This is a genomic window from Clostridium weizhouense (assembly GCF_019431045.1).
In the GTDB taxonomy this organism is placed as follows: Bacteria; Bacillota; Clostridia; order Clostridiales; family Clostridiaceae; genus Clostridium; species Clostridium weizhouense.
Genome location: NZ_JAHXPT010000008.1, coordinates 115343 through 173013, shown reverse-complemented (window position 1 = coordinate 173013; position 57671 = coordinate 115343). Strand labels below are relative to the sequence as shown.

Genomic DNA, 57671 nt, shown 5'->3' with positions numbered 1-57671 from the left:
AAATATTATACCATAAAACTCTTTAATATTTTATTAAATATTATTTTTTTATTAAATATTAAATCAAATAATAGATAGTTTTTGTTTTTACACAGCCATGCTTCTTATATTATCCGGTATAATTAAATTTGCTTCTGTTAAAGATTTGATTTCATCAATTGTTGTATAATCATTAATTTCCTTTAAAAGTAACCCCTTATCTGTTACTTCAATTACGCAGAGTTCTGTAATAATTAAGTCTACTTGTGATTTTGCAGTTAATGGTAATCTACATTTTTTAAGAATCTTAGGTTTTCCTTTTCCAGTATGCTGCATTGCTACAATTACCTTCTTAGCACCTGTTACTAAGTCCATAGCACCACCCATACCTGGCACCATTTTACCTGGAATAATCCAATTAGCCAAACTACCTTCTTCATCCACCTCTAAAGCTCCAAGCACAGTAACATCAACATGTCCACCTCTAATTAATGCAAAAGACATAGAGCTATCAAAAAATGATGCCTCTGGTAATACCGTTACACATTGTCCACCTGCATTTATTATATGTGCATCTTCATGTCCTGATGTTGGCAATGCACCCATACCAACCATTCCATTTTCAGATTGAAAAACTATATGCTTTTCTTTTGATACATAATTTGCTACTAACGTAGGAAGTCCTATACCAAGATTCACAAGTTGTCCTTCCTTTAATTCTTTTGCAACTCTTTTTGCAATTATTTGCCTTGCTAATTTACTATCTGTAATCACTTAAATTTCCTCCTTTACTATATAATTTACTAATACACCTGAAGTCATTATATCTTCCTTATTTAATTCTTCACATTTAACTAACTTTTCTGCTTCCATTATTACTGTATCTGCTGCCATTGCAATATAAGGATTAAAATTTTTTGTAGTACCTTTATAACAAGTGTTTCCGAATTCATCTACTATACTACCCTTTACTAATGAAACATCTGCTTTTAATGGAAGTTCTAATAAATATTCTTTATCATCAATTAAAATCTTACGTTTTCCATTTTCTACAATTGTACCTATTCCTGTTGGTGTTAATACTCCACCTAAACCAGAACCTGCCGCACGTATTCTTTCAATTAATGTTCCTTGTGGAGAAAGTTCTACTTCCATTTCCCCAGTATTCATTCTTCTTCCAGTCTCAGGATTTGTTCCAATATGAGAAGCTATTACTTTTTTTACCTGACCATTTACAACTAATTTACCTATGCCTTTATCTGGATATCCGGTATCGTTCCCGATAATAGTTAGATCTTTTATATTTAAATTTACTAACATATCAATTATAGTTTCTGGGGTTCCACAATCTAAAAAACCACCAATCATAATTGTCATCCCATCTTTAAAAATAGACTTTAGATCTTCCATCTTAACTAGTTTATTCATGTTAATATCTCCTTCTTTTTTTAGAATATATAATACTTCATATAAAAACTGCTAAATAAATTGAAATAATTGTATTGATCTATCATCTAACCTGCAAGTACACATCTTCTTTGTCTTGTAAAATTTCTTGCAGAAGTTATGCCTTCACCTGTAGGTCCCGCAATAGTAAAAGTTGTAAATCCTTCTGCACCAAAGCCTACTCCAGCAAAAGACTTAGCATTCTTTACAAAAATAGTTGTATCTATTTCTTTTTCAAACCTATTTAAATTATCTATATTTTTTGAATACATATAAGCACTATGTCTTTTGCTTTGTTCTGCCATTTTAGCACACTCTATTGCTTTATCTATATCTTTAACTCTTACAATAGGAAGTATTGGCATCATAAGTTCTGTCATTACAAAAGGATGATTTGAATCTACTTCACATATAATACATCTAACTTCATCAGATACTTGTCTACCTATTTTCTCCAAAAATAACTTAGCATCTTTTCCTACCCATTTTTTGTTTATAACAAATCCTGAATTTTCATCTTTTTTTTCTAACAATACTAAATCTAATAATTTTGATACATCATTCTCATTTATTAGTACAGCATTATTATTAATCATATTTTTTATTAAATCATCTGCTACATTATCTAAAACAAATACTTCTTTTTCTGCAATACAAGGTAAATTATTATCAAAAGAACAACCTTCTATAATATTTTTAGCAGCATTCTCTATATCTGCACTATCATCTACAATTACAGGTGGATTTCCAGCTCCTGCGCCTATAGCCTTTTTACCAGAATTTAAGAGTGTTTTTATTAATCCAGGTCCTCCTGTTCCACATAAAAGCTTTATATATGGATGTTTCATAATTACATTTAATGAATCCATAGTTGGATTTTCTACTGTAGTTACTAGATTTTCTGGTCCTCCTGCTTTTACAATTGCTCTATTTATCATATCTACAGCAAAAGCAACACATTTTTTTGCTCCTGGATGTCCATTAAATACTACTGAATTCCCAGCGGCTATCATACCTATACTGTTACATATAACAGTTTCAGTTGGATTAGTTGAAGGGGTTATTGCACCTATAAGACCATATGGAGACATCTCTACTAATGTAAGTCCTTGATCTCCAGACCATGCTGTAGTAATTAAATCTTCTGTGCCTGGAGTATATTTAGCTACTAATTCGTGCTTTAATATTTTGTCTTCATATCTTCCCATGTGTGTTTCATCTACAATCATTTTAGCTAATGTCTCTTTATTTTCCAATGTAGCCTTTCTTATTCCCTTGATAATTCTTTCCCTATCCTCTTTAGTATAATAAAGACTTAATTTCTTTTGTGCATAAATTGCCTTTGTAATAGCATTTTCAACTTTTTCAAATACGCCTAAATAGCATTCATTATTAGTTTTTTTACCTCCAATCTTTTTTGTAATTTTTAAACTGTCTTCTTGTGATAATATTGATAAGTTCCTTTCCATATTGCTCCTCCTTATAGTTATAAAATTTTCATACAAAAACCCATAAGAGCTTTTGTCTTATATCTTTTATTAGTTAAAATATTTTTAAGCTGTGTGATATTGTATTATAATAACGACTTGAGATTTAAATTTATTAAAACATATCATTAATTAAAGATTTTACTTGGCTTTACTATATTATTAAGTCACTTTAATAATGTTTATTTAAGGTTAATAAAATTTAAGTTATTTAGATATAATGCTAGTTACAAATGATGAGATATTTAGAAAAAGTTTTTAAACTTTAAAAATAAGACAATAATTTTAGTTAATTATTAATTTGTAAATTTATTCAATTACTTGTATAAATAGTATATTATCACTAAATTATCCAAAATCAATATTTAAACTCCATAAATTTATTTATAGCTAGATAAAACGTTAACAAAATAAGACTTGGTTATATATTTTCTTCTAATAACCTCTAAAGGATAGTTATTAGAAATTTAAAAATAATATCGAATTTTTCTGTTTTTTCTGAAAACCTTTTAATAAAAATTAATATTTTTTTGAAATCACGACATAAATTGTAGTTTGATAATTTCTATTATAATTTTTTACCATATATATATTATTTTTAAATTTTTATAGTTAATCTTTTCATAGATAATTCTGTATTAATAAAAATATAATATTTAATTTGAGTTGCAAAATCATTAAAAGGATATTATCACCATTTTAAAATAGTGATAATATCCTTTTTTCATTAATTCGTAACAATTTATAGTATATGATTATATTAGACTACTTTTTAATATAATCATATATAACTTCAGGAGACGGAAGAGTTAAATCTGTAAGAATATGAGAACTAGAAACTATTTCTTTTACAGGCAAATCATTAAATGGTGCCATTGCATGATCAAATAATTGTAATCTTGCTGGACCAGTCCATGCCTCATGTACAGTAATATCTTTAATTTGTGCAGATATTAACTCACATATTCTTGGGGTTCCATCATAATTAGGTATAATTTTCAACATAAAATTAGGACGACAAATTTGTTCCTTTGCCTCATTGAGATCTAAAGGTTTATGCTTATATCCCATAGTAGCTATTGCTATTCTTAATTTTCCATAATCTAATGTGCCAACTAGTGTATCTGAATCAACAAATAGTTTTGGATAACCTAGTTTTTTAGGGTATGCACTAAATTCTCTTCCAACAGCAATAGCCGGATGATTATCTAAGTACATCATATGCAAATAGTCACCCTCTTTACCATTAAATTTTACTGGTATAGCCTGTCCGCATTCTGCATAATCTCCTAATCCACTTGTATCTGGCATGGCCATCATTTCAAATCTAACTAAAGGATCATCCCCTAATTCTAAAGGTTCTGGTACAACTTTACGTAAAGCATCAGCATCAGTACGATATATAATATTAAAATATTCACGATTATGAAACCTATAAGGTCCCCTTGGAAATGCTGGAGCTGTTAGTGGTGTTGTAATTTGTTTAGATACTTCACTTTTTAACATAACTATTCATCTTCTTATCTTAAATATTTGACATTCTCATTCTAACTTAGCTATGCTTTAAAACTATATTATTATAATATAAATGTTATAAACAGAGACCGAAGCTTAATATTACAATTTTATATTAATCTAAAACACAGCTTATCTATTGAGATTTAAGATTTATTAAATGTAAATTAATCTTTGGGTATGTCATTATCCCCAATAAAATATACCATATTATCCACTTAAAGTAAAATTATATATAAATTTACAATCACTAAAAAGAACTTACTGTAATAAAGTAAGTCCTTTTTTGTTTAAAAAAATATCTAAAATTAATATTAAATAAGTTAAATCTAGATATTTTTTATAATTTAAATTTGTTTATATACTAACTACTTTTGAGGATTAAACTTTTTAGGATCTATATTAACTAATAATTTCGCTAATTCATCATTATTTGTTATCTTCCATTCACCATCTACTTTTTCTAAATGTATATCTTGAGTTCTTTCTGTTAATTTAACATTATCTAAACATTCGCTTAACATCTTGTCATACATTTTTTCATTTTCTTCATCTGATGGTTTAGTTCCTGCAAATGCACTTGAAAATGCAACTGAAATTGCTTTTTGGAAGAACTCACCTATAACTGCTGCTAAATCTGGAGCTGTTGCAGTTACATTTACTACAGCTGAATCCCCTTCTATATTTTCAGAATTTATTTTATAAGTTAGTTTTTTCATAGAATCAAGCATTTTCTTTTCTGATTCATCAAATTTAGCTTTATTTTCTTCTGTTTTTTTATCTTCTTTTTCTATATTTTCATTTAATAATTTAGAAAACTCCGCATTCTCTCCTTTTTTTACTTGTTCTAAATAATTTTTCACAGTGTTAGTTGGTGTCTTCTTTCCTGCACACCCGCAAACTCCAGCTAATAACATAAATACTAGAGCAAAAGAAAGTACCTTTTTAAAATTTTTCACTATTATTTCCCCCTTAAATAATTTTTATAAATATTCTAGTAAAATAATTACATAATATGATATTATTTTACTTTATTCCCTAATGATTATATCATATAAAATAAAAATAAATAGTTTTAATTATATTTTTTGTATAATATTACTATAAAATAGTTTTAATAGTTTCTTTAATTGCTCTTTATATATACAATATCCAATATTTTTTCAGAATTAGGTAAATATTTAACTATTACCTTACCATCTATATAATATTTATCTATTTTATTTTTCTTATCATTAACTTCTATGTAATACCTATCTTCAAATCCATCTAATTCAATTTTATAAAAACCATCTTCTTTTTCTATATTATTAATAAAAGTAACATCTTCATCATAGTTATTTGATATTACATATGAAAAATCATATATATTGTTAATCAAATTATATCCTTCGAATCCTCCCATTCCAATTAACATCAAAATTATAAATAATATAAACTTAATATTTTTAAATTTATTCCTTAAGATATATCTTAAACATATTATTGCAATACATAAAACCACATATAATATAAATATTCCATAACACAAGTCTGTCCAATATGAATTATATAAACTTTTTTTTGATAATATTCCTACAACTCTACAGCAAAAAAAACATATTCCAAATGGTACTGCAAAATATATAAACCATCTTTCCTTTATACTACTTTTAAAATTAGTTATAGTATTAAGCATTAAAGAAAAAATTAAATGAATAACAGGAATACAACTTAATTTTTTTAATATCTTTATAATTGGTTTATCATTTTTTTCTTCATTTGATTTATTATAATAATCTTCAATAAAAACTCCATTCTCAATACATTTTTCTGATAAGCATTTTATAGTTTCAATTATAATTGGTGAAGTTATTTCATCATACTTTATTATTTGATTTATAATATTTGCTGCTTCATAATAATTTTTAACATAAACATAATATTCTGCTTGTAATAAATTATAATATCCCCTTTCCCCTTCTGATAATTTTTCTCTATCTATTTCTAGTAATAACTTTTTACTTTCTTCATATAATCCTTTATAATTGTAATAATTTATATAAAATCCATTGTATGTATTCTTACTTTTTTCTTTTATACTATCAATCTCTTTTTTTCCTTCTGTAATAACATAATTTATAGTTTCTTCATCTTTAACCTTAGTACTATAAAGTAATAAATTATAATAATAACTTATTCTTTCTCCTTTATTCAGATCATCTATATTTAAACTTTTTAAAGTATCTAAAGCTTTATGTATTTCATTATTAAAATAGTAAGCAATTGATAAATTAATTGTAGCTAATTTTCTAATGCTCTTATTCTTAGTAGTATTTTTTACTTTAGTTTCAACTTCTATATATTTATCATAATCATTGCACAAATAATTAATGTTCGATCTTGCTTGATCAATAAACATACTATATAAATTTTCTCTAATGCTCATTTTATTCTTAACTCCTTACCTCATTTATTTATCTTTAAACTCATTATTAAATTTTAAATATAAGTTCCTTAATATTAAAATTTATATTAATAAACAAACTTTATTGGAACTTATATATACTAAAATTAATAGTGTTTTTTTAATTTCCTTATAATTTAAAACAATCTCCAATCCTAATTTTAAAATAAGTTTCACTTTAGACTAATAATTTTATTTATATTATTATATTAACCTTAACTTAAAACATTTTAATTATATGCGTTAAAGATCTAAATATAAAAAATATAATAGCAATAAATATTGACCAAACAAATATAAAATCAGCACTCCTTGGTTTTTTTTCTTTCCATATTCCCCACATTATAATACCAAAAAAAGGTATTATAGTTGCCATAAGAAAAGTACCGAATCCTGGAACATCTTTGGTACTTGATCTCTTTTTTATATATTCTAATTTAATAGCTGTATACTCTTGAGTACACCTAAATTTATCATTCTCTAGTTGTTGTCCACCTTTTTTACAAATCATAATATATCCCCTTACTAGATTTAGTTTTCTATAATTTTATTCTTTGAAATAGTTTATAAATTTAATTATTTCTTACTAAATTCAATCATACTCTTGCCACTTACTTTTGTGAAATATCAAAAATAACATTTAAATACATTTATTAAACTCACCTTTCTACTAATTTTTTATAAAATATAATTATTTTTCCACTATTATAACACATTTCACAATTACAATATTATCTGATTTAAAAAAACACTTTAGTTAATAATTTTAGTATTGAAAACTAAAAATACCGTATATTTCTTTTAAATAATACGGTATTTCCATTTATTTAATATTAAGTTTTATTTATTAATTTACTTATATAATTTTTTATAATTAGCTGTATTCATAATATACTCATGCAAACTTATTAGTTTAATATCTACTATATCAATAATATCCAAAATAATTTCTGATATTTCGTTTAAGTATATCATATTTAAATTTGCTATAAAGATCCTAAACATTATTTTCTATCCAATAGTTATCTTGTTTATTGGGATAATATATTATTTGTGATTTTGCTTTCTTCATACTTTATTCTATATAAAAACCTTTAAAATTCTTAATAAAATATTAAAAATATGAAAATATAGTTGAATTAAGAATTTTAAATGATATTATACTTTTATGTATTATATTACTATATATAATAATATGTACTAAATAACTAGTAATTAAAAGGGGATAAAATAATGTTAAGAAATAATAAATTTATTTTAGGAATGCTTGCACTTGCAATAAGTACAAGTATTATAAGCTATAAAACAACAATAACGGCAAACGCTGAGCCAATTCAGTTACAATTAGGTGCTTACAATACAGAAAAAGATAAAGATTTACCGTTAAGGGAAGCTACTGATGAAAACGGAATTACATGGAGTTATAAACTTCTTAATGATGGCACTATTTATCTTCAATATGCAAAAAATGTTCAAGCTAACATGAAAGTTCCTGAAAAATTAGGTGGGAGAATTGTTTCCGTTATTGGAGATATAGTAGAATATAAAAGTCCACATCACAACGCTGCACCTCTTCCTGATTCTATAATACAAAGTGTTAAAATACCATCAAGCGTAAGATTTATAGGTCCTGATTCTTTCCGTTGTAAAAATTTAACTGATGTACAACTTCCAAATACTACATGGGTGTCAGAGCGTGCCTTTATAGATACACCATGGCTTAACTCTCAAAAAAATTCTAAAGGATTAATAATTATAAATAATAGATTATTAAGTGCAAAAAATCAGTCTGGAGATATTAGAATCCCTTCAAATGTAAAAGAAATAGCAAATGATGCATTTGCTGATGAACACAATATAACTAGTGTTGCTATTCCAAATAGTGTTCTAAAAATAGGATCTAAAGCCTTTAGTCATTGTGATAATATGAAAAAAATCACACTTCCTAATGGTATTACAGAAATAAAATATAGTACTTTTGAGTATTGCAGTAATCTGGAAAGTATTGAATTACCTAATGATATTACAGAAATAGGTAACCGTGCTTTTGAGGGTTGTAGTAAACTTAAAAATGTTATCATTCCTGATAGCGTTACCCAAATAGGTAGTTGCGCTTTTGCAGCATGTAGCAATCTAAAAAATATTAAAATTTCTAATAATAAAATACACTTAGAAAATGGGGCTTTTAGTAGTTGTGAGCAATTAACTGATGTTGATTTACCATCTAGTGCATCAATAGAAGAAGAGGCTTTTAGTAATACACCATGGCTTGGAGATCAAAGAGATTCTAATGGCTTATTGATTGTAAATAATGTTTTAATAAATGCTGGTGATCAAAAAGAGGATTTTAAAATTCCTGATAATGTTACAGCTATAGGAAGCTGTGCTTTTAAAAACTGGACTGATTTAAGTAAAGTTCAAATTCCTGATAGTGTTACAGAAATAAGAGATAAAGCTTTTAGTGGATGTATTAATCTTAATAATATTATAATTCCTGATAGTGTTACAAAAATAGGAGAATCTGCTTTTGAAGAATGTACTAAGCTGCAAAAGATTGAAATTCCAGGTAGTGTAAAGGAAATAGGATCATATGCTTTTATAAGTTGTTCAAACTTAAAAAATGTCATATTAAATGAAGGTACAAAAACAATAGGAACTGGAGCATTTAATCTATGTAAAAACATAAAGGTTTTAGAAATACCTTCTAGTGTAATAAATACTTATCAGGACACTGCTTTTGATGAAGGAGTAACTATTATAAAAAATGGTACTTCATATGTTAATAAAGATCCGTATAATAACTCTTCAAATAAAAAAGATACCACATCTCAAACACTTACAGTAGAATCAGGATGGCATAAGGAAGGTGATTATTGGTACTGGCTTTGGAGCGATGGAACTAAGCGTAATGGATGGTATGAAGAAAATGATAACTGGTTTTATTTTTATGGAAATGGTCAAATGGCAACAGGTTTTATAAATCTTAATGGAGCTATTTATTATTTAAATCCTAATAGTGATGGATACCAAGGTGCAATGAAAACAGGCTGGAATAAAATTAATGGATATTGGTATTATTTTAATCCTCTATCTGATGGTTACAAAGGATTAATGGCAAGGGGCTGGCTTCAAGAAGGAGAAAATTGGTATTATTTCTATTATGATGGAACAATGGCCGCAAATACAACAATAAATGGATACTATGTAAATTCAAGTGGAGCTTGGGTAAGATAAGAATGCTCTAAATAGTAGCTTGAAAAGATATGTTTTAAAAATGAATACTATAATATAGTGTATAATAAAAAACCATAAATTTATAATATTATTTTAATATAATATATTATAAATTTATGGTTTTACATTAATATTTAATAATTAATTTGTTAACTCATTAATTATACTACTTAAATAAATAACTATTAAATAACATATTCTGATTTTAGAATACTATAGTAAAAAGTAATAACTTTTTTATTATCTAAAAATTTTAATTTTTCATTTTTTCTAAATCTATATTTGAATCCACATTTTTCAATTACTCTTTTTGAATTTTTATTAAAATCAAAATGTCCACACCAAATTAAATCTAGCTTTAATTTATTGAAACCATACTTAATTAAATACTCTACAGCCTCTGGAATAATTCCTTTTCCCCAATACTTAGGATTTAAAACATAGCCTATTTCCTTTTGTTTTAATTGAGTAATATTAATATCTGGTTTTCTATCATGAAGTCCTATTCCACCAATAACTTTATTTTCTGATTTCAAAACAATAGCATATGTATCGTTATTTTTAATAAACATTTTTATTATTTCTTTACTTTCATCTTCACTTTTATGTGGTGACCACCCAGCATTAGGACCTACTAATCCACTTTTAGCATATTCATATAAATCCTTGCTATCAGTTTCCTTCCATCTTCTTAATATTAATCTTTCAGTTAATAATCTCTCCATATATCTTCCCCTTTTTCATTTGTAATAAATTAATATTATTAATTTATTATAACATAATTTGTAAACATAACATTATTCAATCTTCAAAAAACATTATTTTAATATTGTGCAATAACAATTTAGTTTTTTATATAATCAGACGCTTTTTTATGTTCAGATGAATTCATATGCTTTGAGTTATATATTTCTACAGCTTTCTCAATACCATCAGCACTCATATGTGGGAGATATGTCTCAATATATCCCCAATTTCCTGTCTTTTGTATAATTTCTATAGCTTCTGCATCAGCTTGATTTTTTGAAATATCAGATGTAACCTCTATATTTTTAGGATAATTCTGACCATTCATAGTTAAATTCACAAAATTATCTTTACTATTCCATTCAACTTTAAAATTCATATATTCTAGCAATTCACTCATGGGCATATATAATTCTGCTTCAGAATCTTTTTCTTTTACAATTGAAATTAATGGGTCTTTTAAATTTATCTCATTTCCATTAAAGTAAATCTTATCCTTAGTAATAGATACTGACTTTATACCTTCTCCTGAAGAAATAGTAGCACCTTCAGCGTTAGTAATAGTTTCTGATTTTTTTTCTTCTACTACAGGAACAGCGGCAACCTTAGTGTTTAATTTTGTTTTTTCTATTGTAAAAACAACTGAAGCTCCTATTACACCAATCATTAAGCCTACAACTATACTTTTTACATCAAATTTTTTCATTATTCTCTCCTCTTTGTTTTATAGCAATTTATTATATAAATATTACTTAAAATTAAATTTTCTATTATAATCTAATAAATTACTTTTATTACTTAATTTATAAAGTTATTTTTTATTATACCATATTTCCCCAACATATCATTATTCAATTTTCAAAGAACATCATTACCATTTATTATTCTAGATTCTACATAATATAAAAGCCTGCATTCCTATAATTATGAGTATATAGGAATACAGGCTTTTATAATAAATTTCTATTCATTAATATATATTAACTTTAATATCGAATACATTTAAATTAAACTTGCTTTTATGCATATAATGTTTTTCCCATACCTATCAAAAGATCTAAATAAGTGATGGTGTAAGTACAAATAAGATATTATTTGTTTGGCTACTTTTATTTAAAAATTTATGCTTAACATTAGGCGGAATGCGTACAACATCTCCTTCTTCTAAAAAATACTCTATACCTTCCAATTCTACGTATACCTTGCCTTTCATAACAACAGCAATTTCTTCTTTATCAATGTGTAAATAATGGCTTTCAATTGTGCTTGAATGAGGATTTAAATCCATCATTAATAGCTCAATATGTGCTTTCATAAAATCTGGGGTTAATACATCATAAACAATATGATCATTATTTTCACGATAAATTTTTTTACGATCTTTTTTCTTTGAAATTAATGAATCAGTATCAATATCATTAATAAAAAGTGTAAAAAGTGGTACATTTAATGATTTTGCAATTAGTTCCAATACATTTAGTGATGGATTTCCCTGTCCTCGTTCAATTTGGCTAATAAGTGATGTGCTAATACCTGAATAGTCTGCAAATTCTCTAATAGTCATACCATTCTTCTTACGATAATTAAGTACAGTTTGACCTAAACGCTGATGATCCATAGTATAATCTCCTTTTCATAATAATGTGTTTTTTATCTGTTTTGTGCTAACATATTAAACATCTAAAATAAAGCTATTTTTCATAACACAAATATAATATAATCATCTTGTACATTATATTATACATTTTTTTTTATAATAAACAAAAGGAGATAAATTAATGAAATCACAAATTAGTAGATATTTAGCTTTATTTTTGGGAGTATTTGCACTATCGACTTCAGCCATTTTTGTAAAATTAGCAGATGCTCCTTCATCAGTTATAGCATTTTATAGGTTATTTTTTTCAACATTAATACTTTTACCATTTTTATTATTTAATAATAAAAACCGACAAGAATTAATTGCACTGTCAAAAAAACAATGGGGGTTTGGTCTATTATCAGGCTTATTTTTAGCAATTCATTATGTTTTATGGTTTGAATCACTAAATTACACATCCGTTGCAAGTTCAACAGTTATAGTTACATTACAACCACTTTTTTCGATATCTGGTGGATATTTTTTATTTAAAGAACGTTTCAGCAAAGGAGCCTTAACTGGTTGCTTTATCGCAATTATTGGTTGTTTTATTATAGGTTGGAGAGATTTTCAAATAAGTAATCAAGCTTTCTTTGGTGATTTACTTGCCTTTATAGCAGCAGGTATGATTACTTGCTATTTTTTCGTTGGCCATTATGTTAGAAAAAATTTATCACTTATTCCTTATTCAATAATTGGATATTCAAGTAGTGCACTTTTTTTAGCTTTTTATGCTTATAATCAACAGGTATCTTTTATTCATTATTCTTTACATACTTTGTATTCCTTTATTGGTTTAGCATTTATTGCAACTATTTTGGGACAAACTATTTTAAATTGGTTATTGAAATGGTTAAGTACATCAATTGTATCAATGAGTATTTTAGGAGAAACAATAGGAACTTGCATTCTTGCTTATTTCATTTTAGACGAGATTATTTCCTTACAGCAAGGTATAGGTATAATGTTCATTCTATTGGGCCTTGCCTTATTTTTATTCAAGAAAAATAATAGTTAAATAATTTATATAAAAAAGAATATTTTTAATTTAGAAGAAATATTATTATTGCAATTGAAATATATTCATAAATTTTTAACTAAAAAGAACTTACATCAAAGGCAATTTATCATCTAAGCTATATAATATAATAAAAATACCGTAGTATTCAATTTTAAATACTGCGGTATTTTAAGGAATTATCTGTCTTTCTTAATTAAGTTGTTAAGTAAAAATTTATATATTTATCATATTATTTAAAATAAAGTACTATATTTTGAAATATTGACTTACCTTGATTTACATTCTTATATACATGTTGTTTATTTGCCATAAATCTAATAGAATCACCTTTTTTTAATATAAATTTTTTATCATCTATATTTATTTCAAGTTGTCCTTCATTAACTATAATATATTCCTCAACACCATCATTATGAGAAGTAGATGTATGATTACAACCTAATTCTAATTCTATAGTAAATATCTCAAACCCTTTATCTGCAGCAAATGGAAATATCGGATATAACTTCATTCTTTTATCATCTTCTAATATTGGAGTAATATCATTCTGATGTATTACCTTTAAATCATCTTTTTCTTCATTAATGAATAAAGAAAAAGAGACTTTTAATCCAGTTGCAATTTTCCATAATGTAGAGACCGTTGGATTCGACTGCCCTCTTTCTATTTGACCTAACATTGCTTTACTAACACCAGTCAATTTAGCGACTTCATCTAGGCTTAAATTTCTTTTATTTCGTATATCTTTTAATTTATTACCTATAATTAAGTTTAAATCTTTCATTGCTTAACTCCTTTTATTTATAGCATTTTATATGTTATAACTTATATCATTTTACAATATCTTATTGATTATGTAAATTATAACTTATATAATATAACATATATATAAACAATATAACATACTAAGAGATTTTAAATAACAAAAGCATTTAAAAGTAATTTGTGATATCTATGTTACATTCGTCTATCCTATTGCTAATGATATCAATTTATAGCTTATTATCTGTAATTATACAGAGTAAAATTTAAATATTTCTTTTGCTGTAAATGATGGGATAATTGATTGCTTTAAACCTGCTGTAAACAAACGTAATCCAATACCAGAAAAAACAAACCATTTAAACATTAAATTAATTTAATTATAAGATATTTTGATAGCCACATTCCTTTACCATTTTCTACATTCTACATAATATATAACTGTATTATGTAGAATGTACATTACTTTTTCATCTGTAGCTTCGATACTTTTCTTTCTTAGTGTTTCATTACCTAAGAGATTAATTCTCAACTTTTCTTGCCCTCATTAAAAATAGAGAATATTTATTTTTTTTACCATCTATAACCTTTATACCATTAAAAAATGTACTTGATTCTACATCATTAAATCCAGCACTACTAAAAACACCTTTTAATTCCTCTTGATCAAAACCATTATGTCCATTAAAATTGGGATCTTCTTTATGAAAACTTCCATCGTCTTTATCTAAATCTACAATACACAAATATCCATTTTCATTAAGCAATTCATAAAATTTCTTTATTATTTTTTCAGTATTATAAATATGATGTAATGCCATAGAACTATAAATAACATCATATTTCATATTTAATGAATTTTCATCAAATATATCTAAATTCTTAGCAGTCATATTATTGACTTTGTACTTATTAATTTTATAATTCAGTATATCTATCATTCCTTTTGACGAATCAATTAAAGTAATTTCTTTAAATTTATTATAAAGATTAAAACTTATTAGCCCCGTTCCACATCCAAACTCCATTGCAGAAAAATTCTTATTAATATTAATTGAATTACTTATTTTATTTGCTATTACTTTTGCTCTATTAATTCTTCTTTCAGTATCCCAATTTTTAGCCTCATCATCAAAATTCATTTTTAAATCTCCTTTCTAATTCCATTTTTAAGTACTATTATTAATTATTACATATTTTTATTCAATACAGAAAATAGACTTTTTGTACTACTAAATATTAGTAAGTCTTTTTTATTTTTCATTTCCATAATATTCATTTTATCTCTAACTATATGTATAAATAAATTAAATTTGAATAAAATATGTTTGTGAATCATTGTAATTTAAAGTGTTCTTATCTATATATTAATTAGCTATTTTCATTTTTAATATTATTGACATTTCATATTTAGAATTATTTAGGAGACATTATTATGAATTTAAACAATGGAAATATATTTAATTCATTATTTAAAACAACTTTAATATTTATTGTGTTATTATTTTTAACAAGAATTCTTGGAAAAAAACAAATGAGTCATTTAACATTTTTTAATTACGTTACCGGTATTACAATTGGTTCTATTGCTGCTAATATGATTAATGACACTAATACAGATTTTTTGAATGATTTTTTAAGTTTAATTTGGTGGTGTATATTAACAATTTTCTTTGGATATATAGGTTTAAAATCAGGAACTTTAAGAAGTATACTTGATGCTGAACCAACTATTTTAATAAAAAAAGGTAAAATTATCAAAAAAGCATTGAAATCAAATCATCTTAATATGGATGATTTATCAATGTTACTTAGAAAAAAGGATATATTTTCCTTTTTAGAAGTAGATTATGCTATTTTAGAACCAAATGGTAACTTAAGTGTATTAAAAAAACAATCACAACAGCACATAATAAGAAAAGATATGAACATTCCTACATCTAATATAAACTATATTCCATCTGAGATAATTGTTGATGGTAAAATAATAAAACATAATTTGTTAGAATTAAATTTAACTGAAGAAAAATTAAAACAACAACTTAAAGATTATAATGTTAATTCTATAGAAGATGTTTTTTATGCTGAAATTCAAAGTGATGGTACCTTCTTTATAGATAAGATTTAATTCTTATCTATAAAGATTTTGCTCTTATTTAATGAAACCTTTTGCTTGCTTTTTTTCTGCATCATAAAATAATGCCATTCCAGTCTTCATCTTTTTAAAATTCATTTTTTCATAAAAAATTTCTTTGCCTGGTGATGCATATAATATAAAATTGCATTGTGGTGTACATTTTATAATACTTTCAAGAATCTTTTTTCCCACACCTTTTCCTTGATATTCAGGTAATACTGCTACGTCATAAATGGCTGCTTGATAAATTCCATCTGAAATTGCACGACCAAAACCAATAAGTTTATCATCATCAAAAATAAATATAGTAGTATAACTGTTTTCAAATGCTCTCCTGTGCATCTCCCCTTCAAAATATGACATTCCAACTTTTTTTAATATATTAGATACATAATCCCAATTAATATTTGAACAATTGTATTGAATTTCTAGTTGCATATATACTCTCCTTTAAATACTATTATAAGATAAGTATAAATCCTTACCTTAGGTAGGATGCAAGTGAAATTTTATTTAATAATCTGTGAAAAGCGTAATAAATATCCATCAGGATCTTGAACAAGTATTTCTTTTTCAATAATTACCTGTCCATCACATTCATAATAACTTTCAAAAACGTCTCTAAATAAAGTAATATTATTTTCTTTAAGTTTGTTATAGATTTTCATCACATCTTTAACATTTATTTGAAAATTTATTCCTCTTCCAAATGGATATTTTAAATCCCCAGTATTCCAATAACCATTAATCTCTTCAAGCATAATTTGTGCTTGTCCTAGAGAAATAAACATAAATTTATCCTCTTCTCTTTCATATTCTAAATTAAATCCTAAAATATCTAAATAAAATTTCTTAGACTTCTGTATATTAGAAACTGATAATTCAGGTACAAGTCCATTAAAATTCATAGTATTCTCCTCTTTCATCCTTATATTTTATAAATCATAATTAAATTAATTTTCCTTCTATCTTAAATAATATACTTATTATTAATACTACCAAATTTAACATAAATACCAAATTTATAATTTAATTCTATCTTAAAACATCTCTATTGACAATTTTATATGTTTTATATATATTTATATTAGATATTTAGATAATTATCTAAATATCTAATATAAATATAGGAGGTGATTATTTGTCCTTTAATGATGCTTTTAAAGCACTTTCTGATAATACGCGAAGGCAAATTTTAGACTTATTAAAAGAACAGGATATGACTGCTGGTGATATTGCTGATTATTTTAAAATTACAAAACCCAGTATATCCCACCATTTGAATATACTTAAACAATCAGGATTAGTAAGCGATGAAAGAAAAGGCCAATTTATTTACTACTCACTTAATACCTCTGTTTTTGAAGATGTTATAAAATGGTTTGTATCATTTTTAAATACCACTAAAGAAAAGGAGAAATAAATTATGAAAAATAAAAATACAATTTATAATCTTATATTAATAGGAATAGGATTTTTAATTACTGTTATTGTATATAATAAACTTCCAAATCAAATCCCTACTCATTGGAATATTAGTGGAGAAATCGATAAATATAGCTCTAAATTATTTGGATCGTTTTTGTTACCATCAATCATGCTTCTAGTATGGATTGGGATGTTATTAACTCCTAAAATAGATCCAAAGAAAAATAATTATTCTAAATTTGATAAAAGTTATAATGTTATTATAAATGTTACTCTAACATTCTTATTTATTTTACATATTTGTGTTCTAGGAGTTTCTCTTGATTATAACATTGAAATAAATAGAGTTATTCCATTTATGTTAGGTATATTATTAATAGTTATAGGTAATTATCTTCCAAAATCTAAAACTAACTTTTTCTATGGAATTAAAACTCCATGGACACTAACAAATGAAGATACTTGGAAAAAAACTCATAGATTAGGTGGTAAATTATTTGTATTATCAGGATTAGTTATAATTATTAGTTCATTATTTTTTACTAGAAATTTACAGTTTACAGTTGTAATTATTTCAATATTAGTTGCAGGAATAATTCCTATAATAGCAAGTTATTTTTACTCTAAAAATAATATATAAATAAAAAAGATGAAATTTTTTAAATTTCATCTTTTTTATGCTTTAATTAATAATTATAGTTATTTATATTCCATAAGAATATAAATAACTATAATTATTAATGTTTTTGTACTGGTTAGTATTATTTTTAATAATATGTTATAGTATATGTATACATTTTTGTTTAATATTTCTAATAATAAAAAGGGGGATATTATTATGAATTCTTATCGTTTTATATTTGATTTAGCATTAATATTATTAACCACAAAAGTTTTAGGATTAGCAAACAAACGTTTCCAACTCCCTCAAGTTGTTGGAGCCTTAATGGCAGGAGTATTATTTGGACCTACTGTCTTTAATTTTTTAAATGAAACAGAATTTATAACTCAACTTTCTCAAATCGGGGTAATTGTTTTAATGTTTTGTGCTGGTCTTGAAACAGATGTAAAGAAACTAAAAAAAAGTAGACGGTCATCTTTTATTATCGCCTTAATAGGTGTACTTTTACCTCTTATAGTAGGATTTATAGTTAGTTGCTTCTTTAATAATGATCCTTCTATTTCAGATGCATCTTCAAGTATATTATTGCAAAATATATTTATAGGAGTTATATTAACTGCAACATCTGTCAGTATAACAGTTGAAACATTAAAAGAATTGGGCAAGCTTAACTCAAACGTTGGAAGTGCAATTTTAGGTGCTGCAATCATAGATGATATACTAGGTATCATTGCGCTTACTATAGTTACTAGTTTTGCAGACTCAAATGTAAATATTTGGGTAGTGTTATTTAAGATTTTTGCATTTTTTATTTTTGCAGCAATTTGTTGTTTTATATTTTATAGATTCTTTTCCAAAGTTCAATTAAGACATGATAAAGGTATGCGTAGATTTGTAATACTTTCTTTTGTGTATTGCTTAATACTTTCATACTGTGCAGAAGTATTTTTTGGAGTAGCAGATATAACTGGTGCATTTATAGCTGGGCTTATAATTTCGAAAACTACGTATTCTAAATATATAGCATCACGTTTTGAAATACTTTCATATATGTTACTTTCACCAGTTTTTTTCGCTAGTATTGGGATAAAATTTAAATTACCTGCTATGAATGTATCAATGATTATATTTTCTATAGTACTTGTATTAGTTGCTATTATAACTAAAATTATAGGGTGCGGAATTGCAGCTAAATTATGTAAGTTTTCATCTTTAGAATCTCTTCAAATAGGTACTGGAATGGTATCCCGTGGAGAGGTAGCTTTAATAGTTGCAAATAAAGGTGCTTCCTTAGGTTTAATGTCTTCAGTATTTTTTGGTCCTATTATAATAATGATAATCATAACTACTATTGTTACACCACTGCTATTAAAAATAGTATTTTCAGAACGTATTAATAAAAATAATACAAAAATTCAATCTAGTGTTTAAAATATAAAATAAGGACTTAAGTGTAATAAAATAACTATCACATTTAAGTCCTTTTATATTATTCAAATTTATATTTTATTTCTAGAACTCAACTTTAAAAATGTATATCTTTAAAATTTACTATTTAAATTCTATTTTTTATCTTTATTCCATAGCTAGTATATGTAAATTCAACTCAATTAATGAAGGATAATTATAATATACCCTCTTTTTGATATGTTTGTATAGATTTGACTATATAGCTTAGTGTACAAAAATCCCTATCAATTCTATCTGCAAGGATTTTTAATCCAGATATTAAATTCTTCTCACTAAATTTTTCTAAAAGAATCATTATACTTAAAGTATTAATTTCGCCATCTTTGTTATCGAGTAATCTTGAATTTCTTACCTTTTCATTTGTTAATGCTAAATTTATAGCATTTTTTAAGTTTTCACTTATATTAATAATTGGTGCTTCATCAAATATTCTAACTGATGATTCATCAAATTCCAAATTTTTCGCAACACTTATATCAGTACATACGAATATTACATTCTTAAATTCTGCCTCTTTAAAGTCTACACCACTTAAATTTACCCCTTCAAATACAGCATCTTCAAACTTTGCTTTTTTAAATTTACTTTTCTTGAAATTACTCCCAATAAATTCAGCTGATTTAAATGTACAACCAAAAAAGTTACATCCTTTAAAATGTGCTCCTCTAAAACTTGTAAAGTTAAAATTTGAACCTGTAAAATCACATCCATAACAATTACTTCTTTTTAGATCATTGTACATAAAATTTTTGTTTTGTTTTAATTCCTTATTATAATTCAAACCAGTTCTTTTTCTCTTATTATTATCCATTCACTCATCCATTTCTTCTCTTTTATTTAGTTATATTTTTAAGCACGTGAAAATAACTAACAAGCCCAAAGTTTCAATCGATATTTTTCGTTCTATAAAGAAAATGACTTCTCCTAATAGCCTGCTATTAGATAAATTTTATAAAACAACATGATGAAAAATAGGCTGAACAATAGACTTGTTATTTTTTGATTATACCTTATTTCAATATATGATATCATAGTTTTAAGGATAATAGCAAAATTATATATTTAAATATTAGTTAAATATCCTTATTTTCTTAAAATTCCACCTTTTCTGGTATGGCACCTATTTCCTTCATCTCTTCAATTGCTTCTAAATAAGCAGCATTTTCTGGTGAAATTTTTACAGCCTCCTCAAAACAATATAATGCTTTATTAATATCTTCAAAGTGATAATAACAAACTGCTAATTTATTAAGTAACATATGATTTTCTTTATTACTTCTTAGAGACATTTTAAAATACTTTATTGCTAATTTATAACTAAGTTTAAATTTATCATCTTCATAAAATTCTAAAATATTTTCCTTATTTATATATATATTTCCCATACATTCATATACTGTGGACATTAAAGCACCATATTGATTTTTCTCTTCTTCTGAAAATTCTTTTTCACATTTTCTAAAATAATCTAATGCACTTTCTCCATCATTTAATTCAGCATAGCAAAACCCTATATAAATATAGCTTAATTTATCATTAGTGTGAGTATTATACTCTTTAAACATTTCTATAGCTTCATTATATTTTTTAGTATATCTATAAATAAGTCCTTTCATAAATAATGTATAATAATTTTTAGAATTGAATTCTTTTGCTTTATTCACAAAATATAATGCCTTATCTACTTTACCTTTTTGCAAATCACTCATAGCAATATTATTTAAAACTTCTGATAATTCTTCTTCACTTGATATTGTTCCACCTGTTATATTTATTCTATTTTCCTTTAAAAAATTATCAATCTTATCTTGTATATTTTTATCTGTATTCATTTCTACTACACCTACTTTTTACTTTTTTCTATACTTCTAAATAATCAAATGCATTCAATATTATAATTATTGGTTATGTTAGAAACTGCTTTATTTAAATACATACTATTCATCACCATATTATATCTAATATCTAATAAAGCACTAGATTTAAAATACATTATCTTCATTATATATTATAGACATATCTACTACAATTAATATTTATTATTTAATCCTTATTTTTCCACCACAAAAAGCAAAGGTTAGTTACCAAAATTTGTAACTAACCTTTAAATTATATATTATTTCTTTTTAGTTTGTTTTTTAACTGTATCTTGTTTTTTAGCTTTAACATCATATGCATTAATATACATTTCTCTCATTTCATTCATTAACGGATATCTTGGATTAGCTCCAGTGCATTGATCATCAAATGCTTGCTCAACCATTTCATCAAGTGAATCATAGAATTTATCTTCACTTACACCAGCATCTTTAATTGTCATTGGCATTTCTACTTTTCTTTGAAGGTCTTCTACCGCTTTAATTAACAATTCAACCTTTTCAGAGTCAGTATTTCCACCTAATTGAAGATAATCAGCAATCTTTGCATATCTATTTTCTGCATTTGGATACTTATATTGAGCAAATGCTGCTTGTTTTGTTGGAGCATCAGTTGCATTAAATTTAATAACTTGATTTATTAATAATGAATTAGCCATACCATGTGGTAAGTGATGGAATGCACCTAACTTATGTGCCATTGAGTGGCATATACCTAAGAATGCATTTGAGAATGCCATACCTGCCATACATGAAGCATGAGCCATCTTTTCTCTTGCTTTGATATTAGTTGTTCCTTCACTATATGCTTGTGGTAAATATTTAAATACTAATCTTATAGACTCTAAAGCTAATCCATTAGTAAATTCTGACGCCATTATTGAAACATATGATTCCATTGCATGAACCAATACATCTATACCTGCACAAGCAGTTAATCCTTTAGGTGAAGTCATCATAAGCTCTGCATCAACTATAGCCATATCTGGAGTTAATTCATAATCAGCTAATGGATATTTTACACTTGTTTTTTCATCAGTTATAACAGCAAAAGGCGTTACTTCTGATCCTGTACCAGCTGAAGTTGCTATTGCAACCATTGTTGCTTTTTCACCTAAGCTTGGGAATCTATAAACTCTTTTTCTTATATCCATAAATCTCATAGCTAAATCTTCAAATTTAACTTCTGGATGTTCATACATAACCCACATAATCTTAGCTGCATCCATAGCTGATCCACCACCAAGTGAAATTATAACGTCTGGATTAAAGCTTAACATTTCTTTTGCACCTGCTTTAGCACACCTTAATGTTGGGTCTGGTTCAACATCAAAGAATATTTTATATTGTATTCTATTTCTATCTAATACTTCAGTAACCTTATCAGTATATCCTAATTGAAATAATACTTTATCTGTTACAATAAAAGCTTTTTTCTTACCCATATCATGTAATTCTTCTAAAGCTATTGGTAAACATCCATATTTAAAGTAAATTTTTTCAGGAACTCTAAACCAAAGCATATTTTCTCTCCTTTTAGCTACACTCTTAACATTGATTAAATGTTTAGGACCAACATTTTCTGAAACTGAGTTTCCACCCCATGATCCACATCCTAAAGTCAGAGATGGTGATAATTTAAAGTTATACAAATCACCTATAGCTCCTTGAGATGCTGGCATATTTATTAATGTTCTAGCAGTTTTCATTTTAGCTCCAAATTTAGCTATCCTGTCTTTTGATTTTATTTCATCAGTATAAAGAATTGATGTATGACCCATACCTCCTAAAACTATTAATCTATCAGCTTTTTCTAATGCTTCTTCATAAGTTTTAGCTCTATACATTGCAAGTACTGGAGATAATTTTTCATGTGAAAAAGGTTCTTCTAACTCTACTGAATCGACTTCTCCAACTAATACTTTAGCGTTTTCTTTTACTATAACTCCAGCCATTTCAGCTATTTTATAAGCGGATTGACCAACTATATTAGAATTCAAACCACCATTTTCATTTAAGATAATTTTTCTAACCTTATCTACTTCATCAGATTTAAGAATATATGCTCCTCTTTCAGCTAATTCTTTTTTAACTTCATCATAGACTTCATCTAAAGCAATTATTGATTGTTCTGATGCACATATAACTCCATTATCAAATGTTTTTGATAAAAGAATTGAATTAACAGCCATTTTAATATGTGCTGTTTCATCTATAATTGCTGGAGTGTTCCCCGCTCCAACACCCAAAGCTGGTTTTCCTGATGAATAAGCAGCCTTAACCATTGCTGGACCACCTGTTGCAAGAATCATATCACTTTCTCTCATAACATTTTGAGATAATTCAACTGATGGTTCATCTATCCAACCAATTATTCCTTCTGGTGCACCTGCTTTAACTGCTGCATCTAAAACTATTTTTGCTGCAGCTATTGTAGAATTTTTTGCTCTTGGATGAGGGGAAATTATTATTGCATTTCTAGTTTTTAGTGCTATTAATGTTTTAAATATAGCTGTTGAAGTTGGATTAGTTGTTGGAACAATAGCTGCTATAACACCTATTGGCTCTGCAACTTTTGTAATTCCATATGTAAAATCTTCTTCTAAAACTCCACAAGTTTTCATATCTTTATATTGATTATATATATATTCAGCAGCAAAATGATTTTTTACAACTTTATCTTCTATAATTCCCATTCCTGTTTCTTCTACAGCCATTTTAGCCAATTTAATTCTATTATTATTAGCTGCCATAGCTGCTTGTCTGAAAATCTCATCTACTTGCTCCTGAGTAAATTGAGCAAACTTTTTTTGCGCCTTTCTTAACTGATTAATTTTTTGTGTTAGTTCTTCAGGGTTTGTTACTTTCATTACATATTCCTCCTAAAGTAAATATATTTTTAAAATTTAACTAAAAAATAATAAAATACATTACTAGGTTTTCTTATTATTTTTTTAATATTCTTAATTTCTAAATATTGTTGTTGCATTATTCTTTTTTTACTCTACATTTCAAACTTAATTTAGGAATAATGGTGTGCCATATGATTACTTTTTATTCTTTAAGAGTATTGATTATATCTTTAAAGTAAAACATTTTAGAAATTATTCATAACTTATATAACAATATATTTTTTCTTATTGGAGTATAAAAATACAAGCTTTAAAGATTTAGTTAAAAATTTTATTAACTAATCTTTTAAAGCTTGTTATAAATCAATATATTTTACATATTAACTAAATTTTTTGTTAAAGTTATTGAATCATTTTTTAATTTAGGATATTTACCATCAAAACATGCTGCGCAAAATCCACTATTATTTTCTTTTCCAACTGATTTTAATAATGCTTCTATAGTTATAAAATTTAAAGAATCTGCAAGTATATATTTTCTTATATATTCAATTGACTTACTTGATGCTATTAATTCTTTTGTATTTGAAGTTGCTATTCCATAGAAACATGAAAACTTTATAGGTGGTGCTGAAATTATTACATGAACTTCTTTAGCCCCAGCTTTTTTTAACCTTTTTACTATTCCTTTTAAAGTTGTCCCTCTAACTAATGAATCATCTACTAAGATAATTCTTTTACCTCTTATATTTTCCTTTATAGGATTTAACTTAATATTTACAGCTTTTATTCTTTCGTTTTGAACAGATTTTATAAATGTTCTTCCTATATATTTGTTTTTTACGAAGCCTTGTCCATATGGAATTCCCGTTTCATTAGCATATGAAATTGCTGCTGGTATACCTGAATCAGGTACACCCACTACTAAATCTGCATCAATTTTATACAATTTAGCTAATTCTTTTCCCATATTCTCTCTTGCTTTATAAACACTCATACCATCTATTTTACTATCTTCTCTTGCAAAATAGACAAATTCAAATATACAAAGTCTTTTTCCTTCATTAACTTCTTTTTTAACACTTTTTATTCCAGTTTTATCTATTATGATTATTTCTCCTGGGTCTACATCCCTTATAAATTTAGCTCCTACAGCATTTAATGCACAACTTTCAGAAGATAAAATATAAGCATCATTTAATTTTCCTATACAAAGTGGTCTCATTCCTAATGGATCTCTTACTCCTATAAGTCTATCATTATCCATTAACACAAGTGAATATGCTCCATCTATAAAATCCATTATATTTAATATACTTTTTTCTAAAGTATATCCTTTTTCTAATTCATTTAATATCAAATATCCTAAAATTTCTGAATCTATTGAAGTTTTCAATTTATATTTACTTATTCTTCTTTTTAATTCAGTTCCATTTAAAATATGACCATTATGAGCTAATACTAGTTGATCTTTTTTATTGCTTACTATTAACGGTTGTGCATCATTAGCTGAAACTTCACCACTAGTTGCATATCTAACATGACCAATTGCTTTGTTTCCATTTAAATTATTAAGTAACTCTTGATTAAACACCTCATTTACAAGACCTAGATTCTTATAACAATTTACTTTATTTTCTAAATAAGATGCAATACCACAACTATGTTGACCTCTATGTTGCAATGAATATAATCCATAATAAGTAATTTCACTACAGTTTATACTTCCACTTAAATCTATAACACCAAAAACTCCACATTCCTCTTTTAATTTATCATTTATTTCAAAACACACATTTACACCTTCTCTTAACTATTTTAGACAGTTATCTTGTTTTTCTGTTTATGTTTACATTATATCTTTTTGTATATCAAAATAGTTCTTAGGGAATTCACTTATTATAATATCCGCTTCTTCTAAACATTGATTCCCTGAACCTGGATTTAAAAATCCTATACATTTCATTCCCGCTTTTTTAGCTGCTCTTACTCCATTTGATGAATCCTCTATTACAATACAGTCACTTGGATCTACATTTAGAAATTTTGCTGCTTTTAAAAATATTTCTGGATTAGGTTTGCTTTGCTTAACCTCTTCTCCACTTACAATAACATCAAACAAATTTCTAATTTCTAACTTATTTAAAATCAAATTTATTAAAGCTTTTGTTGATGATGATGCTAATGCAATCTTTATATTTTTTTCTTTTATATCATTTATAAACTCTTTTACATTTTTAATAGGAACTAGTTCTAATCCTTCCATATGTTTCATAACATATTGTTTATGATAATTTACTGTATCTTTTGGGCAAATCTTCAAACTTTTATCTTTTATAATTTTATCCCACATGTTTTCTAAACTACTACCAACAAAGCCCTCATGTTCTTCTTTAGATATCTTTATTTTAAAATGTGAAAATACATCTCTTTCTATACCAAAATATATACGTTCACTATCTACAATAACTCCATCCATATCAAATATAATTGCTTTAGTATATTGTTTATTCATATCTCCCTCCTAAGTTCTTCTATATATTTAACTCTAAAATCATTCACCTAGTTTTTAAGTTTTCTAAAATTAGTTATACTTTAAGTTTACCTAAAAAACTTCTTTAGTATTTATTAAATAATCTCTACTTTATAGAACTAATCTTTAAAATTATAATCTCTCAAATCTTAATAAATTGTAATTTTTATTAGGTTTAAATTCCAAAAATTTAAATTTCTTTAAAGAATCTAAATCTTTAAATCCTTCTCCATCAACTAATGAGACATTGTTATATCCACCTATTACTACTGGTAATTGCATAAGTACTATTTCGTCTACTAAATTTTCATTAAAAAGTGACCAATTTAAATATCCACCACCTTCTAACATTATACTATTTATATTTAATTCATTTTCAAGATATTTAAATAGTTCTTTAAAATCTACTTTATTTTCTCCAAAAATCAAATATTCTTTCCCTATACTTTTTATAAAATTTAATTTTTCATCATTTTTCCCATTTTCTGTTGTTACAATTATTGTTCTTTCTTTATCTTTAAAAATATTTGAAGATAAATCTAAATTCATAGTGTTAGTTGGTATTATTCTTACTGGATTTTTATTTTCTTCGTATCTATTAGTTAAAAATGGATTATCTGTATCTATTGTTTTCTTACCAACCATTATTGCATCAACATTTCCTCTAAATTTATGAATAAATTTCTTATCACCCTCATCTAAAAAATTAAATAAATCCTTACTTGAATTTCCTGCTCCTAAAGTTAATTTACCATCTATTGATACTTGACTAAAAAGTGTTACTTTCATTTTATTTAATCTCCTCGCTTTGTTATTAATGTAATATTGTGAATATTATGAATATTTTTATTGCATTAAAGTATTAACTATATCATCTATAGAGCATGATTCATTTCCTAGCATTTTTAATCCAAATTCTAAATCATCCCACACTTTTCTCATCTTTAAATCTACTGGAATTGTCTCATTAAACTTTAATTGAGATAATATATTTTTAGTAGTTTCTGTTGCTTTTTTATTTGCTTCTTCAATAACTTTTTTATTTACTGGTATTCTATGAACCTCATTTAATAACCTTAATTGACATTCATCACTCATCATATATTTTACAAATTCCATTATAGGTTCCTTATACTCTGACTTAAGTGAATCGCAAGGGAAAACCCATCCTATTGTAGATGTAGTTACTTTTGCTTTTTTACCATTTATATTTGGTATTAAAAATACACCTAGCTTTTCATTGCATTTTTGAAGCATATAATTATAAATCCATTCTCCATTCATCATACATGCTACTTTTCCTTCAATAAATTTATCTAGCATAACATCAGTTGCTCTATAATTAACTATTACGCCCTCTTTTAATAATTCTCTTAAAAACAAAAATGTATCTTTTAAAGCTTTAGGGTCTAATTCTAAATTTTCATTCATTGGCCATCCACCAAATGCTGTAAAGAATGGTATGAACCAATATGGAACACTCATATCAATAGCTATTGGAGCTATTTTTTTCTCTATAAAGTCATCTTTCATTCTTATTAAATCGTCAAAATCTTTCGGAATCTCTTCCATTAGCTCTTTATTATAATATATAACTGCATGATTTCCTCCTAAAATAGGTACACCATATTGTTTTCCTTTGTAGCTCATTGTTTCATAAATTTTTTTATCTGCATATCCATCAAATATAGATGTATTTACCTCTGAAAATAATCCTTGTTCTGCAAATACTGTTATATCAGATGGAATAAATGCCATATGTGGTCCATTATGTGTTTTATAAATATTACTAAGTCCTTCTATAAACTCAACTATATTAGTCATATGAAGTTTAAAATTAAAACCTGTCTTCTTACTCATTTCTTTAGTTATATCTTCTAATAAACTTAAAGTTGTATCAGCTATCCCATCAAATTCATGCCAGATTATTATTTCTTTTTCTTCATTCAAATTCATTTTTATTTCCTCCAAATATTAACAAAATTTCTTTTAAAAAAACTATTAATTTATTATTTTTATAGTAAAACTCTTATGTTTTTAATTTGTAAGATTTAACTTATATCTCTCCAAATAATACAATAGCTTGACCACTTTTTAATATATCAACATTTTTATTTAGAGCTTTTCGCTCATCATTTTCTATACTGTTTATCAAAATTCTAGGGTTATTTATAAAATTAAGTGATTTATTAATTTCTATATATTTTTCATCATTCATATTTAAATTAAATATTATTAAAAATGCTTCTTTTTTAGTTTTATAACTATATACAATAACCTCTTCTGGTGAATTTACTATCTCAAAATTTTTTAACTCTAATAAATCTGAATATTTATTCTTACATTCTTTTAATTGCTTTAGTAACAAAATCATTTTATCCGCATTTTTATTACTCCATTTAATATTCATTTTATTAAAAAATGCTCTTGGTATTTCAGCACCATTTGTATTATCTGCTAATCCACAATTTATAGGTTCCTCTTCATTAACTTCTCCCCCTGTTGTTATAAATGGTATCGCATTAGGTAAGAAATTATTAAATACTGAAATTGAGCGAGCAAGTTTAACCCCTCCATCTCTAGTTGTTATTCTTGGAGTATCTGCTGTCTCAGCGCATCCAAAAATATAAAGTTTTAGTTCTTGTAACTCTTTTAAAAAATTTGTTAGATTATCTTTATTTATTCTAGACATTTCTAACCATTCACTACCTAACATTATGTTATATCCACTATCATAAGCTCTTTCATGATTCTTATTAAATAAATCTTCACTCATAAATAATGCATTAGGTTTTAACTCTTTTACCACATCAAATAAATGACTTAATAATACAGGTGGTATAGTATGTCCTATATCTACCCTTATTCCATCTATTCCATATTCTAGAATATTGTAACGTAGAGCATCCTCAAAAAGTTTCCATAAACCATAATTAGGTTCTTTTCCTGGAAATTTATTAGCTTTTATGGTATCAAACATAACATAAGGTGCTTGATCTTTATCTAAGAATTTTTTAACTTCTGGATATACATCCATATATATTTTCAAAAAAGTAATATCTGTCCAAATAGGCTGTACATCATTTACCCAATCTGAATGTGCAGGTGGAGTTGTTATTTGCATTTCTTGTTCAACTAGCATTAATAAATCTTCTCCTGTTTGTTCTGATTGTTTCTTTAACTTTTTCCACAAATCTGGGTTTAACTGATCTGGAGACTTAGAAAATTTCTTTAAATGTTCTTTAGTTTGTTGTGATTTATATATTATTTCTAAATTATCATGAGTACATTCTTGAAAAACTCCGATCTCTGGTATCTCAGGAGTTTTAAATCCTTCTAAATACTCTTTTTTAATCCAATATACCCAATCTGGATGTTCCTTTATTATGTCACTATTACGTGCAGTAACCCTAGGTATAAAGTCATTCACAACTCTTATTCCTAAAAGGTGACATGCTTCAACTAATGCTGAAAATTCATTTTTAAGTGTGAAATCTTTAATATCATCTAATATCTCATCATGTAAATTCTTATCAAGTTCAAAGTAATTTTTTATTGCAAATGGTCCTCCAATATCTCCTTTTATATATAATTCACTGTATTCTGTTATTGGAAGCAAGTATAATATGTCTACGCCTATATCTTTTAACATAGGTAATAATATTATTAATCTAAGAAATGTTCCCATCTCTAAATTACCATCATGATTATAATCCCATGCTGTTGAATATCTAACTAAAGAACAGTATATAAGACTTTTATTAAAGTTATTATCATTTGGAATATCATAATTTTGAACCTTTAAATAATTTATTAATTCATTTATATACTCATAAGCATTTATTTGAATTTCTTCTTCTGTTTCATTTAAAATATTTTTAAATCTTATCATATTCCAAAGTTTAGGAATCCAAATCAAATATTTTTCATCTTGTATTTTACTCTTAACAAAATTGTTTATTTTATCTAAATTACTTATTGTTATCATTTCTTTTAATCTCCTATTTATATAAAATGTTACTTTCCTAGTGATCTGTATAAATTCAATAAAAATTATTTTTTATTTAACTCTTACTGAAATCATAAAAACTAAAACTTAACTAGTATAACTAAGCAGTTTTATAGAACGTTTATTCTATATTAAAATTCAAAAACTGTTTTCATGGATTTCATTTCATGAGATAATAATTCATTAAAACTTTCTTCAAATTCATCTATTGAACATGTTTTAGTAACTAATTTTTCCAAATCCTTCAACTTAATTGCAGCCTTTATAGCTTTTTCAAACATTAAGTTATATTCACCTGAACCTATTATTTTTATTCCATTGCTTAAATAATGACTTGGTTTAAATTTAAAATTATAATTAGGATTTATTCCTAATAAAATAATCCTTCCTCCTTTTTCTATCATGCTTTCACACATTTCCATTTGAGTTCCTACTGCATCTATAACAACATCAAATTTTCTTCCTAAATTTATCTCTCTTAACTTTTCTTCTGTTAAATCTTCTGGATAATATACATAATCACATATTTTATTTGAAAAATCTTTTCTATAATCATTTTTTTCTATTGCAACTGTAAGTCTAGCAATTTTACTAGTCAACATTTGACATAACACTCCCATAGGACCTGATCCTATTATAAGTACTGAATCTTCTGGTTGAATATTAGCAGCCTTGATATTATGAAGTACACAAGCTAATGGTTCAACTAAAACAGCTGATTTTAAACTTAACTCCTCTGGAATTTTATATACAAAAGTTTCATCACATACAAAATATTTCGCAAATACACCATTTTTATTAATTCCTGCAATTGCTAGTTTTCCATTATCACCTTCACAAAAATTTGTTTGACCATTTTTACAATAAAAGCACTTGCCACAATATTGGTTAGGATCAATAACTACATTATCATTTACTTTTATATTCTTTACACTATCTCCTACCTCTATAACTTTTCCAACAGCTTCATGCCCTCTAATAATATCTGTCATTTCTTCTGAATTACCTTTTAAAAGTTGTAAATCAGTTCCACATATACCTGAATATTTTATTTCTATTTTCACTTCACAAGATGATGATATTTGTGGTTCTTTTACCTCCTTAAGTTCTATTCTTTTGTTCTTACTCCAAATTAATCCTTTCATGTTGTATTCTCCTTTTTCAATTAAATTTTATGATTGAACTTCATCAACCATGGGTTTATTGTAATCTCTTATTTTTCGAGTTTAAAGTGTGATTTTTTCCAAATTCCCCCTTAAAACTTCATCTCTTTTTACAAAAATTTCTATGTAAATGTTTCACTTAAAAGGAATTATTTTATAATTGCTTATTCTAGAACTATAATTAATTGAACCTTTCAAAATTGTAAACGTTTAACAGGTTTATTTGCCATAAAATTCATACTAAACCTAGTAATATCAACCCTTTACGCAAAAAAGACTAGTTAATTAATAACTTAACTAGTCTTAAATAAAACTTTATTATTTATTTTAATTGTGATAAGTCTATTGTAAATTCCTCTCCTGCTTTTTTATACTCATTATCCATCTTTCCACTTTCCTCTGGATATTTAGCTGCATAAGGTGTTAATTTTAATATTTTTGCATTTTCATTAAGATTGCCATGAATATTTTCTATCTTAAATAGTGCATTCTTTTTATTAGAATAAGAAGGATAAAATTCAACTTTATTACCTAAATCATCATATCCTTTTAACATTACAGCATATGAAGATTTTTTTTGAAAATTAGATATTGAAGCATAAATTTTTTGCCCTAATGAATTATCAGTATACTTTTCTAATGTATATTCTTGACCATTTTCTAATGTAAATTTATTATTAAGTATTATTTCCTTAGTATCTATTCTTAATTGATCCCCGCTAGTTTTAAATTCAAATGTCCAATTGCCTTTTTGTTCATTATCATTTAACCATACACTTGAACTTTCAAGTTTTATATTTAAATCTCCAGTAAAATCACAATTTTCTAAATTATAAGTAATTACTGATTGAGTTGTATAGTCATCAATATTTTTAGCACTTCCACTTGCCCCTGTATTAAGTGCTTTTCCATTTACATAAATTTGATTAAATCCATCCCAAGATTCGTATTCGTCTAATTTTTTATCAGATGTTACATTATAAGAAACTGTCATTTCATTTCCATCTAATATAACCTCATTTAATTGAACTGTTATTCCATTATCAGTTATGGATTTATTTAAAACAGTCTTATAATCATCTAAATTTTTTTCTATTCCTAAAAAACTCCCTATATCATTGTTAATCAGGTATCCTACCTTTGATAAAGCTGACACTCCAATATTATTTCCAAATATACCAATAGTTAAAGCTACAATAGCTACTGCTGCTATAGCATTTCTTTTAGGAAATTTCTTTTTTAAAATTGATTTTTTTAAATTAGCTTTTATTTCTTTCTTCTCTATATCATTAAAGTCTTCTCTTTTATAATCATCAATATTTATCTTAATCTCATTTAACATACTATATATATCATTCTTCATACTCCTACCCCCTATTTTCCAATACTTTAAAGATCTTTTGTATCTTCTTTTTTCCTCTTGATAATCTATTGTAAATAACTTCTCTTTTAACTCCCATTTCTTTTGTTATATCATTTATTTCTTTTTCCTCAATATATACTTTATAAAATAAATCTCTGTCATTTTCTTTTAAACAATTTAAGATCTCATTAATATCATCATCTAATTCATTCTTAATAATCTCTTGATGAGTATTATCTGGAATGGTTATATTTAAATCATCTATATTCTCATACTCTAAACCTTTTAGATACTTTCTTTTATAATCAATACATTTAAACTTAGCTATTCCTGCTACCCAGTTTTTGAAATCCCCTTTACCTCTATTAAAACTTTTAATATTATTCCAGATTCCAAGAAGTATATCATTAATACATTCCTCTTGAGTACTCTTTAAATTATAAAGATGTTTTTTTACAATAGATTTAATAATCCATCCATAATTATCAATAACATAATCTAAGGCTTTTTCATTTTTATTTATTAAACCTAGAATAAAGTTTCCTTCATCAATTTTCATTTTTGACCTTCTTTCTAAAGCAAGCTTGCATATATTATTTAGACACATAAAAAAATATTGCACTATTTATTTTTTAATGTCTATTACCCCTTACACTTAATATTTCGTTTATAAATTTCTATATCTATCAATATTTTAAATAAATTTATATTTTAAGGTAAATTATAACATGCTTTATTTTTTTAGTATAAATGTTATCTATTCTTATAAAATTTATATAGTATTATTCAATATTTCTTAAAATATTTGCAAAATCAAACTTTAACATCTAAATAGCTATTTGTACATTTTAAATTAAAACATATATAATAGTACAAGTATAATAACAATAATTGTATTAGAAAGGATTAATTATTATGAGATACTTAAGTGATTACCACTTACATTCAAACTATTCTTTTGATTCTAAACAAACCTTTGAAGATATTATAACTAAAGCTATTTCTATGAAGTTAAATGAAATATGTTTAACAGAACATATAAGTTTTGATCCTGATGATAGAAGTTATAATTTCTTTAATTTTAAAGACTATGAAAATGAGATAAAGAGACTTTCTGATAAATATTCTGGAAAAATTTCTATAAAAAAAGGTCTAGAAATTGGAGAGTATCTTCTTTATAAAGAAGATTTTGATAAATACTTTAAAAAACATAATTTAGACTTTATAATAGGTTCAATACATAATCTTAATGGAAAAAGCTTAAGAAATAATATTGCTGAAAATGGTGTTACATATACATATGAAACTTACTTTAAGGAAATTTTCAAATTTGCACAAATGGGTGATTTTGATGTACTTGGACATCTTGATATTGTTCAACGTTATGCTTTTAAATCGGGTGGAGTATATGATTTTGAAGATTATAAAGATTACATATATGAGATTTTAAAAGTTACAATTTCTAGAGGAAAAGGACTTGAAGTAAACACTTCTGGCTTGTCTAAGAACTTGCTTTTCCCTAAATTAGAAATATTAAATATGTATAAAGATTTAAATGGTGAAATTTTAACTGTAGGTTCTGATGCTCATACTAGTAATAGAGTTGGTGAAAAAATAAGTTATGTATATGATATTTTAAAAGATATAGGCTTTAAATATGTATTTACTTTTGATAATAGGAAAAGGAATGGACAACTTTTATAATAAAACAAACGGGCTATCTTGTAGATAAAATCATTTGTATCTTTAGATAGCCCTTTAGTTTAATATCTTTATTTACATTTCATTTTATCCCGACAAATATTTGACATTTTATTCTATAAAATGTAAACTTGTATAAATAAAAATATCTTAAATATAGGAGCATAATAATGTCTAAATCAATTTCAAAAAATGTTATGGCTAATACAATACTAAACTTATTTAATATAATCCTTCCAATAATAGTATTTCAAATAGTTTCAAGTACAATAGGTGAAGAATTATATGGTTATATTGGTTGTAGTGATACACTTACTTCTTACTTTTTAATATTTGCAAGCTTTGGTGTATATACTTATGGTTTAAGAGAAATAAGTCGAGTCCGTGATGATAAAGTTAAACTTAGACAAACATTTACTAGTTTATTTGTTCTAACAACACTAACAAATATTTTAGCTATATTAGCATATATAATATTCATAATAATTAATTATAAAAATCAACCTTTATTCTTAACTTATTTATTGATGGGGATAAATTTATCTTTTAATATTTTCTATGTAGAATGGGTAAATCAAGCTTTAGAAAACTATAGTTTTATTGCTATTAAAACTGTAATTGTTAGAATTGCAAGCTGTATTTTAACTTTGATATTTATAAAAACAAAACAAGACTACTTACTTTATTTATATATACTTATAGGAAGCAATTTTATAAATAACATTATAAGTTTTGTTTATATAAAAAAAGAAATTCCTTTTGATTTTTCTAATCTACAATTCAGTAAACATATAAAACCTATGATTTATGCTGTAATACTTTCAAATGTTGGGGTTTTATATACACAACTTGACAAATTTATGATCCAACATAATATTAGTACTACAGATGTTGGGTACTATTGTATGGCTCAAAAAATTATGACTTTAGTTAATACTTTAATGCTTACATTAGTCACAGTCACACTACCAAGATTATCAAATTATTTGGGTAATAATTCAAAAAATGAATATTCATTACTTTTGAGAAAAACAATAAAATTATATTTCTTATTTTTATTCCCTTCATCTATTGGACTTGCTTGTTTATCAAAAGAAGTAATTTTAATATTTGGTAAAGGAGGCTATCTTCAAGCAATTCCTGCACTTGTTGTATTCTCACTCTATATGTTAAGTTTAGGTATTCAAAATATAATATCTAATCAGATACTATATCTTTATAAAAAAGAAAAATATGATTCCATACTAATACTTCTTGGTGGTATCATTAATTTTATACTAAACTCAATATTAGTACTTACCGGTTACTTTTCAATAGTCACTGCTATATCAACTACATTAATCTCTAATATAATTGTTATAGTACTTCAATATAATGTAGTAAGGAATGTTCTAGACTTAAATATCAACTTATTTAAGATTGAAAATACAAAATACTTTTATTATTCATTATTGTTTATACCTATAACTATAATTTTAAAAAAATATATGTTAAGTCCTTTTTTTCTATGTATATCAGATATTGCTTTATGTAGTTTAATATATTTAATAATACTAACTGCTACAAAAGATAAAGTACTTTATCATATAATTAATAAACTATTAGATAAATTTAGCTTTTTAAGAAAAGCTATATAATATATAAAATTAGAACTATACTAATATCACTTAATTAAAGTTTAGTATAGCTCTATTTTTATATTATAATTTCAAATCATCATTTAAACTAATATAGTATTATTTAGATATCTTTGCTTCATTTCCTATTTCGTATTTATCTATTTGACTTGTAGTAATATCAAAATGAATTTCCTTTAATTTATCGTCTTTAACATTTCCAAATTCTACAATATATCCAAGTTCATCATTTGGGTCCTTATAAAAACTCATATATTTACTTCCATCATAGGTATTATTAAAAACATTAGTTTCTTTATTTAATTCATTATACATAAACATATTACTTGCCATTAAAAGTCCTGCTTTTTCTGTACTTCCTTTGCAATAAACTCTTATTTTATTATCTGTTCTTTCTATATTATATATCTCTCCATTAGTACCATCAGAAAATTTAAATGCTTTTTTATATTTTACATTGTTTAATATTTCCCTCTCTTTATCATCTAAAATACTTTCTTTATCTTTTTCATACATGTTATATATTTCGTCATATGACATATGACCTACTATTGGAATAATACTTAAATTATTAATATCTTTAATCCTATCATAAGTTGCTGAATCAGCTATATATTCCCCTGTTACTTCTCCATCAGATGACCAAAATCCATCTGAAGATACTCTATACATTATATTTTCCTTTTTTAATATCAAAAAGGAATTTGCAGAATCTTTTTCTTCATTGATTTTCTCATCATAAGTCCCACTGCATTTAAATCTCGTTCCAACAATATTTGATTCTAGTTCATCTAATTTTAAGTTAAATTCTGGTATTTTAGTATCTATTTTTTCTTGTATTGTCTTTTTAAATGATTCTGAAAAATCTACATAACTATCTATTCCTAAATTAACTTTATAGTATGGTAAAACAAGATCCACTCTCAGTTCTCCATTTTCAGGAAATTCTTCTTCATCCTTTTCTCCATTTAAATGCATTATAAATGATCTATCATCTAAATAGTCAAACCATGTAGAACTGTTATCAGTATACTCATTTGCAAAACTTACTTCACTTATAAATTTTTCTATTTTTTCTTTGTCTAAAGTCTTATCACTTTCTATCTTTAAAATCACATTTAAATTATGCTTTGTTCCAGTAACCTTATCTAGTGTTACCTTAAATCCATTTTGTTCAATGCTTTTGTTTATATTAATTGAATAATCCTTATACTGATTAGAACTTATATTTTCACAACATGCTGAAGTTAGATTTGCATTATCATCTGCTAAAACTTTTACTTGTCCTAATCCTGCACTGCTCATAAATACCATAATTCCAAGTATTGGTCCTAATATTCTGCTTAATTTTCTATTTAGCATTAAACTCTCTACCCCCTTAAATATTTACTTCATCTCCTACTTTAAATTTATCTATTTGACTTATAATAGGTTCAATATTTAAATTTATAATTCTATCTTTATCTACATTATTAAATTCTACAACATATCCTAAATCCTCATTAGAATCTTTATAAAAGCTCATATTTTGTACATTATTATATATATTGTTAAATTTAATTTCTTTCTCATTAAAATCATAATTCATATTCATATTATCTGCCATTAATAAACTTTCTTTTTCTGAAGCTCCTTTGCAATATACTTTTACTGTATTATCTTTTCTTTCTATATTGTATATCTCTCCCTTAGTTCCATCTGAAAATTCAAATTCTTTTAAGTATCTAACATTGTTAAGTGTTTCTTTATTAGACTCTAATTTTTTATTATTTATTTCATCTTCATCATACGTTTTATTTCTTTCTTCTCGTGATACAAAACAAACTATTGGTATTAAACCTAACTTCTGTTGATCTTTAATTTTATCATAAGTTACTGATTTATATTCATATGTCTTTATCATCTCTTTATCATCTGAAGAGTGACTACCTGAACAGTATGTTTTATACATTTTATCTCCTACTTTTAAGATCATTGATGAATACCTAGATCCTAATGGATCTTCTCGTCTTTCATCAAAGTCTTTCCATGGTGCAATGAACTCAAGTTTTGTTCCCATAACATTAGATTCTAATTTATTTAATGTAGAATTAAATTCAGGTATTTTAGACGATAAATTTAATTCCAATGTCTTTTTAAATGATTCTGAAAAATCTACATAAGCATCTATTCCTACATTAATTTTATGATTAGGCATTACTATGTCTACTCTTAATTCTCCCTTTTCTGGAAATTCTTCATCGTCAATTTCTTTTTCTATAGTTAATAATAGAGTTTTATCATTTATATAATCTTGTGATTCACCTCCACCCCAGCAATCACTTTTTCCAAATGTAAGTTCTGATATTATATTATTATATTTTTCTCTATCAAAAGGTTTATCACTCTCAATTTTAACTACTGCTTTTAAAGCATGTTTTGTTCCAGTAACCTTATCTAAAGTTATTTTAAAGCCATTTTGCTTAACACTTTTGTTTATATTAATTGAATAATCCTTCTCTTCATTAGAAACTGTATTTTCATAACTTGCTGATGTTACACCTACATTATCATCTGCTAAAACTTTTACTTGTGCTACTCCTGTACTTGCCATAAATACCATAACTCCTAGTATTGGTCCTAAAATTCTACTTATTTTTCTATTTGCCATTAAACGTTTCCCCCTTAAAATATTTAACTAATTTTAGTTTTCCATTTTCCATTCTACCATTTATAATACATATATACAAATAATACCAGCAAAAAGCTTAATCATTCAAATATATACTCATTTATTTTTTATTATCAAGCTTAATTTATATTTCTTAAACATTAATATATTTTTTTGATTGTGCCTAATTGCTTTATGATATAATAAATATGTATACAATAAAATTTAATTGGAGTGATATTATATGGATAGAATTAAACTATCTGATTGTAAATTAAATTTAGATAATCTAAAAAACATTATATGTATTGGTACTTTTGGAAGTTACAATACATATTGTTTTGATAAAAGTAAAAGTGATATAGATATTATGATTCTATCTATCAAAGAACTAGAATGGAAAGATGAACTGGAAATTGAAGATTATTTAATCCCTATTTTACAAAATCATTTTCAATACGATAATATACATCTAACATTTATAAATGGTTTTATTTATCCTTTTGGAGAAATGCTTATAAATAGTAATGATAAAATAATTATTTTAGAAGAAAAATACTTAGATTATATACTTGGATACTCTACTTTTAAAAGAGATAGAGAATATTTAGAAATAATACGAGAACAAAATTTAAAAGATTTAAAGGAGTATAGAAATGGTTTATTATAAATATAAAAAAGAAAAATTAGAAGAAAAATTTTCTGAAAGTAAAATTCTTTTAATTAGAATAAGAGAATGCCTAGAAAGAAGTCCTAATAGTGAAGATGAAATAATTGATGAAGCTATGATTTCTTACTTTAACTCTTTTTGTGAGTTTATAATTGATATGTGTGAAACTTACTTAGTTTCTACAGATAATCTTATCCCAAATAAATCTGGTTCTGATATAGTTCAAGTATCTAGTGACTTTGGATTTATATCTAAAGAAGATTCAAAAAAACTTCAAAAAATTATCAAACTAAGAAATAGATATGTACATGATTATTATCAAAGAAAATTATCAAGAAATAGGATTTTAGATGTATGTAGAAAAGAAATTAAAAATTTAAATATGTTTCTTGAAATATCTACTGAAAAAATAACTTTGGTTTTAAAATAAAATGTATAAATAAAGTTTCTATTATATAATTAATTGTAATATTATTTAAATATTCACTTATATTGTAAGCCTATTATTTAAAAATACAAAGGAGATAACTAAAGATGAAAATACAAAATAAATTTCCTAAATTTAATAAAGACAAGCATAATGAATTATTAAGTCAAGGTTGGATCTTAATAAAAGAACCAAAAAATATCATAACATCAATTATATTTTCAATTCCACTTATGATTATTTTAGGTTTAATCTCATGGTCTATAATAAATATATTCTCGCCTATCAATTTAAATATTTTACAAATTAATCATGGTAGCTTTTCTATAACAATTAATCCTATATACATATTGATTGTGTTTATATTTATATATATACATGAATTTATACACTTAATTTGTATCCCTAACTTTCTAACATCTAATAACACTTTTTTAGGACTTACATGGTTTGGTGGCTATGCTTATACTGAAGAAATTATAAACAAAAACTTATATATAAAAATATGTTTTATGCCATTTTTATTAATTTCAGTATTTGGTGTACTTGCTTTAGGTTTACTTGGAGGTTTGACTCCTATAATAAAATTCCTATGCATAATGAATGCAATAGCAAGCTCTGTTGATTTTTTAAATATTATATTAATTTCTACACAAGTTCCTAATAAAAGTAAAATTGTTATGAATGGTAATTCATCATATTATAAAAAGATTATATAGTTAAAGTCTGATTTCGATATTATATCGTCATCAGGCTTTTTTAAGTTTTCTTTAATTGTTCTAATCATCATTTAAAATTTCACTATATTTTAAATGAATGTTGATATTATAGTATAAAGCTTCTATACATGTACTTTTACTATAACATCAATACTATTTTAAAACATATCTTAAAATTTAAAAACATCCAATTTACAAATTATGTTATAATTAATTATAATGCAAAAAATTATAGAGGTATAAATAATGAAAACTATAGTAATATACAAATCAAAAACAGGCTTTACAAAAAAATATGCTGAGTGGATTTCAGAAGAATTATCAGCAGATATTTTTGATGTTTCAAAAGTTAGAATAGATATTATAAAAAACTATGATACTGTAATTTATGGTGGCAGTTTATATGCTTCAGGGATTACTGGGGTAAAATTTATTAAACAAAATATTTATAAACTTAAAGAGAAAAATATTATTGTTTTTGCAACTGGTGCATCTCCATCAAAAAATGAAGCAATAAATGAAGTCAAAGATAAGAATTTTACTAATGATGAACAAAAATTTATAAGATTCTTTTATTTAAGAGGTGGATTTAATTATAGTAAATTAAACTCATTTGATAAAATTTTAATGACATTACTTAAATGGAAATTAAAAAATAAAAAAGATTTAACATCAGATGAAAAAGGTATGCTTGCTGCTTATAATAATCCCGTAGATTTTACAAGAAAGAAAAACCTAGACGAATTAATAATCTATGTTAAATCATTAGAATCTATCTCAAAATAAATAGTAAAAGGACTTTTAAACATGAAAACTTATTACATAAAACAAAGATTAAATCTAGGAAATGATAAATATTTTGTATATGATCAAGAACAACAACCCATACTAAAAGTTGTTAAAAAAGGTTTAACTGGATTGTTAGATAATTTTTTAGGAAGCATTATATCTTTAGGAACTAAAATATATATTTATAATTTAATTGAATCTGAAACTATTATGATTAAAAAAAAGAAAACATTCATTTGGAATCAATATGATATATTTATTGATAACTTAAAATATGCATCTATGTGTGAAGAAAAAACTTGGTTTAATCCTAATCTTTCTATTAACGCCATTGATGGAACTTATAAAATTAAAGGAAATATTTTTGCAAAAGATTTTTTTATTGTTAAAGATAAAGAAGTTATGGCAACAATAAAAAAAACTAGATTAACTATTAGTGATTATTATGAACTTTCTGTATTTCAAGAGGAATGTTATAAATTATTTATTGCAATTACTATAGCTATTGATAACTCATACCATAATTAAATATGATATAATAATATAGAATTATGTTTTAAAATATGTTCAATAATATACTTAAAACATAACTTAATTTAAATATATTATTTGTATACCCTTTAAAAATTAATTTTATTGGGTAAAAATTAAATATACAAAGATAAAAACACAGTTCGGTTGGTAGTCCGGACGTAGCATTTGCTATCAGTAACCTGCCTCCTTGGTTGTCCATTCTTTGTTTTTGTTATATTAAGGAGGAATTAACATGAACAAAATAACGTCAAAACTAACAGTATTTTTTGAGGATCCATTTTGGATTGGAATTTGTGAATATATTTCAGATGGTACACTAAAAGTTTCTAAAATAACTTTTGGTCAAGAACCTAAAGATTATGAAGTATATGATTTTATTCTTAAAAATTTATATAAGTTACGTTATAGTTCACCTATTATCAATGAACCAAATCATGCTGAAAAAAAGATTAATCCTAAACGTATGCAAAGATTAATTAATAAACAATTAAAAATTACTGATGTAGGAACAAAAGCACAACAAGCCTTAAAATTACAGCATGAACAAAACAAATTACAAAGAAAATCTTTTAATAAACAAAAAAAGGAAGATGAAAAAAACAGACAATTTGAGTTAAGGCAACAAAAAAAGAAGGCAAAACATAGAGGAAAATAAAAAAATATAATATTTTTTTAGACAGTAGATAATTTTGTATAAAAAACAAAATCATCTACTGTTTTTTACATAATTACTATAAAATACTGCAAATTCAAACATATTAATGAATTTGCAGTATTTTTTATATAATGTTAATTTCATTATTTTTTAATAATTATCATAAGTTTAATTTTTAATAACTCTATTATATAAATTATTCTTATTATATGGAAATTGTGGTATAAAAAAACTTATTTGTTGAAAAACGGTTAATAATATGATATTATAATTATGTTTTTATTATATAATTATTAAAAAATTGATATGAACATTATACAAACAATCAAAATTTCACCTTAATTGTTCATAAACAATTTTATATTATCTAAGGAGGGTAAATAATGAAAAATAACCAGGATTTTAAACCATTTATATCAGCAGATAAAGTATTACCTGAATTTACAGTTACTTCAATATTTTTAGGAATAATTTTAGCTATTATTTTTGGAGCTGCTAATGCATATTTAGGACTAAGGGTTGGTATGACAGTATCAGCTTCAATACCAGCAGCAGTTATTTCAATGGGAGTTATAAGAGTTATCTTAAGAAAAGATTCTATCTTAGAAAACAATTTAGTACAAACTATAGGTTCAGCTGGTGAATCTGTTGCAGCAGGTGCAATCTTTACTTTACCTGTAATATTTATATGGATGGAAAAATGGGGACAAGGTACTCCTTCCCTTTTAGAAATTTCAATTATAGCCTTATGTGGTGGAGTACTTGGAGTATTATTTATGATACCACTAAGAAAAGCACTTATTGTTAAGGAACATGGAGTATTACCATATCCAGAAGGAACTGCATGTGCTGAAGTTTTATTAGCTGGAGAAGAAGGGGGTACTAAAGCCACAGCTGTTTTTGCTGGACTTGGTATTTCAGCTATTTATAAATTTATAGCAGATGGACTTAAAATATTTCCAAGTGAAGTTCACTATGAACTATCTTCTTATAAAGGATCAGCAGTTGGAATGGATGTATTACCAGCTCTTATTGGAGTTGGATACATATGTGGACCTAGAATATCTGGATATATGTTTGCAGGTGGTATAATAGGTTGGCTTGCTTTATTACCTTTAATTAGTTTATTTGGTGCAACTACAATTCTTTATCCTGGAACAGTTCCAATTAGTGAGTTAGGTTCATTTGCTCTTTGGACAAATTACTTGAAATATATAGGAGCAGGTGCAGTTGCTGCTGGTGGTATTATTAGTTTAGTTAAATCACTACCTTTAATAGTTACAACTTTTGTTCAAGCAATTAAAGATTTTTCAGGAAATCAATCTGATAAAAATTTATGTAGAACAGACAAAGATATACCTATGAATATAGTTTTAATTTTAATAATACTTACTATAATTATGATAGGATTAGTTCCAGCAGTTCCAGTTTCATTTGGTGGCGCACTATTAATTGCATTATTTGGATTCTTCTTTGCAACTGTATCATCAAGACTTGTAGGATTAGTTGGAAGTAGTAATAACCCAGTATCTGGTATGGCAATAGCTACATTACTTATAACAACTATGATTTTAAAAGCAACAGGAAATGTTGGACAAGAGGGTATGTTATCCGCTATAGCAATTGGCTCAGTAATCTGTATAATTGCAGCAATAGCTGGAGATACTTCTCAAGATTTAAAAACTGGTTATATTGTAGGAGCTACTCCATATAAACAACAAATTGGTGAACTAATAGGAGTTGTGATTTCTGCAGTAACAATTGGTGGAGTACTTTATTTATTAAACTCAGCATGGGGATATGGATCATCAGAACTCCCAGCACCACAAGCAACATTAATGAAGATGGTTGTAGAAGGTGTTATGGACGGAAATCTACCTTGGAATTTAGTATTTATAGGTGTAGGGATTGCAATTGCAGTTGAAATACTTGGAATTCCAGTATTACCATTTGCAGTTGGATTATATTTACCAATTCATTTAAGTTCAGCAATCATGGTTGGTGGCGTTATAAGATTATACTTTGAAAAAAAGAAAAGAATAAGTGAAGAAAAAAGAAAAGATGCAATTGAAAGAGGTATTTTATATACTTCAGGACTTATTGCCGGTGAAGGTTTAATTGGCATACTACTTGCTATCTTTGCAGTAATCAACATTAATGGAAAATCATTGGGTAAAATTGTAGATTTATCATCAAAAATATCTTTAAGCAATATAGGTTCATTAATTGCATTTTTAATTTTAATATTAACTTTATTTAAATTTTCAATTTGGAATAAAGATAAGAAATTAGACTAAACAATAACTACTTTAAAATAAATTTATTACTATAAAGCGTTAAATGCTTATTTTTTATAAATAACTCTTAATGCTTTATAACTAGTAAAAGGAGATAAATTTGAAAAAAAAAGAGAAAAATTATTTGGACTATATACCAGTTAGAAACCCTAGCTATACCTGGAATGCTATAGAAAATGGTATTGTAGTTATTGAAGTAGTACGAACTGGTATATTTGATAAAATAGCACAGAAGGTATTTAAAATTCCTTCAAAAAGTGAGATAAAATTAGATACACTTGGAAGCTCTGTTTGGAATTATATTGATGATATTAAAAACATTGGAGAAATCGCTCAAAAGGTTAGAAACAATTTTAATGATGATGATAAAGTATTTTATCAAAGATTAATTAAATTCTTTGAAATCTTAAGAAACAATAATTTTGTTACATTTAAAGATTAAAATAAATAAAATTTTATTATTACTTTTTAATATATCTACTATGATAATTAAATTTCAAATTTAAGTCTATCTTTTAAGTGAAGATCAATTTTATAGTATAAAGCTCATGGTCAGAAAATTTCACTCAACTTTTGGGTTATTAAAAAGCATCCTAATTGAAACCACTAAGAATTTTGTTTTTACACAAAATTCTTAGCGGTCTCTCCTAATTATAAATATTACTATTAATCTATCGTAATATTTATTCCATTCCTTTTTAAATACTCATGATACACCTTATAATTGGGCATAATCTCCTCTACTCTTGTCCAAAAGTCTTTTGAATGATTTCTAAAATCCATATGACACATTTCATGTACAACGATATAATCAATCACTTCAATAGGTGCCATACTTATTCTCCAGTTAAAAAATGTCTCATTCTTAATATTAATACTTGCATATCTTCTTTTTTGCTCTTTAACTGTAACTTTAGTTATTTTATCTTTAAAGTTTGATTCATAATGAATTATTCTTTTTTTAATAATATTTAAAGTTCTTTCTCTATACCACTTTTCTAAGGCTTTCTTTAATTTTTCATAATCATTTGTATTAGTGACTATAACAAATCCCTCATAATTTTTTGGATTAATATCTGTATTTTTATCAATAAAATTAACAAGTATATTTTTAGTTTCTTTATCAAAAGCTAAATGAATAGGATATTCTTTTCCTAAATACATAAATGTACTTCCATCTTTAAACTCTCTTTTTATTTTTCTATTAGAAATTAATTTCATTTCTTTCTTTTTTGCAATAATCCACTCTGCTTTTTGATAAATAAAATTTAATATATATTGATTAGATAATTTCATAGGAGCTACTACTTGTACATTACCATTTAAATCCATCTTTATACAAAGAGATTTTCTTTTTCTTCTTATAAGTTCAAAATCAATACTTTCACCTTTGTATTTAAAATTCATTTTAAAATCCTCCAAAGCATTATACTTTTGTTCAATATTAACAATTATTTAGAAAATAAGCTTACTTAAAACTTTCAAATAATAATTTACCATAATCCACTTAGCTTTATCAACGTTAATATATATCATCTACTATAACTCCAAAAGAACTTGCTTTAATAATTGGATTTCCTATAAGCTTTTTAAGTTCATCTTTAGTTCCATAAACAACTGCACCTAAAATTTTAGCATCATCTGCCTTTGTTTTTCCTCTTGACATTATCTCTTTATATAAATCTTTATGTTTTATATAACAGCTTTTATTTAATGTATCTATTAAGTTATCATAACTATAGTTGTATTGATTATTATTAAAGCCTGAAAGTTCATCACATTCTATCCCTATAATATCACTCTCTTCTATTCCAGCACTTGTAGAGTCATATTCATCTATTTCTTGTTTAAATTCTTCCATATTTTGATTTGTAAATTCATCAAGCCATAACCAGGTTGTTGCTGCTGACTTTATAGCATTTTGCACTAAATACATCTCGTATATCTTATATCCTCTATCAAACGATATTCCCATTTCTATAATTTTACCATCTGGAATGTTATCTAGCTTTTCTAAATCATTTTGATACTTTTTATATTGAAGATCTGGATGAAAAAATCTCATTTTTTTATATCCATTTTCCCAAAGTGATATAGACCACTCTTTTCCTCTAGAAGAGGAATGACCCTGTATTCTAGAACAGTTTAAAGGTGGTATAACACCAAATAATGATATTCTATCCTCTAAAATAACAGCTCTATTTCCAAGATTTTTGGATATCTTATAAGTTCCACTTCCACCTAAAAAACCAATAATATCATTTGACTTACTTATATACCCATTTGGTACTGATAATTCTATATATGCTTCATTCTTTTCATAAGCCTTTTGACTATACTTTATTCCTATAATAAAATTTAAAATGATTCCAATTATAAAAACAAATATTGCTATTACTACTATTTTTAAAGTTGATTTTAACTTTGCTTTTTTCAAAGATTTTTGTAACTTTTTATCATCAAATATATTATCTATATCGTTATCTTTCATCTTTATTTATCCACCTTTCCTTAAATTTATTTCTTGCTCTATATAAATAAGTTTTCACCTTGTTTTCATTCATTCCTAATAAAAAACCTATTTCTTTATAACTTAGTTCCATCTCATATTTAAATATAAGTAATACTCTATCTTCTTCACTCAAACTCTTAAGTACTTCTATTACCTCTTTTCCCTCTTCGATACTTAATATTTTATCTTCAATAGTTACATCACCAGTTAATTGTTCATAAAATTTATCCTCATCAACTGAAATAAAATTTATTATCTTTCCTCTTTTAACACTGTTTTTATATTTATTAATAGCAACCCTAAATAACCACGAAGATAAATTTTTAATATCAATTCCATCGATATATTCTATAGCTTTAATAAAACTATCATGAACAATATCTTCTGCTTCACTTATTGAACATCCGCATTTCACTAAATATAAACATATAATTTTAAATTGTTGTTTATACAAATTTACTATCAAATTTTGATCCATGATTCCTCCTTTTTTAAGATTTTACCTCCTATGTATATAAGACAATCTATTAATCAAAATGTATACAATTAATATAATATTTTACCAACATTTATCAATTATATTTTACCATCTATTTGAAATCACTTCTTTAATTTGATTACTATTTAATATCAATGATATTAAGTTTTGGGTATTAATAAAATTTTATTTGACTCGATTACATCTTTACAAAATACTCTTAATATATTGAATCTTATAAGAATTATAATAGTAGTTAATTCTTTAATATCACTATTATAAATAATTATAAAATTAAATAGTATAATAATAGATAATCAAACTTATTAGGAGACTACTTATGATAAAATTAAAAGCTAAAGAATTAATAGAAGAACATGCAAAACAAATATCTAAATGGAAATATTGCAATGAATATGCTGTTTATAATTTACCTAATTGGGAAAATATGATTAAAGAGAATTATGCATTATGTGATAAATTAAAAAGAAAACAATTTACTAGTTATATTAATAATCAAAATGAGATAATCGGATTTATAAATTTACATCCTGAAGAAAATTTTGTTTTTTTCGGAATAGGTATTAACCCTAAATATTGCAATAAAGGACTTGGAAAAGAAATTACTAAATTAGCTTTAAATCAATGTAAATCTAAATTTCCAAATAGACCAGTTGTCTTAAAAGTTAGAACTTGGAATAAAAGGGCTATTAATTGTTATAAGTCACAAGGTTTTGAATTCATTAAAACTAAACATAAAGACACTTATATGAGTACGGAAGATTTTTATCTTATGAAACATTTAAATAAAATAACATAGAAGCTTAAAACTATAACTTTAACAGATAAAATGTTTAAATTGTTAATTTATAATATAAAAATACAGATAAGACTTTTTAATATCTCATCTGTATTTTTTAGTTAATTAATTTTTATTTATAATTCGTTACAAAATTAGTTTTTATCAGTATCCAAAATTCGTCCAACATATTTCATATTAGATGTACTCAATTTGCTTATTTTAACAAAATCTCCTGTATGTGGTGCATGGATAAACATATCATTTCCTATATACATTCCAACATGTGTTGAATTTGAAAGTTTATTAAATACTAAATCTCCTGGTTTAATTTCTGCCATACTTATAGGTTTTGCAAAACTTTGTTGCTCCTCTGATACTCTTGGTATATCTATATTTTGTGATTTAAAAACATATTGCATAAGACCAGAACAATCAAATCCATCAGGAGTTGTTCCACCCCATAAATAAGGAATTCCTAAATACTTTTGTGTTTCTTCTATTAATGTTCTAGCTTGACCTGTAATATCTGATGGAAGGGTTATTGGAACTATAGTGCTCGTACCATCCATCAATAAAGCACTATTTTCTTCAACATATTTTAATAATTGATTTTTTTGATCTTCTAAATCTTTAATTTCTTTTTCTATTGATTCTTTATCTTTTTTTAACTGTTCATTTTCTTTTTCTATTTTGTTTTTTATATCATTAAGTTCCTTTTCTGATTCTTTTGCATCTAAAACAAGTTTCCTATCACTTTTACATACCTGAGAAATCACATGAACTTTCTCTACTGCTTCCACAAGATTTCCTGAAGAAAATAACGCATCTAAATATTGCATAGGAGTTAGTTCAAAACCACCATCCATATGTACTTTCTTTAATCTTTCTTCTAATAAACTATCTTTTTCTTCTAAATTTTTTTGAGCTTTTTCTAATTCATCTTCATTTTCTTTTATATCATTTTCTTTTTGAAGAATTTGCTCTTTATATTCATTTAGCTTGTCCATATTTTTTTCAATTTTATTATCGTATTCTTGTACATTTTGTATAACCTCATTAAGTGATAAATCATTAGGTACTGCAAACACTGTTAAAGTATTACTTGTAAGTATAAAAATTAACAGAGCTGTCAACTTAGCTATTATAAATTTTCTTTTCATTAAATATTCTCCTTTTACTATCCAGTATTTCAATACTATTTAAAAGTATCTCTATATTTTAAATATACTTTTCATTTATTTTTCTTTTCAAATTAATTATAAACTTTTATCTTTTCTACTATATTATAATATAAATATATATATTATTTTTTACGATTTTATTAATAATTTATTACTTACTTAAATATAATTAAGTTTTATTTAAATTATTATACATTTCAAACCATTATTTAATATATATGGAATATAGCAAATATAAAATTAAGGCTACATTATTAAATTTTAATTAACAATGTAGCCTTATACAAAAATAATATGTACCTACTTATATTAAACTTTCCACTGAAAAACTGTCTAATGTTATATTCTTTATGTTATCGCTATCATTACCTTTATGTTTTTTTATTATTATTTCACCATTTTTACATTCCTTACAGTACATAAGAGTTGCTTTAAAATATACATCATTGTGAAATTTTCTTCTTCTATTACAAAATTCTTTCAAATCTAATAAGCTATCATTTACGTTCTCAAACTTATTCATAACAATATCATAATCACTTGGTGAAAATTCAAATAATTTCTTTAAAGTGTAATACCTTTTACAATTATCACAATATTTAAAATCAGATAGGTTAATTACAAAATAAAGTGTTGTAAAAATAATCATAGCTATAAGCTGTAAAAAATATACTATATAATTTATTTTACCACTTGTTTTAACATCCATTGTCTTTCCACTTTTAAATCTTATTGTAGAGTCTAAATTATCTAATAAATACTTTTGATAATTTATAAAAGTCATTTGTTTTTCTATACCATTATCATCAGTATAAACAAATTCACTGATAGGTGATCCCTCAAATGTTCTACTAATTGTATAATCATCTAATAAGTATGTCGTACGATATTCCATATAATTTATTCCTATAAATGTTAGAATAGATACTACTACTGCTATTAAACAATGTTTTTTACTAAATTTTTTATTACTTTTTCTAAAAGCAGTTGAAAATGCCCATCCTAAAAACATACCTATTAATGCTCCACCTGCTGGAATCACAACCCAAAAACTAAGATTTAAGATTGAAAATCCTATAAAAGCATTTGCTATATATTCTGCTACAATAACAGATAACATAGACAAAATTATTAAAAATATATACATTTATTATCTTCCCCCTTTTTGCAAGTAATATTATAACATATTTGTATTATTACTTATCAAAAAGAGAATATTATGAAATTTGAGACTATTATTCCAACTTAATAATCACCTTATAATTCCTATTGCTCTAACTGGAGCACCATCAGAATTTTCATATTTTAATGGTAATGCATAAAATTCAAATAAATCATTTCCAAGTCTATCTAAGTTAGTAAGATTCTCTATAATAACTATATTATTTTTTAATATCTTATTATGAATTGGTAAGTTTTCAGATGATATTATATCAATTGACATTAAATCAATACCTATACCTTTTTTCTTATGATTAATTATATAGTTAATTAAATTCTCATGTAAAATAGGATAGTCTTTGAAGTAATCTTTATTTCCCCACTTATGAAAGTACCCTGTATTAAAAATTAAGAATTCTGCTTTCTCTACATTGATTCTGTTTTTTTCTATGTAACTAATGTCTATTATTTTTTCTTTCGCATTAACCAAATCTTTACAATCTATAACAATTCCTAAACCCATAAAATTAGATACATCCATCTTATCTAAAGTTAAAGCATTCTCTATAACATGTAAAGGTGCATCCATATGCGTACCATTATGAGAATAAATATTTAATAAAGTTTGACTAAATCCATCATCTTGTACATTATTAACTTGTTTTAAATTGGGTTTTTCATCTTTTAAAAATACTGGCATATTATTAGAAATGTTATGAGTTAAATCTATTATTTTCATTAAGTTACTCTCCACTAAAAATATTAAAGATGACTTTTCAGCCATCTATTTTTCACTAATCTAGTTTTTTAATATCTAAATGTGTTTTATTATCTATTAAAATAGTCTCTTAGAATTTTTTCATCAAATTCTTCAAATTCAAATGTATCTAAATTATTTTTACTTATCCATTTTGCTTCATCATAAGTTTTATCTAAAACGTATCTTTCCTTTAGTGTTCCTGTATATACCTTGATAGCTTCATCAGAATTTATATTATATTCTTTAAATTCCTCAAGACCAAAAAGGACTGTTTTTAAAATTTTATTTACCCCTTTATTTAAAGATTTCTCACAGTTCCCTTTTGCTGTCAAAGGTTGGGTCACCAATGACCATTTTCCTGTTTGTCCCCTTTTAGCTTTCTTCTTTAAAGCCAAAATATTGTTAAAATCATCTCTTAATATTAATGTGCATGCAATAATCTTCATATTATAATTCTCCTACGCTAATAATATATTTATAAATTAGTTATTAATAGTTATAACTAAATTATAACCCGACTACATAATTTTTCAAATATATTTAACATAATATAGTATATAAAATTGTACTTTTATTTAAAATTAAGTTAAAATTGAATTTATACATTTAATTTAGGAGGAAAAGATTATGTCTTTTAAGATATTCAAATTTATTAAATATGGAACATATATGTTGTTTTTGAAAATTAAAGGATTAAAATATACATATCTAAAAAAAGTACAAGGTGATAAAGCTGCTCAAGATTACGTTGTAAAAACGGGATATCTTTGGAGTAAATTCACTATAAATACCATTGGTATAGAAGTAGATTTAAAAGGAGAAGAAAATATACCTAATGAACCTTGTGTTTTTATTGGAAATCATTCAAGTATATTAGATATACCTTTAATAGTATATACTTCAAAAAAGAAAATTGGTTTTATTGCAAAAAAAGAAATGTTTAATGTTCCTATTCTTGGTACTTGGATAAAAAGAACAGGTAGTATAGCTCTTGATAGAGAAAATACTAGAAGTGCTATAAAATCCATAAATGATGGAGTTGAAAATATTAAAAAAGGATATTCATTAGGCATATTCCCTGAAGGCACAAGAAATAAAGAAGGTAAAGTTGGTGAATTTAAAAAAGGAAGCTTAAAACTTGCTACAAAATCTAAAGCTCCTATTGTTCCTGTAAGTATAGATAGAGCATCTAGAGCTTTTGAAGATAATAGAAAGTTTCTACCTACAAAGATAAAGATAGTGTATGGAAAACCGATTAGAACTGATAATTTATCAAAAGAACAAGAGAAAAATTTAACTGAAACTATAAGAAATATAATCATATCTAATTTAAAATAAGCTTTATATTTTAAATTAGAATTCTAACATTAAAATAAGGTAGTAACCTATTATACTACCTTATTTCATTAGTTTCTACTATTAATAATTTTTATAAAAACATCTTAAATATATTTATTGTATCCATGCCCCACTATAATCAACTCTATAACCATCTGGAGTAATACAATTTACATATAATTCACCTTTGTTTCCAAAATAATAACATTCTCCATCTATCCATAACCATTCATTTTTAGCCATTTTACAGTTATTTTTTAGATAATACCAATCTCCCTTGTAGTTTAACCATTTTGATTCCATTGCATAACCATTCAAATCAAAATAATACCATTCTCCATCTATTTCTTTCCACTCATTTTTATAATAATATTTATTATTTACATCAAAACAATACCACCATCCAGTTGAATTTTGATTCCATCCCTTATTCCACGTATTAGGTTTTATAGGTATATTATCATCTATAGCATTACAAAATATATATGCTAATTGTTCCCAACTATATCTATTATAGATATTAATATCATTTTGATTATCACAAAAACAAATTTCTGAAATTATATTTGGAGCTATTATCTTTCTCATTTCATATAAATTCACAAATTTTATTCCCCTATTATAGAATCCTAAGCTAGCATAATTATCCACTAGTTTTTTAGCATATGGATAAGCTTTTGATGATTTACTTGATATTAATACTTCTGTTCCATACCCTTTACCATTGCTAGCATTCATATGCAAAGATATAAATAAATCTACATTGTTATTATTAGCTTTATTAGCGCCTTCTGATAATTCTTTATTTTGAGTACGTGCATTACTATTACAATCTATCACTACATGACCGTACTTTTCTAATAATTTTTTTATAACTGTATAATATTTTTCCATTTGATCATATTCATCTACTATTCCTATGGCTCCTTTACAGTTTTCACTGTGTCCTGCTCTTAATCCTATTTTCATTTAAACACCTCTATCACATTATTTTATACTAAATAATATGACACAGTATACTTTGTGGCTACACTTAAACTTGTTATTATATTATCTGATTTATATATACTTTTCTTAAATTTTTCTAATATTTAAAAAGATTCTAATAAATATGTTCCTTATCTATTTCAAAAAAAATTATTGATTTCTATTATTTTTATTAATTATGAAGTTTTTTTAATAATTTAATATTATAAGTATAATATTAAATTATTTTATATATATTTCCTTAAAATTACATGTTAATTTTTATTAATTTATAAATTTATGTGATGTGTAAATTTTAGAAAAAGAGATTATATTATTATTATAGTAATGATTTGAAAATTAATTGTTTAAACACATATATCGTTTACAAAACGGAGGGATTATTATGAATTATAGAACTACTAAAAAATCAAAATTTCATTTATTAGTTTCTGCTATCATTAAAAATAATACTCATGATAAAGTCTCAAAGGATTCATTGAATTTCTCAAAATATTTTAATAAAATATGGCGATTTATTTCCAAAGCACTTTTTAATAATTCAGAATATATATATGATAAGAATACTTTTTATTCTAAATCTTGTAATACTTGTTATACCGTTGAAAATCCTATCGATATACAATTGATGTCATCAATAAGAACATTTTTATAATATTAAGTTACGATAACTAATTCATTAGCATAAATTAAAGTCCATTCAAAAATTTTTTGAATGGACTTTTTTATTTATTGTTAAATCTATTTTATTTTTTCTCCGTTAACATTTTAACTAAGCCTAAACCATATAACATTATAGCTATAAATACATAAACATTTATGTATCCTTCTAATAAAATATCAAATACTCCTGTCAACTCTTTCTCATAATAAATTATTTGAAATGTTGAATAACCTAAAGGTACGCTAAAAAATATTAATACAAATGATGAAATAAAATATTTTCTTTGATTCTTAATAAAGCATATGAATAAAAATAACGAGTCCAAAATGCCCTGATTATTTTTCATTAGACAAGAAAGTAGATTTGCTTCATAGCTAGTCTATTAGGCAAATCTACTGACGCAGTATAATGAAAAATAAGCTTGGTAGATGGACTTGTTATTTTTTTGATTATGCCTTATTACCACCTTCTATTATATTATTTATAAATAATATATGACTGCTATATGAATCATATCACAATTTATAGTGTAATCGTATAATATATGCTATAATTTAACTATCTTATTTAAAAATGGAAGGATGAATGCAATGAATGAACCTAAAATCGGACAAATAGCTAGACGTGAAATTACAGTTACAAAAGATATGTTAGCTGTTAATGTTGGAAGTGGAAGTGTAGAAGTTTTTGCTACTCCAATGGTTGCAGCAATTATGGAAGGGGCTGCATCTGATCTAGCTCAAAATTTCTTGGAAGATATTTATACTACTGTAGGAACAAAGATTACTGTAGAACATTTATGTGCAACTGCTGAAGGAGTTAATGTATATGCTGAAGCTGAACTTACTAAAATAGATGGACGTAAATACTCCTTTTCACTAAAAGTCTTTGATAATAAAGGATTAATAGCTACTGGAGAACATGAACGTGTTTGCGTAAAAAAAGAAAGCTTTTTAAATAAAGCTAATGAACGTAAAAACTCATAATTTGCCTTTATAATTAAAAAACTATGTTTTAAAACATAACTAATATAAAAGAAAATAGAGATTAACCTACTAAATAGCTGGTTAATCTCTATTTTAATTTATATTTTTGAAAATAATATCTATATTATTTATTTAATAAACTATGTATTATTCTTGTTGCATCCATATATTTAGCAATAGAATTTCCATGATTTAATCTATTAATTATTCTAGCTACAAACTCTGACATATCAACTCCATTAAACCACTTAGTATTGTATAAATCTTGTGGTATATATGTTAAGTTAGTAGAATATATTTTTGTTATAATTCCGTCTTCATAATATTTATTAAACTTTTCTAAACCTTCTGTAAAGAAAGCAAAAGTTGCAGCAACATATACGTTTCTTGCGTTTCTATTCTTTAATTCTTTTGCTATATCAAGAACAGATTCTCCTGATGCTATCATATCATCAACTATTAAAACATCTTTACCTTCTACATCTCTTCCCATATATTCATGTTGAACAATAGGATTTTTTCCATTAACTATTGTAGAATGATCTCTTCTTTTATAGAATAAACCCACGTCAACTCCTAGAACACTTGAATAGTAAATTGCTCTATCCATAGCTCCAGTATCTGGGCTAATTACTAATAGTTTTTCTTTATCACGTTCTAATGTTTTTTCATTAGAAATAAGAGATTTTACTATATCATAAGTTGGATAAATATTTTCAAAAGATAATAAAGGAATAGCATTTTGAACATTAGGATCATGTACATCAAATGTAAGAATTTCATCAACACCTAATCTTTCAAGTTCTTGAAGTGCTAGTGCACAGTCTAAAGACTCTCTTCCCTTACGTCTGTGTTGTCTTGATTCATATAAAAGCGGCATAATTACTGTTATTCTTGCTGCTTTACCTCTTATAGCTGAAACTGTTCTTTTAATATCTTGGAAATGTTCATCTGGTCCTTTATGATTTTTAATTCCAAACATTTTATATGTAC

57 protein-coding genes (1 of these 57 cut by a window edge) are annotated in these 57671 nt (G+C 25.1%); 20 read left to right on the top strand and 37 right to left on the bottom strand.

Translation table 11 applies throughout. The features are described from left to right. Window positions 1-87: 87 nt before the first annotated feature. The 7 genes from KYD98_RS11230 to KYD98_RS11200 form a co-directional block, all read right to left on the bottom strand. Window positions 88-753, bottom strand: a complete 666-nt coding sequence (locus KYD98_RS11230; protein ID WP_219780131.1) for a 3-oxoacid CoA-transferase subunit B — start codon at window positions 751-753, stop codon at window positions 88-90. Next, window positions 754-1407, bottom strand: a complete 654-nt coding sequence (ctfA, locus tag KYD98_RS11225; RefSeq protein ID WP_219780130.1) for a butyrate--acetoacetate CoA-transferase subunit A — start codon at window positions 1405-1407, stop codon at window positions 754-756. Between the two features lie 86 nt (window positions 1408-1493). Then, window positions 1494-2894 (bottom strand): aldehyde dehydrogenase family protein, encoded by a 1401-nt coding sequence (locus KYD98_RS11220; RefSeq protein WP_219780129.1) that lies wholly within the window; start codon window positions 2892-2894, stop codon window positions 1494-1496. Between the two features lie 783 nt (window positions 2895-3677). Further along, window positions 3678-4418 (bottom strand): acetoacetate decarboxylase, encoded by a 741-nt coding sequence (adc, locus tag KYD98_RS11215; protein WP_219780128.1) that lies wholly within the window; start codon window positions 4416-4418, stop codon window positions 3678-3680. Between the two features lie 377 nt (window positions 4419-4795). Next, window positions 4796-5386: a DUF4878 domain-containing protein gene (locus KYD98_RS11210; protein ID WP_219780127.1), complete on the bottom strand. Its 591-nt coding sequence runs from the start codon at window positions 5384-5386 to the stop codon at window positions 4796-4798. A gap of 167 nt (window positions 5387-5553) precedes the next feature. Then, window positions 5554-6855: a hypothetical protein gene (locus KYD98_RS11205; protein ID WP_219780126.1), complete on the bottom strand. Its 1302-nt coding sequence runs from the start codon at window positions 6853-6855 to the stop codon at window positions 5554-5556. 238 nt (window positions 6856-7093) lie between these two features. Then, window positions 7094-7384, bottom strand: coding sequence for a hypothetical protein (locus KYD98_RS11200; RefSeq protein ID WP_219780125.1), 291 nt, complete (start codon window positions 7382-7384; stop codon window positions 7094-7096). Window positions 7385-8106: 722 nt separating this feature from the next. On the opposite strand from KYD98_RS11200, the gene KYD98_RS11195 reads away from it, so the two are divergent. Beyond that, entirely contained in the window at window positions 8107-10107 is a 2001-nt protein-coding gene (locus tag KYD98_RS11195) for a leucine-rich repeat protein (protein WP_219780124.1), read from the top strand. A 185-nt stretch (window positions 10108-10292) separates the two neighbouring features. On the opposite strand, the gene KYD98_RS11190 is transcribed toward KYD98_RS11195, so the two are convergent. The 3 genes from KYD98_RS11190 to KYD98_RS11180 all read right to left on the bottom strand — a co-directional run bounded on the left by KYD98_RS11190 (window position 10293) and on the right by KYD98_RS11180 (window position 12472). Continuing rightward, entirely contained in the window at window positions 10293-10832 is a 540-nt protein-coding gene (locus KYD98_RS11190) for a GNAT family N-acetyltransferase (RefSeq protein ID WP_219780123.1), read from the bottom strand. Window positions 10833-10951: 119 nt separating this feature from the next. Next, complete coding sequence (locus KYD98_RS11185; RefSeq protein ID WP_219780122.1) at window positions 10952-11560, bottom strand: hypothetical protein; 609 nt, start codon at window positions 11558-11560, stop codon at window positions 10952-10954. A gap of 351 nt (window positions 11561-11911) precedes the next feature. Continuing rightward, window positions 11912-12472, bottom strand: coding sequence for a helix-turn-helix domain-containing protein (locus KYD98_RS11180; RefSeq protein WP_219780121.1), 561 nt, complete (start codon window positions 12470-12472; stop codon window positions 11912-11914). A gap of 160 nt (window positions 12473-12632) precedes the next feature. On the opposite strand from KYD98_RS11180, the gene KYD98_RS11175 reads away from it, so the two are divergent. After that, the gene (locus tag KYD98_RS11175; protein WP_219780120.1) at window positions 12633-13511 is read left to right on the top strand and encodes a DMT family transporter; all 879 of its coding nucleotides are present in this window, start codon (window positions 12633-12635) and stop codon (window positions 13509-13511) included. A 232-nt stretch (window positions 13512-13743) separates the two neighbouring features. Here the strand turns inward: KYD98_RS11175 and KYD98_RS11170 are convergent, their stop codons facing one another. From KYD98_RS11170 to KYD98_RS11165, 3 genes are all read right to left on the bottom strand, one after another. Then, on the bottom strand, window positions 13744-14298 hold the full coding sequence (locus KYD98_RS11170) for a helix-turn-helix domain-containing protein (RefSeq protein ID WP_219780119.1): 555 nt from the start codon (window positions 14296-14298) through the stop codon (window positions 13744-13746). A gap of 387 nt (window positions 14299-14685) precedes the next feature. Beyond that, on the bottom strand, window positions 14686-14808 hold the full coding sequence (locus KYD98_RS18220; RefSeq protein WP_258049772.1) for a hypothetical protein: 123 nt from the start codon (window positions 14806-14808) through the stop codon (window positions 14686-14688). Then, complete coding sequence (locus KYD98_RS11165) at window positions 14798-15418, bottom strand: class I SAM-dependent methyltransferase (protein WP_219780118.1); 621 nt, start codon at window positions 15416-15418, stop codon at window positions 14798-14800. Before KYD98_RS11165 ends, KYD98_RS18220 begins: the two co-directional genes overlap by 11 nt. A 293-nt stretch (window positions 15419-15711) precedes the next feature. Between KYD98_RS11165 and KYD98_RS11160 the strand changes: the two genes are divergently transcribed. Then, window positions 15712-16404: a YetF domain-containing protein gene (locus KYD98_RS11160; RefSeq protein WP_219780117.1), complete on the top strand. Its 693-nt coding sequence runs from the start codon at window positions 15712-15714 to the stop codon at window positions 16402-16404. 24 nt (window positions 16405-16428) lie between these two features. Here KYD98_RS11160 and KYD98_RS11155 read toward each other — a convergent pair whose 3' ends face one another. Further along, entirely contained in the window at window positions 16429-16851 is a 423-nt protein-coding gene (locus KYD98_RS11155) for a GNAT family N-acetyltransferase (protein WP_219780116.1), read from the bottom strand. A gap of 71 nt (window positions 16852-16922) precedes the next feature. Next, window positions 16923-17321, bottom strand: coding sequence for a bleomycin resistance protein (locus KYD98_RS11150; RefSeq protein WP_219780115.1), 399 nt, complete (start codon window positions 17319-17321; stop codon window positions 16923-16925). Between the two features lie 233 nt (window positions 17322-17554). Between KYD98_RS11150 and KYD98_RS11145 the strand changes: the two genes are divergently transcribed. From KYD98_RS11145 to KYD98_RS11135, 3 genes are all read left to right on the top strand, one after another. Further along, window positions 17555-17836, top strand: a complete 282-nt coding sequence (locus tag KYD98_RS11145) for an autorepressor SdpR family transcription factor (RefSeq protein WP_219780114.1) — start codon at window positions 17555-17557, stop codon at window positions 17834-17836. Window positions 17837-17839: 3 nt separating this feature from the next. Next, window positions 17840-18481: an SdpI family protein gene (locus KYD98_RS11140; protein ID WP_219780113.1), complete on the top strand. Its 642-nt coding sequence runs from the start codon at window positions 17840-17842 to the stop codon at window positions 18479-18481. Window positions 18482-18679: 198 nt separating this feature from the next. Beyond that, entirely contained in the window at window positions 18680-19894 is a 1215-nt protein-coding gene (locus KYD98_RS11135) for a cation:proton antiporter (protein ID WP_219780112.1), read from the top strand. A 193-nt stretch (window positions 19895-20087) separates the two neighbouring features. Here the strand turns inward: KYD98_RS11135 and KYD98_RS11130 are convergent, their stop codons facing one another. From KYD98_RS11130 to KYD98_RS11080, 11 genes are all read right to left on the bottom strand, one after another. After that, a complete protein-coding gene (locus tag KYD98_RS11130; protein WP_219780111.1) occupies window positions 20088-20744 on the bottom strand; it encodes a pentapeptide repeat-containing protein in 657 nt (218 codons plus the stop codon). A gap of 280 nt (window positions 20745-21024) precedes the next feature. Continuing rightward, entirely contained in the window at window positions 21025-21765 is a 741-nt protein-coding gene (locus tag KYD98_RS11125) for a tetratricopeptide repeat protein (RefSeq protein WP_219780110.1), read from the bottom strand. A 284-nt stretch (window positions 21766-22049) separates the two neighbouring features. After that, on the bottom strand, window positions 22050-24680 hold the full coding sequence (gene adhE / locus KYD98_RS11120) for a bifunctional acetaldehyde-CoA/alcohol dehydrogenase (protein WP_219780109.1): 2631 nt from the start codon (window positions 24678-24680) through the stop codon (window positions 22050-22052). 355 nt (window positions 24681-25035) lie between these two features. Continuing rightward, window positions 25036-26457 carry an amidophosphoribosyltransferase gene (gene purF / locus KYD98_RS11115; RefSeq protein ID WP_219780108.1) on the bottom strand — a complete coding sequence of 474 codons (1422 nt, stop codon included), beginning with the start codon at window positions 26455-26457 and terminating at the stop codon, window positions 25036-25038. Between the two features lie 54 nt (window positions 26458-26511). Further along, complete coding sequence (locus tag KYD98_RS11110) at window positions 26512-27177, bottom strand: HAD family hydrolase (RefSeq protein WP_219780107.1); 666 nt, start codon at window positions 27175-27177, stop codon at window positions 26512-26514. Window positions 27178-27327: 150 nt separating this feature from the next. Next, on the bottom strand, window positions 27328-27984 hold the full coding sequence (locus KYD98_RS11105) for a dihydrofolate reductase family protein (protein ID WP_219780106.1): 657 nt from the start codon (window positions 27982-27984) through the stop codon (window positions 27328-27330). Window positions 27985-28041: 57 nt separating this feature from the next. Continuing rightward, window positions 28042-29151 carry a sugar ABC transporter substrate-binding protein gene (locus tag KYD98_RS11100; RefSeq protein WP_219780105.1) on the bottom strand — a complete coding sequence of 370 codons (1110 nt, stop codon included), beginning with the start codon at window positions 29149-29151 and terminating at the stop codon, window positions 28042-28044. A gap of 100 nt (window positions 29152-29251) precedes the next feature. Continuing rightward, on the bottom strand, window positions 29252-31183 hold the full coding sequence (locus tag KYD98_RS11095) for an alpha-amylase family protein (protein ID WP_258049770.1): 1932 nt from the start codon (window positions 31181-31183) through the stop codon (window positions 29252-29254). A 152-nt stretch (window positions 31184-31335) separates the two neighbouring features. Further along, complete coding sequence (locus tag KYD98_RS11090) at window positions 31336-32349, bottom strand: zinc-dependent alcohol dehydrogenase (RefSeq protein WP_219780104.1); 1014 nt, start codon at window positions 32347-32349, stop codon at window positions 31336-31338. Window positions 32350-32689: 340 nt separating this feature from the next. Beyond that, complete coding sequence (locus KYD98_RS11085; RefSeq protein WP_219780103.1) at window positions 32690-33730, bottom strand: DUF4179 domain-containing protein; 1041 nt, start codon at window positions 33728-33730, stop codon at window positions 32690-32692. A gap of 4 nt (window positions 33731-33734) precedes the next feature. After that, window positions 33735-34289, bottom strand: a complete 555-nt coding sequence (locus tag KYD98_RS11080; protein WP_219780102.1) for a sigma-70 family RNA polymerase sigma factor — start codon at window positions 34287-34289, stop codon at window positions 33735-33737. A gap of 356 nt (window positions 34290-34645) precedes the next feature. Here KYD98_RS11080 and KYD98_RS11075 point away from each other — a divergent pair, with 356 nt between their 5' ends. Next, complete coding sequence (locus KYD98_RS11075) at window positions 34646-35434, top strand: histidinol-phosphatase HisJ family protein (protein WP_219780101.1); 789 nt, start codon at window positions 34646-34648, stop codon at window positions 35432-35434. Between the two features lie 167 nt (window positions 35435-35601). Beyond that, on the top strand, window positions 35602-37068 hold the full coding sequence (locus KYD98_RS11070; RefSeq protein WP_219780100.1) for an oligosaccharide flippase family protein: 1467 nt from the start codon (window positions 35602-35604) through the stop codon (window positions 37066-37068). 99 nt (window positions 37069-37167) lie between these two features. On the opposite strand, the gene KYD98_RS11065 is transcribed toward KYD98_RS11070, so the two are convergent. Then, window positions 37168-38430 (bottom strand): DUF4179 domain-containing protein, encoded by a 1263-nt coding sequence (locus tag KYD98_RS11065; RefSeq protein WP_219780099.1) that lies wholly within the window; start codon window positions 38428-38430, stop codon window positions 37168-37170. Between the two features lie 16 nt (window positions 38431-38446). Beyond that, window positions 38447-39718, bottom strand: coding sequence for a DUF4179 domain-containing protein (locus KYD98_RS11060; RefSeq protein ID WP_219780098.1), 1272 nt, complete (start codon window positions 39716-39718; stop codon window positions 38447-38449). A gap of 244 nt (window positions 39719-39962) precedes the next feature. On the opposite strand from KYD98_RS11060, the gene KYD98_RS11055 reads away from it, so the two are divergent. The 8 genes from KYD98_RS11055 (at window position 39963) to KYD98_RS11020 (ending at window position 46251) form a co-directional block, all read left to right on the top strand. Continuing rightward, the gene (locus KYD98_RS11055; protein ID WP_219780097.1) at window positions 39963-40388 is read left to right on the top strand and encodes a nucleotidyltransferase domain-containing protein; all 426 of its coding nucleotides are present in this window, start codon (window positions 39963-39965) and stop codon (window positions 40386-40388) included. Beyond that, on the top strand, window positions 40375-40818 hold the full coding sequence (locus KYD98_RS11050; RefSeq protein ID WP_219780096.1) for a HepT-like ribonuclease domain-containing protein: 444 nt from the start codon (window positions 40375-40377) through the stop codon (window positions 40816-40818). The genes KYD98_RS11055 and KYD98_RS11050 overlap by 14 nt, the downstream gene beginning before the upstream one ends. A 104-nt stretch (window positions 40819-40922) precedes the next feature. Then, the gene (locus KYD98_RS11045; RefSeq protein ID WP_219780095.1) at window positions 40923-41534 is read left to right on the top strand and encodes a DUF3267 domain-containing protein; all 612 of its coding nucleotides are present in this window, start codon (window positions 40923-40925) and stop codon (window positions 41532-41534) included. A gap of 246 nt (window positions 41535-41780) precedes the next feature. Then, a complete protein-coding gene (locus KYD98_RS11040) occupies window positions 41781-42320 on the top strand; it encodes a flavodoxin domain-containing protein (protein WP_219780094.1) in 540 nt (179 codons plus the stop codon). A gap of 21 nt (window positions 42321-42341) precedes the next feature. Beyond that, window positions 42342-42851 carry an LURP-one-related/scramblase family protein gene (locus KYD98_RS11035; protein WP_219780093.1) on the top strand — a complete coding sequence of 170 codons (510 nt, stop codon included), beginning with the start codon at window positions 42342-42344 and terminating at the stop codon, window positions 42849-42851. Between the two features lie 238 nt (window positions 42852-43089). Next, a complete protein-coding gene (locus KYD98_RS11030; protein WP_219780092.1) occupies window positions 43090-43512 on the top strand; it encodes a YjdF family protein in 423 nt (140 codons plus the stop codon). Between the two features lie 383 nt (window positions 43513-43895). Beyond that, on the top strand, window positions 43896-45809 hold the full coding sequence (locus tag KYD98_RS11025; protein ID WP_219780091.1) for an OPT family oligopeptide transporter: 1914 nt from the start codon (window positions 43896-43898) through the stop codon (window positions 45807-45809). 100 nt (window positions 45810-45909) lie between these two features. Continuing rightward, window positions 45910-46251 (top strand): PqqD family protein, encoded by a 342-nt coding sequence (locus KYD98_RS11020; protein WP_219780090.1) that lies wholly within the window; start codon window positions 45910-45912, stop codon window positions 46249-46251. Between the two features lie 224 nt (window positions 46252-46475). Here the strand turns inward: KYD98_RS11020 and KYD98_RS11015 are convergent, their stop codons facing one another. The 3 genes from KYD98_RS11015 to KYD98_RS11005 form a co-directional block, all read right to left on the bottom strand. Next, the gene (locus KYD98_RS11015) at window positions 46476-47216 is read right to left on the bottom strand and encodes a M48 family metallopeptidase (protein ID WP_219780089.1); all 741 of its coding nucleotides are present in this window, start codon (window positions 47214-47216) and stop codon (window positions 46476-46478) included. A gap of 115 nt (window positions 47217-47331) precedes the next feature. After that, the gene (locus KYD98_RS11010; protein WP_219780088.1) at window positions 47332-48300 is read right to left on the bottom strand and encodes an anti sigma factor C-terminal domain-containing protein; all 969 of its coding nucleotides are present in this window, start codon (window positions 48298-48300) and stop codon (window positions 47332-47334) included. Beyond that, the gene (locus KYD98_RS11005) at window positions 48290-48799 is read right to left on the bottom strand and encodes an RNA polymerase sigma factor (RefSeq protein ID WP_219780087.1); all 510 of its coding nucleotides are present in this window, start codon (window positions 48797-48799) and stop codon (window positions 48290-48292) included. Before KYD98_RS11005 ends, KYD98_RS11010 begins: the two co-directional genes overlap by 11 nt. 340 nt (window positions 48800-49139) lie before the next feature. Between KYD98_RS11005 and KYD98_RS11000 the strand changes: the two genes are divergently transcribed. Next, on the top strand, window positions 49140-49619 hold the full coding sequence (locus KYD98_RS11000; protein WP_258049769.1) for a GNAT family N-acetyltransferase: 480 nt from the start codon (window positions 49140-49142) through the stop codon (window positions 49617-49619). Window positions 49620-49753: 134 nt separating this feature from the next. Here KYD98_RS11000 and KYD98_RS10995 read toward each other — a convergent pair whose 3' ends face one another. The 4 genes from KYD98_RS10995 to KYD98_RS10980 all read right to left on the bottom strand — a co-directional run bounded on the left by KYD98_RS10995 (window position 49754) and on the right by KYD98_RS10980 (window position 53149). Next, window positions 49754-50761, bottom strand: coding sequence for a C40 family peptidase (locus KYD98_RS10995; RefSeq protein WP_219780086.1), 1008 nt, complete (start codon window positions 50759-50761; stop codon window positions 49754-49756). A gap of 325 nt (window positions 50762-51086) precedes the next feature. After that, window positions 51087-51929: a hypothetical protein gene (locus KYD98_RS10990; protein ID WP_219780085.1), complete on the bottom strand. Its 843-nt coding sequence runs from the start codon at window positions 51927-51929 to the stop codon at window positions 51087-51089. A 105-nt stretch (window positions 51930-52034) separates the two neighbouring features. Further along, on the bottom strand, window positions 52035-52682 hold the full coding sequence (locus KYD98_RS10985) for a cyclase family protein (protein ID WP_219780084.1): 648 nt from the start codon (window positions 52680-52682) through the stop codon (window positions 52035-52037). Between the two features lie 89 nt (window positions 52683-52771). Continuing rightward, window positions 52772-53149: a hypothetical protein gene (locus tag KYD98_RS10980; RefSeq protein WP_219780083.1), complete on the bottom strand. Its 378-nt coding sequence runs from the start codon at window positions 53147-53149 to the stop codon at window positions 52772-52774. Window positions 53150-53330: 181 nt separating this feature from the next. On the opposite strand from KYD98_RS10980, the gene KYD98_RS10975 reads away from it, so the two are divergent. Beyond that, the gene (locus tag KYD98_RS10975; RefSeq protein WP_219780082.1) at window positions 53331-54041 is read left to right on the top strand and encodes a lysophospholipid acyltransferase family protein; all 711 of its coding nucleotides are present in this window, start codon (window positions 53331-53333) and stop codon (window positions 54039-54041) included. Between the two features lie 114 nt (window positions 54042-54155). Here the strand turns inward: KYD98_RS10975 and KYD98_RS10970 are convergent, their stop codons facing one another. After that, complete coding sequence (locus tag KYD98_RS10970) at window positions 54156-55010, bottom strand: N-acetylmuramoyl-L-alanine amidase (RefSeq protein ID WP_219780081.1); 855 nt, start codon at window positions 55008-55010, stop codon at window positions 54156-54158. Between the two features lie 403 nt (window positions 55011-55413). Here KYD98_RS10970 and KYD98_RS10965 point away from each other — a divergent pair, with 403 nt between their 5' ends. Together KYD98_RS10965 and KYD98_RS10960 are read left to right on the top strand one after the other, a co-directional pair. Continuing rightward, window positions 55414-55683, top strand: a complete 270-nt coding sequence (locus tag KYD98_RS10965) for a hypothetical protein (RefSeq protein WP_219780080.1) — start codon at window positions 55414-55416, stop codon at window positions 55681-55683. 599 nt (window positions 55684-56282) lie between these two features. Next, window positions 56283-56678 carry a thioesterase family protein gene (locus KYD98_RS10960; protein ID WP_219780079.1) on the top strand — a complete coding sequence of 132 codons (396 nt, stop codon included), beginning with the start codon at window positions 56283-56285 and terminating at the stop codon, window positions 56676-56678. Between the two features lie 124 nt (window positions 56679-56802). Here KYD98_RS10960 and KYD98_RS10955 read toward each other — a convergent pair whose 3' ends face one another. Further along, window positions 56803-57671, bottom strand: partial view of a ribose-phosphate pyrophosphokinase gene (locus tag KYD98_RS10955; protein ID WP_219780078.1) — the 3' portion only. The gene runs 223 nt beyond the window's last position; the window shows 869 of its 1092 coding nt (coding positions 224-1092); the start codon falls outside the window, past its right edge; its stop codon occupies window positions 56803-56805.

Coding starts and splice junctions, on each gene's coding strand:
- ctfA (WP_219780130.1), bottom strand. CDS start 1,407: ATGAATAAACTAGTTAAGATGGAAGATCTAAAGTCTATTTTTAAAGAT.
- KYD98_RS11220 (WP_219780129.1), bottom strand. CDS start 2,894: ATGGAAAGGAACTTATCAATATTATCACAAGAAGACAGTTTAAAAATT.
- adc (WP_219780128.1), bottom strand. CDS start 4,418: ATGTTAAAAAGTGAAGTATCTAAACAAATTACAACACCACTAACAGCT.
- KYD98_RS11205 (WP_219780126.1), bottom strand. CDS start 6,855: ATGAGCATTAGAGAAAATTTATATAGTATGTTTATTGATCAAGCAAGA.
- KYD98_RS11200 (WP_219780125.1), bottom strand. CDS start 7,384: ATGATTTGTAAAAAAGGTGGACAACAACTAGAGAATGATAAATTTAGG.
- KYD98_RS11195 (WP_219780124.1), top strand. CDS start 8,107: ATGTTAAGAAATAATAAATTTATTTTAGGAATGCTTGCACTTGCAATA.
- KYD98_RS11190 (WP_219780123.1), bottom strand. CDS start 10,832: ATGGAGAGATTATTAACTGAAAGATTAATATTAAGAAGATGGAAGGAA.
- KYD98_RS11185 (WP_219780122.1), bottom strand. CDS start 11,560: ATGAAAAAATTTGATGTAAAAAGTATAGTTGTAGGCTTAATGATTGGT.
- KYD98_RS11180 (WP_219780121.1), bottom strand. CDS start 12,472: ATGGATCATCAGCGTTTAGGTCAAACTGTACTTAATTATCGTAAGAAG.
- KYD98_RS11175 (WP_219780120.1), top strand. CDS start 12,633: ATGAAATCACAAATTAGTAGATATTTAGCTTTATTTTTGGGAGTATTT.
- KYD98_RS11170 (WP_219780119.1), bottom strand. CDS start 14,298: ATGAAAGATTTAAACTTAATTATAGGTAATAAATTAAAAGATATACGA.
- KYD98_RS11165 (WP_219780118.1), bottom strand. CDS start 15,418: ATGAATTTTGATGATGAGGCTAAAAATTGGGATACTGAAAGAAGAATT.
- KYD98_RS11160 (WP_219780117.1), top strand. CDS start 15,712: ATGAATTTAAACAATGGAAATATATTTAATTCATTATTTAAAACAACT.
- KYD98_RS11155 (WP_219780116.1), bottom strand. CDS start 16,851: ATGCAACTAGAAATTCAATACAATTGTTCAAATATTAATTGGGATTAT.
- KYD98_RS11150 (WP_219780115.1), bottom strand. CDS start 17,321: ATGAATTTTAATGGACTTGTACCTGAATTATCAGTTTCTAATATACAG.
- KYD98_RS11140 (WP_219780113.1), top strand. CDS start 17,840: ATGAAAAATAAAAATACAATTTATAATCTTATATTAATAGGAATAGGA.
- KYD98_RS11135 (WP_219780112.1), top strand. CDS start 18,680: ATGAATTCTTATCGTTTTATATTTGATTTAGCATTAATATTATTAACC.
- KYD98_RS11130 (WP_219780111.1), bottom strand. CDS start 20,744: ATGGATAATAATAAGAGAAAAAGAACTGGTTTGAATTATAATAAGGAA.
- KYD98_RS11125 (WP_219780110.1), bottom strand. CDS start 21,765: ATGAATACAGATAAAAATATACAAGATAAGATTGATAATTTTTTAAAG.
- adhE (WP_219780109.1), bottom strand. CDS start 24,680: ATGAAAGTAACAAACCCTGAAGAACTAACACAAAAAATTAATCAGTTA.
- KYD98_RS11110 (WP_219780107.1), bottom strand. CDS start 27,177: ATGAATAAACAATATACTAAAGCAATTATATTTGATATGGATGGAGTT.
- KYD98_RS11105 (WP_219780106.1), bottom strand. CDS start 27,984: ATGAAAGTAACACTTTTTAGTCAAGTATCAATAGATGGTAAATTAACT.
- KYD98_RS11100 (WP_219780105.1), bottom strand. CDS start 29,151: ATGAATTTGAATGAAGAAAAAGAAATAATAATCTGGCATGAATTTGAT.
- KYD98_RS11095 (WP_258049770.1), bottom strand. CDS start 31,183: ATGATAACAATAAGTAATTTAGATAAAATAAACAATTTTGTTAAGAGT.
- KYD98_RS11090 (WP_219780104.1), bottom strand. CDS start 32,349: ATGAAAGGATTAATTTGGAGTAAGAACAAAAGAATAGAACTTAAGGAG.
- KYD98_RS11085 (WP_219780103.1), bottom strand. CDS start 33,730: ATGAAGAATGATATATATAGTATGTTAAATGAGATTAAGATAAATATT.
- KYD98_RS11080 (WP_219780102.1), bottom strand. CDS start 34,289: ATGAAAATTGATGAAGGAAACTTTATTCTAGGTTTAATAAATAAAAAT.
- KYD98_RS11075 (WP_219780101.1), top strand. CDS start 34,646: ATGAGATACTTAAGTGATTACCACTTACATTCAAACTATTCTTTTGAT.
- KYD98_RS11070 (WP_219780100.1), top strand. CDS start 35,602: ATGTCTAAATCAATTTCAAAAAATGTTATGGCTAATACAATACTAAAC.
- KYD98_RS11065 (WP_219780099.1), bottom strand. CDS start 38,430: ATGCTAAATAGAAAATTAAGCAGAATATTAGGACCAATACTTGGAATT.
- KYD98_RS11060 (WP_219780098.1), bottom strand. CDS start 39,718: ATGGCAAATAGAAAAATAAGTAGAATTTTAGGACCAATACTAGGAGTT.
- KYD98_RS11055 (WP_219780097.1), top strand. CDS start 39,963: ATGGATAGAATTAAACTATCTGATTGTAAATTAAATTTAGATAATCTA.
- KYD98_RS11050 (WP_219780096.1), top strand. CDS start 40,375: ATGGTTTATTATAAATATAAAAAAGAAAAATTAGAAGAAAAATTTTCT.
- KYD98_RS11045 (WP_219780095.1), top strand. CDS start 40,923: ATGAAAATACAAAATAAATTTCCTAAATTTAATAAAGACAAGCATAAT.
- KYD98_RS11040 (WP_219780094.1), top strand. CDS start 41,781: ATGAAAACTATAGTAATATACAAATCAAAAACAGGCTTTACAAAAAAA.
- KYD98_RS11035 (WP_219780093.1), top strand. CDS start 42,342: ATGAAAACTTATTACATAAAACAAAGATTAAATCTAGGAAATGATAAA.
- KYD98_RS11030 (WP_219780092.1), top strand. CDS start 43,090: ATGAACAAAATAACGTCAAAACTAACAGTATTTTTTGAGGATCCATTT.
- KYD98_RS11025 (WP_219780091.1), top strand. CDS start 43,896: ATGAAAAATAACCAGGATTTTAAACCATTTATATCAGCAGATAAAGTA.
- KYD98_RS11015 (WP_219780089.1), bottom strand. CDS start 47,216: ATGAATTTTAAATACAAAGGTGAAAGTATTGATTTTGAACTTATAAGA.
- KYD98_RS11010 (WP_219780088.1), bottom strand. CDS start 48,300: ATGAAAGATAACGATATAGATAATATATTTGATGATAAAAAGTTACAA.
- KYD98_RS11005 (WP_219780087.1), bottom strand. CDS start 48,799: ATGGATCAAAATTTGATAGTAAATTTGTATAAACAACAATTTAAAATT.
- KYD98_RS11000 (WP_258049769.1), top strand. CDS start 49,140: ATGATAAAATTAAAAGCTAAAGAATTAATAGAAGAACATGCAAAACAA.
- KYD98_RS10995 (WP_219780086.1), bottom strand. CDS start 50,761: ATGAAAAGAAAATTTATAATAGCTAAGTTGACAGCTCTGTTAATTTTT.
- KYD98_RS10990 (WP_219780085.1), bottom strand. CDS start 51,929: ATGTATATATTTTTAATAATTTTGTCTATGTTATCTGTTATTGTAGCA.
- KYD98_RS10985 (WP_219780084.1), bottom strand. CDS start 52,682: ATGAAAATAATAGATTTAACTCATAACATTTCTAATAATATGCCAGTA.
- KYD98_RS10980 (WP_219780083.1), bottom strand. CDS start 53,149: ATGAAGATTATTGCATGCACATTAATATTAAGAGATGATTTTAACAAT.
- KYD98_RS10975 (WP_219780082.1), top strand. CDS start 53,331: ATGTCTTTTAAGATATTCAAATTTATTAAATATGGAACATATATGTTG.
- KYD98_RS10970 (WP_219780081.1), bottom strand. CDS start 55,010: ATGAAAATAGGATTAAGAGCAGGACACAGTGAAAACTGTAAAGGAGCC.
- KYD98_RS10965 (WP_219780080.1), top strand. CDS start 55,414: ATGAATTATAGAACTACTAAAAAATCAAAATTTCATTTATTAGTTTCT.
- KYD98_RS10960 (WP_219780079.1), top strand. CDS start 56,283: ATGAATGAACCTAAAATCGGACAAATAGCTAGACGTGAAATTACAGTT.